Source organism: Clostridium sp. KNHs216, from assembly GCF_006714885.1.
Taxonomy (GTDB): Bacteria; Bacillota; Clostridia; order Oscillospirales; family Acutalibacteraceae; genus Caproiciproducens.
In genome coordinates this window covers 1-56,545 of the sequence record NZ_VFMF01000001.1, presented here as the reverse complement: position 1 = coordinate 56,545, position 56,545 = coordinate 1, and the positions used below count along the sequence as shown (strand labels likewise).

Sequence of the window (56,545 nt, the reverse complement as noted above, 5' to 3'; positions counted from 1 at the left end):
CGCCCAGAAGATCATTGCCGTCGTATACCGCCTTGACCAGGCCCAAGATAATATTGCCGTCGTTCTCGTACGGCTCCGTATACACATATTTCCCTTTGCCCGTAATCGCAGTCGTGTAAAAAAGCCGCTGTGTGGGGTCGTAGTTCGGCACTACTGCCCCGCCCTCCGGGCTCTGCATATATTCCTTGCTTTCCAGCCCGTAATAGACATAGGTGACATAGGGATGCGCCTGGCGGAAGGAGTCGAAGGACTGGAAAATTTCCTGCTCCATCCCGCCCGCTTTGGACGACCGGAGCACCCTGTCGTCGTTTTCCCCTTTGTTCACATAGCTGGTCAGATGCCCCTTCGACGCTTTCATCAGGCTTGCCGGCGCCATATAGTCAAGATTGTACTGGATCTCTGAAAAAAAGGTCTCCATGTTCTTATCGGCCAGCTTCAGCTGCTGGCTGCTGGACTCGACGTACTGCGACTGAATCTGGTTGGGCAGTATAAACAGGGACATCACTGCAAAAGGAACTGCAATCACAATGGCAAAAATGATGCTGAGCTTTTTCTTCAAACTGGATTTTTTAACTGATTTGTGAGATTCTTCCCGAATTGTTGCGGAACGTTTAAAGAAATGAAACATTCTACTTTTCAACCTTTCATCAATATACTTTCCGGAAAAGAGCTTTCAGGAAAAAAATACCAAATCGGGAATGTATAAAAAAAGAGGCGGTTTATCGCCGCCTCAATCATCATTTCCCGTTTTGCATTCCTCAACTGTTGGACAAAGCCTTTATAAATGAAAATTGCCGCGTTCCTGCTGTGTGACTGTCTTCTTCTCCGGATTCTTTTAAACCGCTGTCATATTCCAGGTCATTGGCGTAATGGAAATTGCCTTATCTATGTAAACGGCATAGATATCGCTGTCCGGCTCCAGGGTATCCATATTGACGGACAGCCGGGATTTCAGTTCAAATCTCTTTGAAAAATCCCGCTCCCCCGGCCGTATGAAACAGAAATAGTTCTGATGGCTCTGCCGCGTAATATGATAATGTTCCGCATCCCGCAGCTGGTCGGGAATATTGATATTCAGGACGGTGGCTTTGTTGGGCATGCCGTCTTTCAGCACGGACTGCGCCGCTCTTCCGGTGATTTCCGCCGCAGCGCTCCAGTCCGCCGGACTGTAATCCGTTTTTCTCTGCAGCTGCAGCGGGATTTGCAGGGAGGATGCAATGGCGGGAATTTCATGGGAATTCGCTTCAAACGCGGCGCCCAAGGTTCCGCTGCAGGTAACAATGGTGCCGAGGTTTTCCCCGTAATTGATACCGCTGACGCACAAATCCGGTTTGCGGTTTGCAAGCTCCAGCACGGCATGAGCCACCGCGTAGGCGGGCGACCCGTGCACGGCGTAGGCTTTTGTCCGCACTCCGCGAATCATCAGGGTGGTCGTTTCAATGATCCCCAGGTCTTCCGTGCGGGGAAAAGCGCGGCCCATGCTGGTCTGCTGGCGATGCGGCGCAACAATGAGCAGCTCGCCCAAATCGGCAACCGCTTCCGCCGCCGCGCGCAAACCCGGAGAATATATTCCATCGTCGTTCGTGATCAGAATCAAAGGTTTCATATCGTTCCCCCGCGCTTAGCCGAAAATGGGCAGAAATACTGCAGTCGCTCTGCAGTATTTCTGCAATGTCTGTTAAAATCGGTTAACTGAAAATTTCATAGGAGCGCTTCAGGAGGTCATCCGTACATTTTGTAATGTCGCGATAGACCGCGTTCGCTCTCGTATATTTCTCGGTATTCTGCAGATCGGGCCGGAAGGTGTCGCGCATGCGCACCATATGGGCCACAGCCTCGTCAAAGGTTTTGTAAGCCCCGACTGCAACGGCGGCACAGATTGCCGAGCCGACCGCCGCGGAACCGTTCACCACGTTGCGCGACGCGGGAATCCCGAAAACATCGGAGAAAATCTGCATGAACAGACCGCTGTTGGAACCGCCGCCGGAAATGATGATATTATCCAGCTTAAGGTTAAGCTCCTCGCACATCTCGTCCACACGGCTCTTCATGGTCATGGCAATGCCTTCCAGAATGGAACGGTACATATGCGCGCGGCCGTGGCGCCCGTCAAAACCAATCATGATGCCCTTTTTGAACGGCTGGTCCGCGGGAGCCAGGAAGTCGAGAACGGTCATCAGGCCGTCGCTTCCGACGGGGACCTCTTCCGCTTCCCTGCTCAGCAGCTCTTCCGCGGACATGCCCATGGATTGAGCTTTCTCCGCGTAGCTGTCGCCCAGTACGTTCTTGAACCAGCTGACCGTCCACATGCCGCGGCGGATGCCGTTGCTCTCATACAGGTACTGGTTGGGAACGGAAGCAAAGTTGCTCCAGAAATTCACGGTATTCTTTGGATTGTCGTGGCCCTGAGCCATTGCGGCAATGTAGGTGCCCAGGGAGATCAGCGCCGTCTTTTCGCCGGTGCAGCCCGCGCCCAGCGCCTCAACCGCCTTGTCGTTCGCGGTTGCCACGACCGGAAGCCCTTCCGGAATCCCGGTCGCCTCGGCGGCTTCCTTCGTCACATAGCCAAGGATCGTGCCGGGCATCTGCAGATGAAACAGCATGTCGCGGGTAAGATTGTATTCGGCAATCTTCTGATCGTCCTCATACCACTGCCATGTGTCCGTATCCATCGGCCAGACACCCTGATAGTTGGCGGCCGTATCGTTAAAATTGCCGGTAAAGCGATGAGTGATATAACCGGAGGAAGTGGTGACATAGGCGATTTCATCGCTGACCTGTTCATGTACGCGGGAAACGCGCTGATCCATCCAGCTCATCACCGGAGAATACAGGGAACCGTCCTTTTTCAGGAGGGCCCGGCAGAACCGGATGGTGCAAAGCCCGACCGCCATGATGTCCTTGACGTCGCCGTCAAATTTCGCCAGCGTCTTTTTGCTGGCAACCGCAATGGAATCCCACAGATCGTCGTCGGGATGCTCTACGATCCCCGGCGACGGCAGATTGACCGGCCTGAGGTTTTCTTTCTCTTCGCAGACAATATTCCCTTCCAGATCAAAAATTACGATTTTAGAACTCTGAGAACCGCCGTCGACGGCTAAAATGTATTTTTTACTCATACCAAACCTCTACTGCCTTTCGGATAGTATTGGGGCGGGGAGAAAACCCTCTCCCCACCGCGCTATAAAAACCGGTCAATCAGCGAACCAGGTAGCCGCCGTCGACAACAAGCAGCGTGCCGGTAACATAGTCGGACGCATGGCTGGCGAGGAACACGGCGGTTCCCATCAGATCCTGTCTTTCACCCCAGCGGTTGGCCGGAATATGGTCAAGCACTCTCTGGTTGGTAACAGGGTTGCTGCGGGTTTCCACGGTGATGTTGGTTGCGTAGTAGCCGGGGGCAATACCGGTAACCTGAATATTGTATTTGCCGAGCTCGTCCGCATACGCTTTTGTCAGGCCCGCAATACCGTGCTTCATAGCGGCATAGGCCGGGGAGCCGAGTCCGCCCAGATAGGAGAACAGCGAGCAGATGTTGATGATCTTGCCGCTCTTCTGCGGGACCATGTATTTGGCGGCCTCATGGCTCAGTTCAAAAGCCGCGGTAAGGCCGGTCGCAATCATCGGATCCCAGTCGGCACGGTCGAAGTCCAGAACGTCGTTCAGTTTGCAGATACCGGCACAGTTTACCAGAATATCGATGCTGCCGAACTGGTTGACACAGGCTTCAATGACTTTCGCGGGAACGCCTTTCTCAGTAAGGTCGCACTTCATAAAGCCCATCTTGCTGCCGGCTTCCTCAATCAGCTTCTGCGTGGTTCCGTCGTCCTCCAGAAAGCTGGCGACGAACACATTTGCGCCCGCCTTTGCCAGCGCCAGTGAAAAGCACTGTCCAAGGCCGCTGTTGCCGCCGGTAACGACCGCGTTCTTCCCTTTCAGGCTGAAGAAGTCCAAAGAAAAATCATTGATATCGTAGCTCATAATGTTTACCTCCATTGTTTATGTATTGTGTTTGTGAGACGAAGAGCCGCACCGCCGAGCAATATCTGCACACTATACTGTTCCCGATACTTTTTTCCGTACGCGTGAAATAAAATAAACATTCATGCAACAAAAAAAGCAGCTTCAAGACAGCATAACGCTGTGTTGAAGCTACTTTCTCTTCATCTCTTAGTAACTGTGTTCAGTATAAAGAATATACCTCTGTTTGTCAATGCTATTTTGTGCGAATTTTTTAGCATATTTTTGTACAATTTGCAGAACCGGTCTCTCTAAGAAAGGATGTGTTCAGTCACGCCAGATTTCCTGATTGGTGGTGGATATGGCGATCGCCCCTGCGCTGAGCGCGCCGATCACGTCGTCCTTGTCGAGGATCAGCCCGCCCGCAATCACGGGACGGTCGATCTCAGCACACAGGTACCGGATGACCTTCGACAAACCCGCCGGAAGCAATTCCACCACATTCGGATTGGTGACACGGACATGCTTGACCACATTGGCATAGGTAATAAAATCAATCATAAAAAAACGCTGGATCGTGAACAGGCCCAACTCATTGGCACGCTTGATCAGAAACGGCTTTGTACTGATGATGCCGTCGGCCTCCGTGTATTTCTGGATAAAGTCCACACAGATCTCTTTGCTGGCGAAGCCCGTAATGAGATCAACATGCACAAAAACGATTTTCTCCATTTTCTTCAGTTCTTTGACGATATCGGCAATGGTGCAGATATCCCCGAACAGAACGTTGACCATCTTGCAATCCACGCTTCCGCACTTCTCCACGGCTTCCCATTTGTTGACTGCCGCTATTACCGGACAGATTTCCGTGTTTTCCAAGAACTCTTCCGTTGTTAATTTCATATTGCACCTCTGCTTGTCGATTTGGATTTCCATTCGGCAACTGGTTTTTCAGTTCGGTTTATTATACCACGGCCCCCCTATTTATACAAATTTTTCACAGCAGTCCTTTGCTCTTTAAGAAGTTGAGCGCTACGTCCTCCGGGGACTGGCCTCCCTGATCGACAAGGTAGTTGAGGTCCCGCATGGATTCGTCATCCAGAAGCCCCGTCATCAGGGCAATGACATCCTTGAGCTCCGGATATTCCAGCAGGACCGATTCGTTGATCATCGGGATAGCATAATAGGAAAGAAGGGCGTTTTTGTCGTCCTCAAGGACCTTGAGCTGATAGGTTTTCAGCAGGCCGTCCGTGGCGTAAGCCGTCAGGACGTCGCATTTCTTACTCGCAATGGCCGGGTAGCCCAGCCCGCCCTCCATGGGTGAGGACTCTTTGAATTTCAACTTATCGTAGGCGGCGTATAAGGCGGCAACCCCGTCCTGTCGGTTGTTGAATTCGATGGTAGGCGAAAAAATCAGCTGGCTGCTGGCTTTTTCCAGGTCGGAGATGGTATTCAGACGATATTTGTCGGCCGTCTCCTGACGGACCGCCAGCACGAACGAATTGCTGAATCCGATGGGGTCCAGTACCTCGATGCCCTGCTTGGCCATCAGCTCCTTAACGGTGGTATAAATATGCTGCTTGTCGGTGGACAAGCCCTGTTTGAGCAGGCTGCCGTAAGCGGTGCCTGTGTACTCGATATACATGTCGATATGACGGCTTTTCAGCGCGTTATAGCAGATGTCGGTGCTGCCCAGGTTCAGATCCCGAACAACCTTGATATCCGTTTTGTCCTCGATCAGATCGGCATAGATATTTCCCAGAATCAGCTGTTCGGTGAAGTTCTTGGAACCGATATGGATCACCTTCCCTTCGGCCTTGTTGATGGGAGCAACCGAACCGATAATGATCGCAACCATAACGGCGAGCGCCGCGGTGGAAACGATCCAGCGCTTTCTTTTATGGCGCAGGACTTTTTCCTTATTCATATCGACCGTCGGATGAATCAGGTTGACCGGGGTCACGACCTTTTCAAGGAAACCGACGACGAAGTCGACCACCAGAGCCAGAATGCATGCCGGGATAGCGCCGCTTAGAATCAGATAAGTATTGCTGGTCTGGATACCGGAGTAGACCAGATACCCCAGCCCGCCCGCGCCGATAAAGGCCGCGATGGTCACAAAGCCCACCGCGTTGACCGCGGCGATACGGATACCGGCCATAATCACAGGGAGAGCAAGCGGGAGCTGGACCCTTCCCATGACCTGTCCCTGGGTCATACCGATGCCCTTCGCCGCCTCCAGCGTGTCGGGGTCTATATTGTTCAAACCGATACAGGTGTTTTTCACAATTGGCAGCAGGGAATAAATCACCACGCAGAAAATGGCAGGAGCCGTACCGATGCCGAGATACGGAATCAAAAATCCCAGCATGGCAAGGCTGGGGATCGCCTGCACAATATTCGTCATCCCAAGGACCGGCTTTGCAAGCCTTGGCGAATGACTGATGAGAATTCCGACGGGAATACCGATCAAAACCGCGATTCCCACGGACAGAATCGTTAAGTGGATATGGTCGAGCAGCAGGGACAGGACCTGTTCGCGGATGTTCCAGAAACTCGTAAAAAATTCCGTCATCGTTCACCCTCCGTATCGACAAATTGCTGACTTAAGACAGTCATCAGATTCTTGGATGTAATCAGGCCGATCAAGCGGCTCTCCCCGTCCACAACGGGCACGAAATCCAGCTGGCACTCACGGATATAAGCGAGAATTTCTAGCAGGTTTTTTTCGGGAGCCGTCGTTGGGAATTCCGTTTTCATGATTTTTCCGACCGGCTGCGTACGGTCGGCCTGCTTCTGAATATCGGTCCCGTACGCGATTCCTACCAGACGCTTTTCCGGATCGGTAACCGGCATCGCGTTGATTTCGTTGGCTCCCAAAAGCTCCGCGCATTCCTCCAGAGCGGTATCCGGGGTGCAGCTGACGGGATTCGCCATCATAATATCCCTGACGCGTATCAATTCCGGGGTGTTCCAGATTCTCTTCTTCCCCACAAAGCTGGAAATATAGTCATTTGCCGGATTCTTCAATATATTTTCCGGAGTATCGTATTGAATGATGCGCCCTTCGTCAAGAATGCAGATGCGGTCGGCTATTTTGATCGCTTCGTCCATGTCGTGCGTGACAAAGACAACAGTCTTTTTCAGCCGGGTCTGCAGCCCGACAAGCTCGGACTGGAGCTGCGCCCGGGTAATCGGGTCCAGCGCGGAGAACGGCTCGTCCATCAGAACGATTTTCGGATCGGAGGCAAAGGCTCTGGCAACGCCGATTCTCTGCAGCTGGCCGCCGCTCAGCTGCGAGGGGTAGCGGTACAGATAAGCCTCCGGGTCCATACCCACGATTCTCATCATCTCGGAAGTGACGTGATCTCTTTTCTCCGCATTCATTCCTTCTATCTGCAAAATGATCTCTATGTTATCCTTTACCGTCATATGGGGAAAAAGACCGGTCTTCTGAATGACATAGCCTATCTTCCTGCGCAGTTTCACAGTGTCCAGCTGGGCAATATCCTGATCGTCGATCAGGATCCTCCCGGAAGTGGGGCGTGTCAGTTTATTGATCATTTTCAGCGTTGTGGTTTTCCCGCATCCGCTCGGCCCGACCAGGACGACCATTTCCCCATCCTGAATCTCAAAGTTCAGGCCCTTGATTACTTCCCCCTGTTTAAATGCCTTCGTTACGTTTTCAAATCGGATCATAGGGGCACCTCCTCCACAGATTTTACGATTTGCAAGCGCCAAACGCTTGTCCGCCTTTTCAGTTCCGGCTCAGGCAACGTTCTCTATTCCAGCCGGTCAATCCTCTTGGGAATCATTTCATACAGATCTTCCATCATAAAAATATAAAAACAGCAAATCAGGGAAGGATCAATTCCTATTGTCCCGCCATTTTCATCTCCCTATACTGCGTGTACAAGGTGGTTTTTATCAAAACATATTGCCGGGATTCCAGAAACCCTCCGGATCATACCGTTTTTTCAGTTCGCGCATCCGCAAAAGCGCGGCGTCATCCGCCGGAATCCAATGCCGTTTAACTTTGCCGACACCGTTTTCCCTGACAACACAGCCGCCGAAAGCAGCCGCCTCATGCAGAATCCAGCGCATCCATGCCTCGCACTGCCGCTGTTCCGAGGAATCCTTCGGAAAAAGGTTGCAGTGCACATGATTTTCCCCGATATGGCCAAAAATGCAGTGCGCGGGCCTGAGGTCCTTCAGACAGTCCCCATACCACTCCATCACCCGGGTAAACGGCTTTTCGGGAAAGGAAATATCGGTGGAAAGCTTGGTGATTTCCGGATGGTTCCGGTGGTTTTCCCCCACCACGAGATTGACCGTTTCCGGGATTGCGTGACGAAAGTCCCGCAGAGACTCGATTTCCTTTTCACCGGATACCGCCCATGCGCGGTCCGGGTCGCTTCCGCACTGCATCGCCCGCTCCATCAGGGCTTCCGCCACAGCCTCGATTTCGGATTCCTCCCCCGCAATTTCCAGATAAATCATCGCGTGAAAGGCCGGATCGACGGGTGGAATACTGTCGAGACTGCCCAGCAGTTCTTTTTTCTGCTCTATGAGCCGGAGGGAATCCCCGTCAATATACTCCGCCGCGGTCACCCGCGCTTTTTCCGACCCCACCGGGTCGCTCTGCAGCTCGTCGGCAAAGCGCCACGCGTCGCGCGGGCTTTCAAAAAAGAAGGCGATGCCCCACTGCTCCGCGGGACAGGGCATCAGGCGGAGAGTCAGAGCGGAGAAAATGCCGAGCATCCCCTCGCTGCCGAGAAACGCGTCCAGCTCATCGAGCCGTTCGCCGTTTATTTCCAGAAAATGTTCCCCTCGGCGGATATCCCGCACGGTGCCGTCGGCCAGAATCACGCGCGCCGCTTCAAAGTACTGACTGGCGTCCCCGTAAGCATAAGCGCAGATTCCGGAAGCCGCCATTGCGGCTGCGCCGCCGACCGTCGCGGTGGACTCCGTCGGTTCGGGCGGCCAGAAAAGATGGACGGGTCCGCCCAGCCTTGCAATCGCCTGCTTCAGCTCCGACAGGCGCAGACCGGGCTCCACCGTCAGCAGATATTTTCCGGCCGTTTCGGAATATTCCAGTACCCGGCTGCAGTCGGCCACATTCATCAGATGTCCGCTCAGCGGCACTCCGCTGCCGACAATGCCGGTTTTTCCCCCCTGTACCGTCACCGGAATCCGCTGCTCGCGCAGTTCGCCGAGGATCGCACAGATTTCTTCCTCGCTGCGCGGAAACGAAATACTCTGCGCGCCTCCGGAAAACTGGGACTCATCGCGAATATATTCCGTATACGATTCGTCCATAGGAAAAATTGGACGGCTGTTCATGAAATCATACCCCACTATCAGATTATAATCATTCTTGGTTCTTTCGGGTTGCTTTTAAAGGCTTTTCGGAAATCTCGCTGAGATGTTGTAAGACCCTATGCCAGTCGTCCACGATCGCAACGTTGGATTTTCGGTGAATCGGCGCCCGCGGGTCCGAATTGACAGAAACGATAAACCCGCTTTTTTCAATTCCGGCATAAAAGGCCGGCGCGCCCGAAACACCCGCAGCAATACAGATTTCCGGCTTTGTCATGGCACCCGAAACGCCGATCAGGCTGCTCATGGACGCCCACGCGCTCATGGCGACCGGGCGGCTGACCCCGAATTCAGCCCCTATCTTTTCCGCGGCCTGAGCCATGGCCTCGACGCCCTCCCGGCTTTTTGCCCCCCATCCGGCGGCAAGAATAAACGGCGCGGTTTCCAGATTTTTTTCCTCTTTTCCGGGAATAAAAGCATAGTCCTCGGAGAAGCCGTTTTCCGGGCCTTCCCGGACCGTTCGCTCCTCTACGGCCACAGCGGACCGGCCGGTCTCTTTTGCCGGTTCGGCACTGGACCGGGAAACGGAAAGGCAGTACGGCCCTTTCTTCAGCGCAAATTCCGCCTCCATATGCCCGCCGTAAACGGATTTGGTGACGGTAATCTCCTCCCCGGCGCACTGCACACCGTCGACCGCCGCCATAAACGTGCCCCCGCAGCGCTGCCCCATCCGCACCGCCAGCTCCGACCCAAAGCAGTTCCCGGCAAACAGATAGACTGCTGTTTCCCCGCTGCCTCCCAGCTCGGCAAGCTGATTCAGCATGGTTTCCGTCCGCGCCTGCGGAAGGACGATCAGCACGGCTTTTGGCACCGGGACCGCGCAAATCAGTTCCTCACGATCGGCTTCTTCCCTGTGAAACACAACGGCCGTGTCCGCTTCGATTCCATTTGTGCGCTGCTCTAGGAATCCTGCAAGCAGCCGGCACTGGTCCGGGTAATCGTTCGTGCAGGCGTTCAGCACCAGTATTCCTTTCATAAGCGATTCAGCCTGCCTTTCAGATAGTCTCGGTACAGGATTTCCGCCTTTTCCTCCGGCGTATCCGCCTCGATCAGGACACCTTCCCGCTCCTTCCGGATGGGGACCAGCGAACGCAGCTCCGCGTTGGGGCCGGACAGCAGGGCTTCCGCTCCCGGAAAATCCGACAGCTTCAGCAAGGTAATGGGCTTCTTCCCGTAGGCCATCTTGTCCTTCAGCGTCGGAACACGCAGATAGGTACACGGAGCGTCGCCGATGCTCAGAACGCAGGGCGCGGAAACCGTCTGTACCGACGTTCCCCCGTCAACCGCGCCGGTAACGCGCAGGCGGTGTTCGTCCGCCGGCTCCAGCGCAGTCACCTGTGTTACGCAAGGCCACCCCAGCAGTTCCGCCGTCAGAAGCGGTGTGCAGGCGTTGTCGCCGACCTGTGTCTGCCGGCCCATCAGAATAAAATCAGGATGCGCCTGTGTCTGCGCAAAGTCTGCGATGAGCCGGGCGACCACCTCGGGCCAGAAGCGTAAATCCGCGTTCCCGGGGTCGATCCGGACAAGCTCGTCGAATTTCAGCGCGGCCAGCGTTTTCAAAAACCGGTCATTGGGCATTCCGCCGACGGTCAGCGCACACCGGTAAAAGCAAAAAGAGCCTGCAGCTCCGTTGTCGGATAGCTTCAGGCTCATTTCCAGCGCACTTTCATCAAAGCTATTCCAGTCCAGCGGCGTGAACGACGTATCAACTTTTAAATCGGGCTGGAGGGCCCAATCCTCTTCGGAAAGGGCCTCCAGATCCGGGGTAATGGAAAAAGGAAGTAAGAGTTTCATCATTTTCTGAGTGGAATCAGCGTTCCCATATTCATGATGCCGTTCGGGTCGAACGCCTTCTTGAGGGTATCCAGCATATAGAAGGAAGAACCGTACTCTTCATGAACATAGCGCGCTCTGGCTTTGCCGAGGCCATGGTGGTGAGCGATGGACCCGCCGTACTGAACCACCTGTTCGCAGATGATCCGGTTGATGAGGTTGTGGTATTTGTTGATCTCCTCTTCCGGCGGGCAGTCGACGATATTGTAATAGTAAACGAAGTACATATTGGTGCCGTTGATATAGCTGTGGGAGGAGTGGCCGCCGATCAGCGTGATGTCCGGCACTTCTTCCATAATGCGCCTGCGGGCGGTGTCATAGATTTCATAAATGCAGTCCCAGCAGCCGGAAACCTCTGTGGTGATACCGATGTTCTGTGTCGCCTTGATTTCCTCGCGCTCCTGTGCGATCTGCTCCGGACCCCAGTTCAGGTGGCTGAACCACTTCTCAATATATTTCGGGTCGACCGCTTCGCACTCGTCATAGCGTGCGACGATTTCTTTGATACCGGCTGCCGTGGCCTCGGCGATCGCCGCAGGGCCTTCCGTCGTAAAGATCAGCACGCATTTTCCGGGAGCGGCGAAATGAGAGAAGCTCATGGCGCCGTCGGCGGGGTCGTACAGACGGGCGATGGACGGCTTGTAGCCTTCCACCATCACTTCACGAAGCACTTCAAATCCGGTCTTCATGTTGTCCAGCGTGTAACCCATAAATTGATTGTTTTCCGGACGGTACTTGAATATTTTGACGGTCACTTCCGTAACGTAGCACAGGGCGCCTTCGTTTCCGATGATGATATTTCTGATATCAGGACCAACGGAGCGGCGCGGAACGTTCTTGATGCGGCAGATTTTTCCGTTGGGAAAAACCGCTTCCAGGCCGACGACCATGTCTTCGATGCCGCCGTACAGAGTGGAGAACTGGCCGATGCTGCGAGTTGCTACCAGGCCGCCCATCTGTGCCAGAGGCTTGGACTGCGGGGAATGTCCGGTGGTATAGCCCTGCTCACGGAGCATATCGTCCAGATCCTGTAAGGGGACGCCGCACTGGCAGGTAACCTGCATATTGTATTGATCCACCTTTAGGACCTTGTTCATCTGGGAACCGTCGACAACAACCGAGTTTTCCAAAGCTGTTTCCAGCCCGCCCTCGATTGCGGAATGACCGGTACGCGGCACAATATTAATCTGATATTCATTTGCGAATTTCAGCACATCAGCGACCTCTTCCGTGCTGTGTACATAAACAACTGCCGCGGGGATCGGCTGTGTATATACTTCGCAGACCTGTTCATATTTTCTGTAACGATCAAGGCTGCTTTCTTTCAGAACCTGTTCATCCGTGATTACGTTTTCTTTTCCAAGAATTCGGATCAGGCCTTCCACGATGCTTTGTCTTTCAATTAGTGCCATGCTGTTTACTCCTTTTCTTCATCTCATTTTGACCAATAAAAAAAGAGAAAGCAACTTTCAAATGGGTATACGCCCATTAAAAAGTTACTTTCTCTTACTCTCTTTGGTAACTGACTTCAGTATAACGGCTGGTACTTTATTTGTCAATTGTTTAATTTGACCAGTTCTGCTGAATTTTATTTAGCGTTTTTGTTTAATGACAACTCGCAATATTTGCTGTATACTGTCATCAGTTACTATCAGAGAGATTGAGAGATTGAGTAACTTCAACCGATCCGCCGTCCATGCGGATGGGTTGAAGTTACTCTTTTTTTTCTCTAAAATTATTGTGCACAGATAATTTCAGGGCGTCTCTCGTCATCCTGCAGCTAAACAAAAAAGAGGAGGAAATGTTAAATGAACAAAGCATTTATCAAAAAATACGGCACTCTCCTGCTGCTTGCCGCAGGTGCAGGCATCATTTTCCAGTTACCGTACATCCGTGAAACCTTCTATGTTCAGATTCAAAACGCAATGCAGCTTACCAACGAACAGATGGGGCTTCTGTCGTCCGGTTATGCTTCAATGGCCCTGTTATCCTATTTCGTCGGCGGTATGATCGCCGATAAATTTTCCGCAAGGAAACTGCTGACTTTTTCATTCATCACAACCGGTATTTTGGGACTCTGGTTCTCCATGTTCCCCGGCTACAACGTCTGCCGCATCATCTTTGTTCTGATGGGTATTTCCACCATTATTACATACTGGTCGGCGTGCATCAAAGCGACCCGTATGCTCGGTTCCAGCGAGGAACAGGGCCGCTTGTTCGGCCTTCAGGAAGGCCTTCGCGGCATTATGAACGCTCTGTTGGTATTCGGTATGATGGCGGCCTACAATCATTTTGCAGATAAGGTTCTGGGCGCACAGTGGGCCATCCGTGTCTGCGCGATTGTCGTTATCATTATCGGTGTCCTCAACTGGTTCTTTATCGAAGACACAAAAAGAGAAGAAAACTCTGAAGGCATCCTCGACATTGCAAAAGGCATGCTACACGCCATGAAGCTGCCGCGCGTATGGGTTATCTGCGCGATCGTCTTTACCGCATACAGCATTTATGGGATGCTGGGCTACCTGAACACCTACTGTGTGAAGGTTTACGGCGCTCCGGAATCCGTGGGCACAACGCTCGGCGCCTTCCGCTACGTCATTCAGGCCATTGGCGGCGTCCTCGGCGGATTCCTGGCTGATAAGATCGGCTCCCGTATCAAGGTCATCATCGGTTCTGCCGTACTGTTCATCGCGTCCTTCCTCGGATTCCTGGTCCTGCCGGAATCTGCCGCGGTGCTGAACGTCGTTATTGTCAACTTCATCTTCGGCCTGTTCATCATCTATGTTGTACGTTCCATGTACTTCGCCATCATCGACGACGCACATCTTCCGGTCAATTCCACCGGCCGTGTTTCCGGCTTCGTATCCTTCCTGGGCTATTCCCCCGACATTTTCATGTACACCATGATAGGCAGCTGGATGGACGCGAACCCCGGCAAAGCGGGCTATAACATGATGTTTGTCTATGCCCTGGTAATGGCCGCTCTTTGCTGTGTCTTCGCTTTCGTTCTGTTCCGGATTGTCAAAAAGGACGAAAAGAAAGCGGGCAGCACCGAGACTGCCTGAGCTTGCTAAAAACTCTGTTTAACCCTTGCTCAACAAACGCTCCGAAAAAAGGGGGCCTGCCGCTGTGTTTGGCGGCAGGCCCTCTTTTGCTATTGATGATCCCCATCAACAAACCATTTTTCTCGCTTCTTTTGATTTTACGCCTTGCCATGATTTTACAAATCTGCTATAATAATTTCGTTAAAAATATGTTGTGTGGCCCGGTAGTTAGACAAGACTAACTTGTTTGAAGGCAACATGAAATGAAACAGATAAAGGAGACGAACAAGAATGGCAACAAGAAGAGGCCCCCGTTTCAAGGAATGCAGACATTTGGGGGTAAATATCTGCGGACACCCAAAGGCGATGAAGAGGGCAAACGCACCGGCCTTCAGTAAGAGAAGGAAGGTTTCGGAATACGGCCTGCAGCTGATCGAAAAGCAAAAAGTCAAGGCATACTACGGAATTCTGGAAAAACAGATGATGCGTTATTATTCCGCGGCGGAAAGGGCTCCGGGAAAAACGGGCGACGCCCTGCTGCAAACGCTGGAACGCCGTCTGGACAATATGGTATACCGGATCGGCTTCGCCAATTCCATCCGTTTAGCGCGCCAGCAGGTAACGCACGGCCACATTCTGGTAAACGGCCAAAAAATCACAATTCCATCCTATACGATCCAACCGGGCGACGTGGTTTCCCTTCGCGAGAAATCCAGAAGCAACGAAGCGTTCCGCGCTAATTTTCTGGAGGGAAAGGGATTTGCCGTGCCTTATGTGACACGGGATTTCAACGCTTTCAGCGGCACGCTTCTCCGCCTGCCCCTCCGGGACGAAATCCCCGTGGAAATCGACGATCAGCTGGTCGTCGAGCACTACTCGAGGTAACCGCCATGCCCGGCCCGTCCTGCAAATATCGGCAGCCCGGCTATTGGGAATGGACTTTAGGAAAACAGGACGTGTGGAACGACCTGTTCGTCCCGCCGGAGCAGCTGGAAACTCCCGTTTTTATCAATGCCTGTGCGGTGGACGGACAGCGTCTCCTGCTGGACAGCAACTGGGCTTGCCACCCCGGTATCGAATCGGTGCTGGGTTTTGTGCAGTACGTCTTTCTCCCCACCGTATGTTACTATGTTCTTCATCCCAAAAACGGCCGGCTGATGACCCCGGTCCAGTCCCCCCCGGAGCTTCTGGAAACGATCCGAAGGTCCGACTCTCCGCACCGGCTGGCCATGAGCGGCTTTGTCTATGAACTGAGCGCCGTATGGCGCCGTTCCGCGGAAACGCAGTGGGCTACCCTGGGCCGCTTCTGCGACCGCTTCAACCGCTACTGGGAATGCCAGGACGTCCTGTTCAGCCTGAACGTTTTCCCCAACGTGGAAAAGGTTGTTTTTTATCTGAAGGAGCAGGTCTGGTGTGAAGAACTGTTTCAGGAGGAATTCGGATACACCTATTCCCAATTGGATGAATTATGCCGCCGGTTCGAAACGGAGCCGTTTGCGAAATATCTGTTTCTTAACTGGCTCAATACCAGGGCCGGCTGTCTGGTTTGAAGAAGGCCCGCGGCGGATTCAAAAAGCGAACTGCCAATAGAATGATTCTCAATAAAAGGCTGCCGCCAAACGATAATTATCGTTTGGCGGCAGCCTTTTATAATTAGATTATTCTTTTATAATACACCCATATACGGGTGTAACCCTTCGTCTGCGGATATTTTCGCGATACGCCAAAAGTCGCCGTCTTTGACGACCGTCAGCGCAGCGTTATAGTCCCCGGCGGGACCGCTCGATGTTGCCGTGGAAAAAGAAAGCTGAATCGCATATTGATCGCTTCCCGTCTGCGTTTGGTTGGTGATTTTATAGCTTTCTATCCAGGGACTGGACATTCCCGTTACCCAATTGGGATTGTATTGGCCGAGCTGTTTGACATACTCTTTTTTGAGCTTGGAATCCATTACGGAATATTGCATCGCCCCGCTTCTGCTTTTCAGGCCGTCAGCCCATACCACGGCGGCTGCTTCCGGCGCGCATACCCCTACCCGGTCCATTGCATCCATCAAAAGCCCGGTCCTTACTTCGTATTGATCCACCTCGGCCACCGCTGCCGCAACGCTGATATATTTGCAGTGAAAGAAGTACCCCGCCGTATTAAAAAGCGCCGCAACCAGCAAACAAACGACAACTACAAGCCCAACGAACCTTTTTACCTGCTTTGAGAAAAGCAGTTTCATGCAAACTCCCCCTATCAAGTGTTTCTATAAAATCTATGACGGGTAATGGAGAAATAGGCAAATTCCCGCTGTTGGTCAATGATTAATATTCCGCGTTAGTTCAAATCCGGCGGTCCTGCCGCCTTAATCCTAATTAAAAATCCCTCCCAGCCGCCCAAAAGCAGTTGAGAGGGTGTCCCAAATTGTGAATTGAGCTAATTATTGTATTATAGATTCGTGCACAAACCTATCCCCCATAATTATAAAAGCTCAATTTTAATTGTATTATAGCAGAATGGTTAATGATTTTCAAGAAAAAAACTTACCAATTAATTCGGCGTGGATTTGTCTATGAAGCTGTTAACAGAAGCATCCCGGCTATTCGGGAAGAATATTATTGTACAATCAGGAAAAAGTGAAGTATAATAAAATAAAGCAGGTGATATTATGAAGGGAAAAATGATTCGGAACTTAACGGATTATAACGGAAAACCGGTTTGGGTGGAATTTGAAAACCCGGACGCATGCAGCTGTGCAAACTGCGGAGCTTGCCGGTCAAGCGATGCCGAAGCGCATCTTTACACCAGCGGCGTATATCGTGCCGAGGGTCATTTTCTCGTTTCGCTTACGAACGAAGAACATCGTTTTCATGAGTTTACGCCGCGTATCCTCGCCATTTACGAGTGGCAGGAATAGAGAACGGCTATCGGATACTATCCCACATAAATTTTAACTTCTCAGAAATAATAGTAAAAATAAAATCTGCAGGAGTTAGTTTATGGGGATTGTAAATATGAATAATAAAAATCAAACCTGCATTGACCAATGCAACAAATGCGCACAGGCGTGTTTGGAATGTATGAAAATGTGCCTTGACGAACCCGACGCAGCAAACAGGAAAAAGTGCATTGCCAAGCTTCATGAATGTGCTTGTATCTGTAGGGAAGCATCCTCCTTTATGGCGGTGGATTCCTGTCATGCGATGGAATTATGCAAGCTATGCGCGACGATTTGCAATGAGTGCGCTCAGGAATGCGGAGCATTTAAAGACGACCACTGTGCGAAATGCGCCGCAGAATGTAAAAAATGCGTGCGGGAATGTCAGTCCATGCAGTAATCGACGGCGGGACTTGTATTCAATATTGCTTTTCATATTGACATTTTTCATTGGATTTGCTATTCTAGGAAAAGCTTTATAGGGTTCCGCAGTTAACAGCTGGTCTGCACCGAGATAAAGCGCGCAGGATACTGCGTTCACGGAAGGACAAAAGCCTGGGAGATATTTATATCTTCCATGGCTTTTATTTTTTGTACATTTTTAAAAGGAGTGAAAAACATGCATTGGTTACTGTTGGCAATAGCAGGGATTTTCGAGACATGTTGGGCTGTCAGCCTGAAATATTCACAGGGCTTCACAAAGCCTGTTCCAAGTGTGATAACGGTGGCAGGGATGATCGCAAGCTTTTATTTTTTATCTCTGTCTTTAAAAAATCTGCCCCTCGGAACGGCTTACGCTGTATGGACCGGAATCGGTACGGCGGGAACGCTTATTTTAGGGATCGTTCTCTTCCATGAACAAATCAGCATCCCCCAAATTTTCTGCGTTGCTCTTATCATAGCTGGAATTATCGGCTTAAAATTGCTTTCCCCTCAATAATGCGTCAGCGGCTTGTTTCCGGGACGGAGGATCCGGGCCAAGAATTTTAAAACCGTACTATACTGCATACAGACATAAGGGGACTTGACGGGAAGAGTATAATAATTCCATACAATGAAATATTTGAAAGGATGACCCCTTATGAACGTAATCGCTGTGAATGGAAGTCCGAGAAAGAAGTGGAATACGGCTACCCTGCTGCAAAACGCGCTGGACGGCGCGGAATCGGTCGGGGCACAGACCGAAATGATCCACCTGTACGATCTACAATACAGAGGCTGCATCAGTTGTTTTGCATGTAAAAGAAAAGGCGGGGCACTGGGCCGCTGTGCAATGCGGGACGATCTGACCGACGTACTTGAAAAAATCATCCACTGTGATGTACTCCTGCTTGGTACACCGATCTATTTTGCGAATATAACGGGTGAAATGCTCTCGTTTCTCGAACGTCTGCTGTTCTCTGCCATGACTTACAATACCGGGCATCCCTCCACCTTTCAGGGAAAACTGTCATCAGGCTTTATCTACACAATGAATGTCCCGGAAGACGCTATGGAAAAGCTTGGCTACAACGTACTGTTCGACCGTTATAAAGCTCTGCTGGAACGTTTGGGCGGACCATCTGAATTTATCGCCAGCAATGACACCTATCAGTTTAATGACTATTCCAAATACGAGGCGTCCATGTTCAGCGAGGAACACAAAGCCCGCGTAAAATCGGAGCAGTTTCCAATTGACTGCCGGAAAGCATTTGAAATGGGAGCCCGTCTTGCAGGCAAATAACGTAAGGGAGGCCATCGTCACCGGTAAGATCATCTTTTGAATAATATTTGCGGCTCTCGCTTCACAGTGAGAGCCGTTTTTGATAAAACCCAGGCGATTTGGACAGGCTAATTTCCGAAAGGAGATTGAATTGATGAAAGAAAAATTGCTTGTGCCTGATCCGGACTCGGTTTCTCCCGCACAGATTCCAACCGTTCCGGCTCCGGTACCAATCCTAATGCCGATCCCCAGAGAGGATAAGGAAACTGCGAAACCTGCTCAAAACGGAGGCAGGAAAGACAGCGACCCATCCATGTAATTCTCTTGCCGTCCTCAACGGGCGGCATTTTTGCACCCGGAAAGCCGCTCTCCAGATAAATGGTTTTCCGTGCAGCCGCAATGGTATCGGAACAGGATACATTGGATCGATTCTGTCGGGAAAACAGAGGGCTTTCATGGATCAGCCTGCTGAGGACGCGCCTGACGGCCGCACGGCAGAAATGATAAATTCCTGCGGGCCCATAAATCCGGGGGCAATTTCATATTTGTCGAACACAACGACCACCTTTCCATCCGCGTTAACATAAAACTTCTGGTCCTGACGAATGCCCTGAAACCCATCGGACCCGGTAAAATACATCCAGTCGCTATGCTGTGCGGTGCGTTCCTCCATTTGCTTACGGATACTGTCATCCACCACGGTTTTGTAATCCCTGCCGAGCAGATTTTCGAGTGTCAATGCAGCCCCGGTGTTAGGGTCCAGGTTGTAAAAAACCTGTTCCAGGGAAGATTGTGCTCTATCCCATGTGATGTCCAATACAAAGGAGAGCATTTTGGTATCGCTGCATTTTATAGAATATGTGATGGATGATTTGGCGGGAATGTAATCTTCCGCCTTGCCTCCTGTCTGAAGGAAGGCTTCCCGTTCCTGCTCGCTTCTCTCTTCCAGCATTTTCTGCGCCGTCTCTACCTTCGTCTGAATGAGGAGATTGATTTGATTCTGATTGGCGTTATTTTTCAGTCCGGAAATTTTGGGCTCCCTGACGGTAAGCGTCTGACCTGGATCCTGCTTGAAATCCGCGCGAAACGTAAAGACTTGGGCAATGTCGCCCACCACCGGGATTCCGTGAGTCGAACGGGCAAACACAGGGCTGCTGTTAAGCAAAATAACAAACACTGCGAACATGCTCGCCGCAGACACCGCTATCCACCGCAAAACGCGCATTTCCCCGGCAGTTTCCGGCCGGAACGAGCGGTACGCAGCTGCAATTCTGTCCTGCAGCTCCGCAGGAGTTGGAATTTCACGGTAGTAGACTTTTGATTCTCTGAGATAATCTTCCAGCATCATAAGACACCCTCCTTATAGGTATTTTCTAATCTGGTCCAAGCCACGCCGCAGCCTGGATTTCACCGTATTCAATGGCGTATGCGTAATTTTCGCGATGTCTTCCAACCGCATATCTTCATAATACCGAAGGATTATGACGGCTTTCAGTTCTGGATTCAACGCCTGTACGGCCCTGTAAACATCCAGCGCCTCGGCGACTTCCGCCGTCGTGTCCTGTAATGGTACCTCGTCCTGCTCAGAAAGCGATACCGTACGCCTGTTCTTCCGATACCAGCTGACACTCTCATTTACCAGTATGCGGAAAACCCAGTTCTTCATTTTACAGGGATCCCGTAACGTATGCGCCTTTTCCAAAGCGTGCACCACCGTTTCCTGAATGACGTCCAGCGCCGCTTCCCTGCTCTTCGTATAACTGTACGCCAAGCGATACATGCTTTCTTTGTTCTTTTCGATACATTCCTTTAAATCGTCCGGTATTTGTTTGCGCATCGTTTTTCTCCCGCTTTCCCATCTGTTCGGTCTCGTTAATAAAGACGCACCAGCAGTGCAAAAAGTTCTCGATACCGAAACTTTTTTTACCTCTCCATGCTGCAATAAACGGTCAGAAGGGCCTACCCTGTAAATTTAAAAAAGCCCACCGGTTAGTCCGATGAAGCTTTCTCTTTGTCTGTGAGGCTGGTGGTCCGACCTCTTGGCCATAGCTGCCTGTTTGGTCTTCCGGAAAATCAACATATTAATATAAGGAGTTTCTGAAATGTGGAGTCAAACAAAAAAGAAATTGGAAAATTTCACTTGTGATTCGCTGAAAGATAGAGTAAAGTTTTTCAGTTCGAACTACCGTATGCATGATGGTATCGGCAGAACTTATATTGCCGTTGACGGAGTCGAAGTCTATAATATGTGCACGCTAAAGCGAGACTATTACAGGCACCCGAAGCCGGGATGTTACTCGCAGGTCGAATTTATGGAAGCGGTTGACGTTTACCTAAACGAATCAATAGAGAATCTTTTAAAATCAACAAAGGAGAAAACCGAATCAATATTATTTTCATGGAACGATATTCAAGAAACTAGATCACATGAATCACAATTATATGTATTTGTTAACGACGAAGAGAAAAATATAAAATCAGACATGACAAATGCTTTTATTCAGTACGGTATAAATCCAGTGTTATGGTCAAATCGCGAAAACGTCTTGGAAAAACTGATTGCATAATTTTTTATTCAAATTCTTAGCATAAGTCGGAACGCCTAATTAATGAGCTGATCGATAGAAATATGGAGGATAGCAATGGATAAATTATATGTTATGCTTATGAATAATAAAAGAAAATTGAATTCTGAAATTATCAAGAAGCATGTTGAGCATTTGCAATTAATCGATCAAAGTGGAAACTTATATCTCTGTGGCCCTTTCTCGGATTATTCTGGAGGAATTGAGGTATTAGTTGCAGGCAGTTTCGAGGAGGCGACTCGAATTGCAGAATCTGATCCATTTATTGCTGAGGGATACAAGACGTTTGAACTACGCACTTTAGAAGTTGCGAATAAGGATAATAATTATCTGATTTAAAAGATTCAGCCAGCAGAGATCACAGTGAATAAGGCTTAGGCCCATCGGATTAACCGGTGGGCCTTTCCTCTCTAATTGTTTGCCTAACTAGCAACCGAAACAACACATTGCTTTTGCGGTTGCTGTCCGGGTAAAATGGTATATATCCCGGCAGAGCTTCCTGACTTACCGATTGCTTTGATTTCGAAATAATAATCATTTCCCGTGTGGCTGAACAATTTGGTAAGAAAGACTCCTCCCGTCCCTACTGAAAAAGAAGGAACTGTTTCGTCAGGAGCAGTAATTTTAAAACGGTAAGTGGCTCCGCTCTTTACAGAAAATGGCATTGTGGTGTCACTGATACAAGCCTTTATTGAAGGTGAAGCTTGTACGGTTACAACGCAAACTTTTTGGGAAGGCTGGTTGGAAGCGGCCATATAAAACCCGGCGGACTGGTTAGGCTGACCAATGGCGGTAATTTTGTAAAAGGAGTCGTTTCCTAACTTTTTCACTAATTGGGTTGTAAAAACTCCAGGTGTTCCGGCAACAAAAGTATTTACGTTCGTGAGCCTGAAAGTATAACTTTGACCTTGTTTTAGACAGAAATTATCAGTTGTATCCGATTTCGGAATGACACTGCTGGTTTTAGGCGTACTAATAAAGCCCACATAAACTGGAAAGGTGGAGCGGTCTGAAGAGGTTGGGAAAGTCGCTATGAAGTAACTTCCGCCTTGTGTATTGGGCTTAGCCGATACGGTAACATAATAGTCGTTTCCAATTTGGTTTACTTTTTGTATCGAGAACACTTCAGGAAGATCCGCCATAAATTTGGGCTTTAAAATACCTTTAACGCTTAATTTATAAGTATATGATTTGCCCGGTTCCAATTGAATAATGGAGGGAGTATCGGAAATAATGGAAGGAATTCTGATATCTATAATGAACGAGGCAGTCTCTCCGTTCAGCCGGGCAAAAACGTCGGCGGTTCCGGGATATAAAGCTTTTACGCTGTAAAGATATCCTCCTGGAACAGTGCCTTCCAATTTAGTGGTTGCGTATCGGTCGTCTGTCGAGACTGTTGGTGCGACATCTGATGAAGTGTATGCAATAAAACGATATGTATCGCCTGTATCACAGTTGTGGGTGGTCGTGGTATCAAGTCGTAAGTCTTTGTTTTCTCCGATGGTTACGGTACAAAGTCTTTCATGAAGGTGGATAACCGTGCCTCCTATAGATAACGTAGCGCTTTGGCCGACATCTCCGACAGGTTCAATGCGAAAGAAAAAGTCGTGATCGGCAGTGGGCTCATAATCCATTATGGTGGCTTTGATAATGTTTTCGTTATCCGATACAACACTTGGAGAATTAGCTGTTTGAGTGTCAGCATAAACACAATGCACCTTCAGAATGTAGGCGCTGCCTTTCGCGATTGTAAAATCATCTGTAACATCCGTTGAAATAGTGTATGGCTGTTCACCAAAAACAACGACTTCACTTGTAACGCTATATCCATCTGACGCGGTAACCGTTATGGATGCTACCTCGCGTCCTTTGAACCCTGTTAGGTACATTATGTATCCTTTAGTCTCAGGGTCTTCAACCATCTCTGCCCTAATAACAGAATCGTCGCTTGAGGTCGCCGTGAGGGTAACACCATTTTCAACAGTAAAATAATAGGGAGTTCTTTGCCACATGTTAACTTCTTGGTACTCATTTAAAAATTTAGCGCAATGAAAAGAAATCGATCCTGTTGAAGGAGCAAAGCCCTGCAAGCATAAAAATAATAGAGACATAACTAAAGAGAAGCTGAGAAATTGAAGACCTTTTTTCATTGTAAATCCCCTTATTTAAAAATTCAATATTAATATTGTAGCATAAAATATGCAGGGGATAAATCCAACCTATTTAGTAATTTATTCCAAAACAAAGTGGTGACCCCAATACATCAAAAAGTCTTGATTATAGATAATAAAAAAACTGCACCTAGCAGTTTTATCAATGAAAGTTCTGAGCAGAGTGTTCTTTTCTTCTATGCTGATTTTTGGGTTCCACAGCCATTTAACCGTGTTTTTAAGGCGCATTGGATATATTGCAAATAGGTAGGCCGAAACTGGTAAGGGCTCCAGCCTGATTATAAATACTAAGCCTTCTCAGCTGCTTTATGGCTGCTGAAAGGCTTTTTTATTTCTAATTCTAACAAATGGTTTCTTCGGGACGATAATTATAATGAACAATTGTTACAATGTGACCGGTTACATAATAAAACGAAATGGGAGATTTATTATGAAAAACAGGTTTAAGCTAAAAGGTTGTTTTATTTTTGCGCTCATTTTAACCTTAATCATATCGACAATGCCGGTCTTTGCTTTTGCTGAGACGACGGATCAGTGGGTAACAAAGGCGCCGATGTCTACTTCAAGACAAGATTTCCAAACAGCAGTAATAGACGGGAAAATATATGCGATTGGAGGACAAAACGAGCATGGAACCCTTTCCACAGTAGAAGAATATAATCCTTTAACGGATATTTGGACAGCAAAAGCTTCAATGTCTACATCCAGAACGAGATTTCAAACAATAGTTGTGAATGAAAAAATTTATGCCATTGGAGGAATTGATAGCTTAGGAGCAGTTTCTGCTTTATCCACAGTTGAAGAATATGATCCTGCCACAGACAAATGGACAACTAAAGCCCCGTTATCATTTTCTAGAAGAGATTTTAGAGCGGAACTAATTAATGGAAAAATATATGTTCTTGGAGGTGACGATAATGGAAATTCAAGAACGATAATTGAAGAATATGATGTCGCAACAAATACGTGGAAAAATAAGGCGGCATTATCGAAAAGGAAGTTGTTTGGAACAATAGCCACGGATGGGAAAATATATATCGTCGGCGGATTGGATAGCGATGGAAGATTGCTCAATTCTGTACAGGAATATGATCCGGTTTCTAATGTAGTCAATGAAAAAGAATCGATGATTACCTCCAGACACAGTTTTCAAGCCGAAGCAATTAATGGAGAAATATATGTAGTAGGAGGAAGAGATGCCGGCGCAGATAAAGTTACGGAATTATTTAATCCGATACAAAACAAGTGGACAGAGAAAGCACCTATGATGGGGACTAGGTACAATTTTCAAACAAAGGTTATAAACGGAAATCTGTATGCATTTGGAGGCGATAATCATAATCTTAATCTTGAGGTTTATGATCCAAATCAAGATAAATGGGTTACTAAAGCGCCCATGTTAGGCACGAGATACGATTTTGAATCAGCATTTATTAACGGAAAAATTTATGCTATTGGTGGTTTTGATGGAAATGGTTTTCTATCCTCCGTCGAAGAATACACCCCAGTTTCTTCCCAGCCTGATGCGCCCACAACTTTAACTGCGACGGCCGGCGATAAACAAGTGTCCCTATCCTGGTCTCCCGTCGCTGGAGCTACCGGCTATAATATTTACAGATCAACTACTTCTGGTAGCAACTATACTAAGATTGCATCCGATGTCATTTCGACCACCTATACCGATACGGGATTAACCAACGGGGTTACATATTACTATTACGTGACAGCTATTGACTCATCCGGGGTAGAAAGCCAACCCTCTAATGGAGCCTCGGCTACACCAGCAGCTCCTTCGAGCGGTGGATATAATGCGACACTTAAAATAACAATGGTAACCGGGGAAGTCAAAGAATATAATGTGAATTCAACAGACATTGAGAGTTTTATTACTTGGTTTAATAGTAATGGCTCGGATTCCCCTGTATTCACATTCGAGAAGACATCAGACCTCGGCCCCTATACCAGTCATACAGATTATTTAGCATACGATAAGATATCCAGTTTTATAGTGTTGAAATATTAGCTCCTAAAAACAGCCCTCTCAGTCACCACGACCGAGAGGGCCGTTTATTATGCCGTATAATGCCAAAAGAATTCTCATTCTTTTCAAAATAGTCTTCTTGTAATTTCTGAGCTAATTTGTCAGCGGTATAAACTAGATTTCCAACTTGATACATCGCCTCATCTATATTATCTTTAGTGGATTAGATCGGATAGGCTGTTTGTTGCATGGAACGGAAAGCCCATGAACCCAAACACCCTATACAGTTGGTTTTACCGATTCTGTGAACGTACTGAAATGCGAAAGGTCAACATTCATAGCTTTAGGCACCTTAATCTCTTCTGATAAATGCGGGCGTGGACATTAAGACGGTGTCCGCTTCTTTGGGACACTCACAGACATCAACTACTCTGAATATTTACGCATATAGTTTCGCCCAAGCACAGGCTAAAGCCTCCGAAGCGGTGGCAAATGTACTGAGCATAAAAAATGCATAAAAATAGCGAGTACCGGCTATTAGGTACTCGCATTTTTGCATTAACGGCCAAATAACGGCCAAAATTTTTATGAATAAAAAAAGAAAAACCCGGAATCCGCATCACTGCTTACTTCCGGATTTTATAAGTTGGTGCGCGAGATGGGACTTGAACCCATACGTCATACAACACACGCCCCTCAAACGTGCCTGTCTGCCAGTTCCAGCACTCGCGCGACTCAGCGAGAGTTATTATATCATTCTATTCATCCCATTGTCAACCCCAAATTACGAATTTTTAAAAAGTTTGTCAATTAAACTGCAAAATTCGTCGTAAGTCATAATGCTGTTCAGAACGCCAACCATCGAATTTACCGCCAGATGCTCCGGCAATGCCAGTTCCTTTAGAAATGTCCTTCTTTTCTGCGCGCTGTTTTCCCCTCCGGACAGGCCGGCAAGATAAAGGTCCGTTTTGGCAATCTTCCGTCCCGCGGGAGCTTCGTCCTCGCTGCAGGTGACGCCCGCGCGCCGCAGGGCGTCAACGATTGCCTGCACAGGCACCCCTTCCACCCCGAGCTTTCCTTCCTTGGAGGGTTTATCCTTGCGGCCCTCTTTCCCGAAAATATCGGGAATATAGGCATGCTTAATTTTATCCGGGCTGACCGCGCCGGAAAGGTAGTTCCGGATGAGAAATCCGGCGGAATCGCTGTCCGTCAAAACCAAAATTCCGCGGTTGTCCGCCAGCCGGCGAATCATTTCCATTTGTTCTTTATCGCGGAAAATCCGGAATCCCCGCGTCTCTATAATTAAACCGTCAATGATCGAGGAAAGCTTGATTTTATCGTATTTCCCCTCTACTATGACCGCTTCCTTTATTTTAATCAAGCCGTTTTCTCCCTTTCCGCTATGAGTAAAAGCTGCGCGATCAGCTTTTCCATAATGATGCGCCGGTCGCCGCGCGCGCTTTTCAGCGCGGTATCCGCCCCCAGAAGCGCCTGAAGGCTCTGGCGCAGCATGGGCGTGGTCAGTTTCTTCGCGTCCCGCTCCGCGTTGGCGAGCCTGAATTCCTTGCGGGCATAGTCAAAGTGCTTTGCGGGCTCCGACGCGGTGAATCCGCTCTGAATGGAAGCCCTGACGCGGTACATGTCGATATACGCGGAGGAAAGCACCGCCAGAACGGAAACGGGCTCCTCATTCTGATAAAACAGGAGGTCCAGAATCCCGTAGGCTTTGTCGTACTGGCCCGCAATAACCGCCTTGGACAGATCATATACCCGGGTTTCCAGATTCTTCACCACCAGCGCGTCAATCGTCTGCGCGGTGATCGCGCCTTCCTTTACAAAAGCGCATAGCTTTTCCAGCTCGTTAAACAGCGTCTGCAGGTCGTTTCCGCAGTAACCGACAATACGCCCGGCGTTCTGCCGCGAGAGCTCACAGCCCCGTTTTGCCGCCGCTGCGCACAGGGCTTTTTCAAGGTCCGGCCCGGAGCGTTTTTTCAGGTGAACCGTCACGCCCGCCTGATTGACCGTATCCATCAGCTTTTTCCATTTTTTATCTTTTTTATAATCGATTTCCGCGGACGGCAGATAGAACACCAGCACAGTTGTGTCCGGAACGCTTTTCAGAAGCTCGTCCAGCTTGGCCGCTTCCTGCGCGCGCAGGCCTTCCACATCCAGGTCGGAGACCGCCACGCATTTGCGCTCCGCCATGAAAGGGAGCGCTTCCACCGCCGCCGCGATCTGATCGACCGCAGCGGAATCGTCAAAGCGCTGAAAATTAAAATCTAAAAACGCGGTTCCCGCGGCTTTGGCAATCAGCTTTTTCGCATAGAATCCGACCAGATACTTTTCTTCTCCGTGCAGAAAATAGAGGTTTGCAAAATCCGCTTTTTCAATTTGTTTTTTCAGTTCCGCCTCGGTAATTTCGGGCATGGTTACTCCCTCCTTAATTGTAAAGTCCCGTCGTCCTTTATCTGCAGCACAATATTTCCGGCGCCGCCTGTCACGATCGGGTTCAGCTTTTTCATCTGTGAAACGTCCTGCCTCATCGTTTCCCCATCCGCAGAAAGGATGGTAAACAAGGGATGAAGCAGGTCTGCGTTTTTCGGAATGGAATCCGCCGCCGCAAAATCGGAGGCAAGCCATTCCTCCGGCAGGCCGTCAAGCTTTGCCCCGGCGGGGCAGACCAGAACCGACACGCCGCCGGACGTAATCCTTGCCGCGGCAGCGGTACCGTCAAACCGCACCTGCACCTCCGTATTCTCCCACAATTTCGTGTCGGCGGAAAGATCGTATGGAGCCACGCTGCCCGCTTGCGTAACCGCCTTCCGGATATACGTATCGACCATCCCGTCCTTTGGGATCACAAGCTTGTCCGGCGTAAACGCAGTCATCAGCTCCGCCGCGTTTTTTGCTTCCTCCGCCGTCAGGGTCAGCGGCTGAAGGACATCCAGCTTCGTTACCCCCTGGCTGCGCAGATAACTGCCGACGGTTTCGGAGCGAAAGCCCCCGCAGCCGATCACCGCCGCGCGGCCGTTGCGCGTAAGAACGACGGACCCGGCGCCGTCCAGAACGGCAAGGCGCGTCACGTTGCGCATGGAAAGCTGATAGGAAAAAATACCGGTTAGAAGCAACGTCAGCGAAAGCAGCGCGGTGACCCGGAACAGCTTCCGGCCTTTCATCATCAGGACGGTCGCGGCAATCAAAAGGACCGTACCGGAGAGCCAGACCGTCACAAAGCCGTAAGACGCCGAAACAGAGGCGAACGGAGTTTGCGCGAGCCAGTGCGCGCAGGCAAGCATATATTTCGCCAGCAGCCCCGAAACCAGCGCAAACGGCATGGCAAGGAAGGACTGCGGAGCAATCAGATTGATTACGGCGGCAATAGCCGCAAAATTCATCATCAGCGTAGAAGGGACCAGCTCCAGAAGATTGGCAATCGGCGCGGCAAGCGAAACACTTTGAAAAGAAAGGATGACGATCGGCAGCGTAAAGAGCACCGCCCATACGGTGGTCCCCAGAATTCCGTTGACCCCGCGCACAAGGGGGCCGATCTTCTTTATTTTATCATATTTCCGGTTCAAATAGCCAGCCGTCTGTCCGGAAAATAAAATCAGCCCCAGTGTTGCGGAAAACGAGAGCAGCAAGCCCACATCCGCGGCGGCGTACGGGTTCGACCAGCCGATCAGCAGGACGGAAATGCTCAGGGAATTCAGCGAATCCGGGTGACGGGACAAAAGCATACCCGAAAGGTAGATCAGGCACATCACCCCGCTGCGCGTAACGGATGGGACAAAGCAGGTAACCGCCATAAAGCAGACGACGCCGACACCGGCCAGAGCCGCCGCGGGCTTCTTCGGCACCCTGAAAAACAGGAGCAGCATCAGGATGAGTTCCGCCATCGTCGTCATGTGCAGCCCGGAAACAGATAAAATATGGGAAACGCCGATGGCCCGGAAATCGGCGGTCACCTGCGGGGAAAGGCTGGTCTGATCGCCGAAAAGGACCCCGTTGACCAGCTTGGCCTCGCTGGGAGGCAGCATCGAGCGGATGGATTTCAGCAATGCGGACCGAAGCTTCAGCGCGTAATAGTACGGCGGCTTTCGCGTAGGGGGGCTCACCCGCACGTTTTCATATTCATAAAGGTAGGAAAACAGGGTGATTCCCTTGGAAGCGTAGTAGGAGCGCGAGGAATAGCCCTCTCCGCCCGAAGGCAGGAACAGATGCACCTTCCCTTTCACATGGGAATACGGTTCCACGTTCAGAGCGCCCTGTGACGAAATCCGTATTTTCAGCGGCCTGGGGGCGTCTTTCAGAGAGATGTCATTGACTTCCACAATATAATAAAACCGGTTGTACGCCTGATAAGGAAGCTCACAGACGGTACCGTCAATCACCGCATCCCGACCGGCAAGCAGCTCCGCCGGTTCCACCTGGGACTGATGATACGCGTAAAAACCACCGAATGCCAGCGACACCGTAAGCAAAGCGGCGGGAAACACGCCGACAGCACGCGTTTTCGGCGCCAGCGCAGTAATCAGGAATCCCGCAAGAGCGGCACAGGCAAAAACCAGCGATAGCTCCGGGCCAAAATAAACAGCGGCCGCCAGTGTCAGCAGATAACAAAAACCCACCAGCACAAGCGGCCGCTTCATCATAACTCCCCCGAAATGAAAATGTCCGGATTATTTAAAAAACAACGGCAGAGGCTCCAGATAAATAATATCGTCCCTGTCCTTGGCGTCGCCCTCGGCGAGCACACAGGCGCGGCCGACAATCTTGCCGCCGAACTGCCTGACGAGGTCCTCCATTGCCGCAAGGGATTCTCCCGTGCTGATCACGTCGTCCACAATCAGGACGCGCTTGCCGTTCAGTCCCTTATAATCGTCTTCCGCAAGATAAAGCTTCTGCACATGATCCGTGGTGATTGATTTCACCTCTACGTGAATGGGGTTGCGCATATACGCTTTTACGCTTTTACGCGCGACAATGTAACGGCGGCAGCCCTGACGGGCCATTTCGTAGCAGAGCGGGATTCCCTTTGTCTCCGCCGTGACGACGACATCATGCTCCGGGCATTTTTCGAGAAGCGCGGCCGCCGTTTTCTCAGTGATCTCCACGTCGCCGAGCATGACAAAGCCCGCGATGTCAAGCGTGTCGCTGATCGGACAAATCGGCAATTCGCGCTCGCAGCCCGCGATTGTCATCTTGTAATATTCACCCATTATTATTCGACCTTTCCGATTGAAATAAAACGCTGTTTATCAGCCCGGAGGCCACTTCATGGAACGGCCCCCAAGCAGGTGGAAATGCAGGTGCGGCACACTCTGGCCGCCGTCCTTTCCCACATTGCTGACAACACGAAACCCTTTTTCCAGATTGTTTTCCTTTGCGAGCTTCGCGGCCACTTCAAAAATATGGGCGACGATCGCGCTGTTTTTCTCCGTGATATCTTCCACAGACTGAATATGTTCTTTTGGAATAATCAGAATGTGCACGGGCGCCTGGGGATCCAGATCGTAAAACGCCAGCACACGGTCATCCTCATACGCCTTTTTACTGGGAATTTCGCCGTTCGCTATTTTGCAAAACACGCAGTCCACGCTGAGACCTCCTTTGTTCTAACAATGCAACGCTATTATTATAGTATCATTTGAGCATATTGGCAACAATTTTCTCAACTTCCGCCAGAGCGCCGTCCAGCTTTGACAAATCCTTTGCACCGGCCATGGCGCTGTCCGCCCTGCCGCCGCCGTTGCCGCCCGCAAGCTGTGCGACCGCGCGCACAATCTGACCGGCGTTGACGCCCTTCGCCAGTGCTTCCTTAGCGACACACGCGGCGATGTTGGCCTTTCCGTCCCGGGTTCCGGCAAACACGGCAACCATGTTCGGGGCATGGTCGCGCGCTTTGTCACAGAGGGCGCGCAGCGCGTCCGGCTCCGTTCCGGGGAACACGGCGGTGATGACCTGGACGCCGCCCACCTGCTTCGCGCCGGCAATCAGGCTGTCGATCTGAATTCCCGCCAGCTTGGAGTTGAGCGCCTCTATGGTCCTGTCCTTTTCCTTCAGCTCCGCGGAAAGCTGAGCCGCTTTCTGCACCAGCTCGGAAGAATTGTTCAGCTTCAATGCGGCGGCCGCCTCGTCGATCTCGCCGATGGTACGGTTCATCAGGTCGAGCACGCCCGTGCCGGTAACGCCCTCGATTCGGCGCACGCCGGCGGCGACGGAGCTTTCCGACAGGATTTTAAACAGGCCGATTTTCGCGGTGTTGTCCATATGGGTACCGCCGCAGAATTCACGGCTGAAACCGCCGACGGTGACAACGCGGACGATATCGCCGTATTTTTCACCGAACAGGGCCATCGCGCCCAGCTTCTTTGCCTCTTCGATCGGCATTTCACGGCACTCCACGTCTGTTCCGCTCAAAATCACCTGATTGACAAGCTGTTCGACCTTTTCCAGTTCTTCCTTCGTCAGAGCGGAAAAATGCGTAAAGTCAAAGCGGACATGCTTTTCATTGACAAGCTGTCCGGCCTGCTCCACATGATCGCCCAGCACTCTGCGCAGCGCGGCCTGAAGCAGATGCGCGGCCGTGTGGTTGCGCATAACGGCGAGGCGTTTTTCCCGGTCTACGGAAGCTTTGACTTCTTCATCGACGCTGATCTGCCCGGCCGTCACAACGGCGTGATGCAGATAATTTTTCGCATGGTTCTTGGTGGTATTTCTGACCTCCAGCATCGCGTCGGCGGACTCGATAGAGCCGGTATCGCCGACCTGCCCTCCGCTTTCCGCGTAGAAAGCGGTCCTGTCGAGCACCAGGGCAATCTCGTCGCCCGCGGTTGCGGATTGTACGCGTTCGCCGCCGCGGATAATCGCAAGGACCTTCGCCGCGGTCTCCATCTGCCCATAGCCGAGGAACTCGGTTTCCGGAACACTTTCCAGCAGATCGCTTTCGCCTTCCCAGGCGTCCGCTCCGGCGTTCTTTCTCGCGGCCCGCGCGCGTTCGCGCTGCTCCCGCATCAGGCGCTGGAATTCTTCTTCGTCAACGGTCATGCCGCGCTCCGCCAGAATTTCCTTGGTCAGGTCGATCGGGAAGCCGTAGGTATCGTTCAGGCGGAACGCGTCCGCGCCGGAAAACACCTTGTTACCGCTGTTGTCAATGTAGCCGCTCAGAAGCTGAAGCCCCTGATCGATCGTTTTTGCAAAGCTTTCTTCCTCCACGCCGATGAGCTTTGTGATCATGGCGCGTTTTTCATCCAGTTCGGGATATGCGTTTTTATTCTCATCGATGACCGTCTGCGCGACCTCCGCAAGGAACGTGCGGCTGATTCCGAGCAGGCGCCCGTGGCGCGCGGCACGGCGGAGCAAGCGGCGCAGGACGTAGCCGCGGCCTTCGTTGGACGGCATGACGCCGTCGCCGATCATAAAGGTGGTGCTGCGGATATGGTCGGTGATGACCCGCAGGGAAATGTCCTTTTTCGGATCGTCGCCGTATTTGACGCCGGAAATGCGGCAGATATGCTTCATGATATTTTGGACGGTATCGACAAGGAACAGGTTGTCCACACCCTGCATGATGCAGGCAAGGCGCTCCAGCCCCATGCCGGTGTCGATATTCGGATGCTCCATCGGCGGGTAGTTGCCCTTGCCGTCGCTGTTGAACTGGGAGAACACCACGTTCCAGAATTCGACGTAGCGGTCGCAGTCACAGCCTACGCCGCAGGTCGGCGAGCCGCAGCCGTACTGTTCGCCGCGGTCAAAATAGATTTCGGAGCAGGGGCCGCAGGGGCCGGAGCCGTGCTCCCAGAAATTGTCCTCTTTTCCCAGGCGGACAATGTGCGACGGGTCGACGCCGACTTCCTTCGTCCAGATTTCAAACGCTTCGTCGTCATCGGTATAAATGGTGACCCAAAGCTTATCCACCGGCATTTGCAGCACTTTGGTACAGAATTCCCACGCCCATGCGGTAGCCTCGTGCTTAAAATAATCGCCGAAGGAAAAATTGCCCAGCATCTCAAAATAGGTGCCGTGACGGGCGGTGATGCCGACACGCTCAATGTCCGGCGTACGGATGCATTTCTGGCAGGTCGTCACTCTTTTGCGCGGGGGAGTCACCTCTCCGGTAAAATATTTTTTCATCGGCGCCATGCCGGAATTAATCAGCAAAAGGCTGTTGTCGTCCTTGGGAATCAGCGAAAAGCTCTGCAGGCGCAGATGCCCTTTCGATTCAAAAAACGACAAATATTTTTCACGCAGTTCATTTAACCCTGTCCATTCCATTGCAATAACTCCATTCCGCCTGTCAGGCAAAAATAATTGACTTTGAAATTGCGGCGCGCCGCAAAAAAATAGACTTCACCGTCCACAATGGGACGGAGAAATCCGTGGTACCACCCAAATTGCGCCTGAGCGCCGCTTGAACCCCCTTAACGCGGGGAAAACGCCGCGGTTCTTCACCACGGGGCTGCGGGTTGGCTTCGGTGACGGCAGCCGCGGAAATCTTTCAGCCGTGAATTCCCTCTCTTTTGCAGTGCCCGGCACCTTCGTACCCTTCATCGCCTTTATTACTGTGCCGGGTTCCCGGCACGATTCACTTTATTTCATCCTGATTATAAACTGAATCCCGCGGCTTGTCAATCTAATTGTCGGTTATTGACCGATTTTATCGGCCAGCGCGTCGGCAATCTGCTTAAAGACCGGACCGCAGGTCGCGCCGCCGCCGGTGCCGTCCTCCGCAAACACCGTGATCACGTACTTCGGGTTTTCATACGGATAGAACCCGGAAAACCAGGATTCGACCGCCTCCACCCCGTTCACATACCGTCCCGTCTGCGCGGTCGCGGTTTTCGCGCCCGCCCCGCCCTTGGCCGGTTTGCCCTTTTTGCTGGTTCCCGTCTCAATGGATTCCTTCATAAAATCCCGGAGCAGGTCCACCGTGTTCTGTGAAATCACCTGAGTGCTTTCCTGCGCGGGCGCTTTCGCCGTGTATTTCAGATTTTCATCCACAAGGCCCTCGTACAGGTAGGGCTGGGTATACTCCCCTCCGCTTGCGATCGCGTTCACCATTGCCGCAATCTGCAGAGGCGTGGCGGTCAGATCCCCCTGCCCGAACGAAAAGTTCGCCAGAGCCCTCGGGATATTGAGGCTTTTTAAGGTGGGAAGATTGCCCGAAGCCGACGAGACGCCCGGCGCGATCTCAAAGGAGCGGCCAAAGCCCATGCTCTGTGCCATCAGCAAAAACTGGGCCTGGGGCACCTGCTTCATGAGGTTGATAAAATAGGTGTTACAGGACTGCGCGATCGCTGATTTCATATTTTCAGCGCCATGGCTCTCCCCGTTAAAGCAATGGAAAATGCCGCCGTCCACGTCGATCGAGCCGGTACAGGTGTACTGGGTGTCCGGCGAAACGCCGTATTCCAGAGCGGCGGAAGCGGAAACGAGCTTGAATACGGAACCCACGTTATACGCGGAAAGGCAGCGGTTGACGAGCGGAGAGCCCTCCGCTTTCAGCGCCGCCGCGATGTTGTTCGGGGAAAAGTCGGGCAGGCTGACCATTGCGCGGATTTTGCACGACGGCACCTCCGTAACGATCACCGCGCCCTTGGTCAGATATTTCCCGGCGGCTTCTTCGGCGATCTCCTGAATATTTTTATCGATTGTCAGCACCACCCCGCTGTTGTGCAGATACGAGGAATCGCTGATCTTTTTGTCCTCTCCCGCCAGCACGCGGTTGACGGCATCCACCTTGTAGGTGACGGAAATCTGTCCCTGATTCTGCGTCAACTGCTTGTTGAACGCCTTTTCTATCCCGGCGGCGCCCGCGCCGGAGCCGTCCAGATAGCCTATGGTGTGAACGGCGGTCTGTTTGTCGGCATACCTCTTATCAATGGGGAATACGTCGATCCCGTTTGCGGTAATGCTTTTCGGCAGCTTCAGGGCAAACGGCTTGCCCGCGGTCAGGGACGGATAAACACTCTCCAGTTCCTTTTCCGTCAGCACCTTGCTGAGTGCCGCCGCACCCTCCACACTCGGCGCAATGGCGGCGGCGTACTCCGTATCCGCGCCGGTCAAAGAGACTTTATTGCAGTCGTAAATGGTCCCTCTTGTTTTTGCCACCACCAGCTTGTAGCTGCTCTGGTTGTCGGCGGTCGCGGCAAGCTGAGCGCCGTCCGACACCGTGTACAGGCTTAAAACGCAGAGAAACAGACAAAGCATAAAAACACCGAAAAAAGCGGCTGTTCTTTTTTCCATAAAAACACTCCCCCATACTGGTTAGGATTACCAATATGGAGGAGCTTTAATCATGATTTTCCCTGTCAATGCATGGAATCTGCACGATATTGGGTCAGATTCTTGCCTTGCGAAGAATCGCGCCCTTTTGAATGGGCCGGTCGGTTTTGAGAAATACGGTCATCGTGGCGTGAGGCGCCGAATCGATCGGGTTCCAGTCCTTATCATATAATTCGTTCAGCGGAAGAAGGAACGGACGGTTTCCCGCCTCCAGCACGTCGGCGGTATCACCTTTGAAAAAGCGGTTGCGCTGGGAAAGCGCCGCCACGCCGTTTTCATAGCTTTCGCAGACGGCAATCACATCGTATTCCCGCACATAGCCGCCGTTTCCGTACACCTGCCCCGGTTCGGTCCCGAAGTAAAAGCCGGTGCTGTACTCGCGGTGGCTGATCTTGTTCAGCTCCTCCACGATCCACGGGGAGACCTTTTTTTCCGGGTCCACGCAGTATTCGTCAATGGCGTTCCGGTAGGCGTTGGTCGTCACCGAAACATAGTACGCGGACTTTGCCCTGCCCTCTATTTTCAAGCTTGTCACGCCGGTTTTCAGAATTTCCGGAATATGTTCGATCATGCACATATCTTTAGAATTCAGAATGTAGGTGCCGTGTCCGTCCTCGGAAACCGGCATATACTGGCCCGGACGCTTGGCTTCCATCAGCGCGTATTCCCAGCGGCACGGCTGCGCGCAGTCGCCGCGGTTCGCGTCGCGCCCCGTCAGATAGCTGGAAAGCAGGCAGCGGCCGGAAAACGAAACGCACATGGCGCCGTGCACAAAAACCTCCAGTTCAAGCTCCCGGGGCGTTTTGGCGCGGATTTCCGCAATCTCCCCAAGGCTCAGCTCGCGCGCCAGCACAACGCGGGAAGCGCCCAGATCGTACAGCTCACGGGCACTGACGTAGTTCGCGACGCCGGCCTGTGTGGACATGTGAATATCCACCTTCGGCGCGTATTTCTTCGCCATCGCCATGACTCCGAAATCCGCGATAATCAGCGCGTCCACCCCGGCTTCCTGCGCAAACCGCAGAAATTCCGGAAGACGCGAAAGCTCGTCGTTGTGCGGTACGGTGTTGCAGGTCAGATAGACCCTGACGTTTTTGCCGTGCGCATATTGCACCGCCTGAACCAGTTCTTCGTTTGTAAAATTGGACGGCGCCGTGCGCATGCCGAATTCCTGTCCGGCCAGATAAACCGCGTCGGCGCCAAAGCTGATTGCCGCGCCGAGCCGTTCCCTGTCACCCACGGGGGAAAGCAGCTCAGCGCGTTGATTCGTATCCGTCAATTTTTGTCCTCCAAAGCCTTCTATTTCAGTCCCGCCTTTTTCAGATTCGCTTCATGCTGCGCATTGGTCGCGGCATAATACGCTTTTCCGTTCTTATCATGGCAGAAGTAATAATATTTGGTGCTTGCGGGATTTAAGGCCGCGTCGATCGCATCCGCGCCCGGATTGCAGATCGGCCCCGCGGGCAGGCCCTTGATGGTATAAGTATCGTATTTGCTCTTATAGGTTTCGCGTATATCGGACGGTACGGCCGCCTTGGTACGGTACGGATAATAGGTGGTCGGGTCGGAACGCAGGCGAAGCAGGTCGCCTTCTCCGCCGCTGTTCAGGCGGTTGTGGAAAACGGAGGAAATTTTGTACATATCGTCTTTGTCCGCCGCTTCCGCCTGGATCATGGAAGCCAGCGTCATCATCTGGTCAATCGTCATATTCTCTGCCGCCGCCTTATTGCGGATCTGCTTGGTCAGCTTCTTACTGCAGTTGCTGATCAGCTTTTCGACCGCCTGCTCGGGGTCCTCGTCCTTATAAAATTCATAGGTGTCCGGGAAAAGATAGCCCTCAAGCTTGTAGTAGCGGTCCGGCTCGTTTGTGATTGCCTGAAGCATTTCATAGCTTTTATCAAAGGTGTCCGAATTCACAACGGAAAGCACATCCTTGGAGGAGCAGACCCCGTTTTTCTCCATCAGGTCTGCAATTTCAAGGATGTTGGCGCCCTCTTTGAAGGTGATTTTCACGGTATCCACGCGGTTCATATTGGACTGAAGATTATTGATAATGGCCTCATAGTCCATATTGGTATCAATTTTATAGCTGCCGTTGCTGTAATGGCCGTCCGCCTTCGTCAGCTTGGAATAAACCTGAAAGAAACTCGCGTCGCGGATGATACCGGCGCTGTTCAGGACTTCCGCAACCTGTCCGCCGGAGGCGTTCTTCGGTATTTCGACCGTCACGCTCACCTTTTCCTTGCCGATCGCAAGCATGTCGTTGATTCCCGTAATCAGGAACTGTGAAAAAAGAATGGAAGCAAACAGAACCATAATGATCCAGATGAACCGGAAAAAGCCCTTGTTTTTTCTGCCCTTTTCCTTATTACGGAGCTGGTGTGCCTTTTCTGCTTTGATTTCCGCTTCATCCTGCATGGACTTTGCCTTCTGCGCCTCGCGCGGGTCGCTGTAGCTGCTGATGACGCTGTTGGACGCACCGTCGTCCGTACCGCGCAGATCGGAAGAAAGGTCCGTACCCGGCGTATCGCCCAAATCCTCATCGGGAATATTCAGCTTAAAGCTTTCCACCTTTTTCTGGTGGTACTCGTTAAGGTCCCTGTCGTCGTTCATGGATACGTCCTCCTGTTTTAAACATCAGGATGGCTATTTCAGTTTTTCTGATTGGCCATTCTCCTGATGTATTTCTCTGTAATCAGAATGTCGACCGGCTTGTCGTAGTAGCCGTGGGGCAGATTCCACTGGACACAGCCGGAATAACAGATTCCGACGGTGGTCCCGCCGAACTCCGCCAGAAAGCGGTCGTAATACCCCTTGCCGTAGCCGAGACGGTACCCCTGCGCGTCAAAGCTGAGTCCCGGCACAATGCAGAAACCCCGGGAAAAATCGGTCACCCTGCGGCACTTCGATACGATCGGTTCCAGCACGCCGAAGCTGCCTTTTTCCAGATCGTCAAGCGAGGTGATATAAAAGAATTCCATATCGTAGGTGTCCGGAACGCAGCGCGGCGCGGCGACCAGCTTGTGGTTGGCCAGCGCGGCCTTGATCAGGGCAATCGTGTCCACCTCGATCGGCTTGCTGACATACGTAAAGACCGTGTCCGCCGCCGCGTATTCCCGCAGCGCGAGCATCCTGCTCTGGATTGTGGAATCCAGGCTGATTTTCCGGTCCTCACCCAGCTTTTCGCGGAACTGGCGATAGCGCGCGCGCAGATTCATTTTGATTTCCCGGATATTTCTTACATACATTGCATCGACTTCCTAAGCATCTTTGATTTTTCAGCGCCAAAAAGCACTTCCACAATTTGAAGTGCAAATTCGACGGCGACGCCGGCGCCCCTCGCCGTGATGATCTTTCCGCTGACGCAGACCGGTCCGTCGGACACGGTTTTTGCGTGCAGCTCCTGCTCATAGCCAGGGAAGCAGGTCGCCGTATGTTCTTTCAGCAGGTTCATATGGCCTAAGATGGAGGGGGCCGCGCAGATCGCGCAGATATATCGGCCGTTTTCCGCGCAGTAACGGATGACGGCTTTCACAATCGGGGATTTTTCCAGATTGAGCGTACCCGGCATTCCGCCCGGCAGCACCACCATATCCAGCCCGTCCGTCACCGCTTCCTTTTCCTCTATGTCGGCGGTCACTTCAATCTGATGCGCCCCGGTGATTTTTTTGCCGCCGACGCCGACCGTAACCAGCTCGCAGCCGGCACGCCTTAAAACATCGACGGTCGCCAGCGCCTCAATTTCCTCAAATCCATCTGCCAGAAAAAGATAAATCATTTTAACACCTCCAAAATTAATCCAGCGGCAATCCGAGATACGGCGTGGCCGAAGCCTGACGCACCGAATCCAAAGCAGCTCCTCCGAGGGGCTTCAGCATCCCGAAATCGGATATTTTCCCCTGCTTTCCCAAGAGGGTCTCCCAGACGGGCAGGCGGAACGTATACCGTTCAGCCGGCAGCCCGCTGATGATGTTCGCCGCAAGATCGCGAATGGTATCGCCGTCCGCCATCAGTTCCAGAACCGCGCAGGCGTCGGAGTCCGTCCGGCGGCACAGGGCGTACGCGAATTTTTCACCGGTACGGGAGCAGATCATTCTGTCTCCGTAGATTTTGCCCATTCCGGCGGCGAAGGCAAACGCTTCGTCGCTCCAAAGCACGGAACCGGTTTTCCCCGCCAGCTTTTCCCGGCGGAGTCCGTTCATCTGGCCATACGTCAGAAGGGTTCTGGCGGAAACTCCCGAATCGGCCAGCGAACACATTTCCTCCAATGACAGAGAAACGGTGCCGACCTGAAAAAATTTCGTATAGTCGGACTTTTCATAAATGCCGTACAAGCCCGGTTCGGCGGGAAGCACCGCGGAATACTGATCCCCCCGGTTGGCCCCCACCAGCGCGGCCGCGGCCAGAAGCGCCGCCATACAGCCGTGCCCTCGGTACTGCGGCAAGGTAGCCGCCGCATAAATATAGTGCGCCTGCACGGCCGCCGGGCCGGCAAGAATCCGGGCGGGCAGCAGATAAACGACGGACGCGGTTTTCTCCCCCATTTTATAAACCAGACAGTTCTCGGGCTTATAATAATTATTCAGAAAATATTTTGCCGGACGCACCGGCTCGTGAAAGCAGCTTGCCCAGATTTCTGCAAGCTCGCCGCGCATTTCCCAGTCAGCAAAACAAATCATACCAAACCGCCCCTCTCTGTCGTAAGGAAGCCGCGGACTTACAGCACGCCCGCCGCAATCTCCATGACTTCACCGTGAATCTGTTCAACCGTTTTCAGGCCCCTGCTGCTGTCCGCGCACTCAACCGTTTTCCAGTTCAGCCTCTGCACCGCGTATTCCGCGCTGATCCGGCATGCGCGCAGATACTCCGCGTTGCTTTCGTGGATATCCTTCTTTTCCTCGTTTCCATGGTACCTGCCGCTCAAAAGCTTCTGGGAAACCTCCAGCGGCATATTGAGGTAAATAGTCAGGTCGGGACGGGGCAGTCCCAGCTTGTCGTATTCATAGTCCTGCACCCACTCCACAAAACCGGGCCACTGCTCCCGCGGCAGCTTGGAAAGCTGAAACACAATATTGGAAGTTGAATACCGGTCGGCAATAATCAGGGAGCCGTTACGGTAATCCTGCCGCCAGTGTTTTTGATAGCTTGCATAACGGTCGACCGCATAAAACGAGGAAGCGGCGTACGCGTTCACATCGTCGGGATCGGAGCCGAATTCCCCGTTCAGGTACATCTTGGCCAGAACGGAGGACGGCTCGTTATAGTCCGGAAAGGAAACGCGGCGCAGCTTCACGCCCCGTCCGGCCAGCGCCTTGCAGAGCAGTTCGGTCTGCGTTGCCTTTCCGCTGCCGTCCAGGCCCTCCATGGTAATTAATTTTCCGCTCATCAGTTTTCCCCTATTCCATTAAAAAACTCGCGCACCTCGTTGATTTTGCCGCAGGACATTTTACCCTCCGGGCATGCACCGCGCAGGCAGGGCGGCCCGCAGTGCTTGAAAAGGTGCGGCGCCACGCCGCGGACAAGCCGCAGCATCTCCACCGCGACGGCGCGGATTTCCCACTGGGCGCGGTTGCAGCAGCGGTGGGAAAAGAAATTATACAGCGAGCGGGCGTTCATCGTGCACACCATCTTGGTGTCGCAGGCATTGGGCAGGACAAACCGCGCGTCCTCAATCGCCTGCTTCTGCGCGGCACGCTCGGCGGACTTTTCATCCTTTCCGGCGTCCATCAGCGCTTTTTTATGCTTCTCCTTTAAAAGAGACGTCAGCTTTTCATAGTGTTTTTGGTCTTCCTCCATGGCCAGAAGGAACTCCGCCTTCGCTTCGGGAATCGCCTCAATCTCCGGCGGAATTACGTATTCAAAACAGGCTTCCGTCACGTAGCGTTGGCTCTGCACGCTGTAGGAGGCGATGCGGTGGCGGGTCATCTGCGCCAGAAAGGAACGGGAAACCCCTTCGATCCCAAAGGTGAAGGACGCGTGCTCAATCGGGCTTTCATGCCCGATTTCGGCCAGCATGTCCACAAAGGACGCAACCTTTTCGTCGGTGAGTCCTTCCGATATATCTTCTATGGAAGCAGGCGAATAACAGAGCTTTGCCGCCTGCGCAACTGTTTTTTCCGGTTCGGGAGTATAAGCAATCAAAGTAACCTTTGCCATGAAAAATCCCCTTTTACACAATGATGTCATTATTAAGAGTATTATAGCAAACTATTGGGCGAGGTTCAATATGCAACTTTCCCGCCCTTTTTGCAGCAAAAATAAAAAGCCCACCCGTCAGAAAGGTGAGCTTCAAAAAGGCAATGAACTTAGGTATTGGAAATAATAATCTGTTCTACAATGTCGGCGACGTCTTCACAGTAATCCAGTGAATTCTCCATGGTATTGTAAAGATTCTGGAGCCGGATCACATCGATCATTTCCATTTTGTTTTCCGGGTCGAACAGTTCTCTCATTGCTTCGCTGAAAATAGCGTCTCCCTCTTCTTCCAGATGGTTAACATAAACAGACATTTGCTTAATACTCTTCAGATTTTTCTTAAACTGCTTAAAGTCGGCCATTAAAGTACACAGGCCCTCGCAGCTTTTGACGATCAGATCCACCAGCTTGACGGTCGTTTCATTCGCCTCGGAAATATGCATCATATAAATCTGATTCCCGATATCGTCGATGCTGTCCGTAATAGACTCGATCGCGCGGACCATATCCATCATATCCGAACGGTCGATCGGTGTGATAAAAGCGTCCGCAATGAGGTTGGAGCAGTAATGAACGTGCTTGTCCCCGTCATGTTCAAGTTCTTTCAGCAGGGTGATTTCTTTTTTGTCGATCACCCCATCCGTAAACGAAGTTTGAAGCACTTTTGCAGCGTGACAGGAAATACCGATTCCCTTTTCAAACAATGAGAAGTAGTCCGGCCCTTTAGCAAAAAAATTACTCATATAGTTCCCTTACCCTTCAAATACACAGATTCATTCCTATAAACATATTCTATACCGTCTATACCATTCTAAAAGATCAGTATAAACAGTTTGGTCATCGCATAACCAAGAATCAGGCAGGCAGGGAAGGTCAGTACCCACGCCATTACCATTTCTTTGGCAATTCCCCAGTTTACGTCGGAAAAACGCCTGGCCGCGCCCGCACCCATCATAGCGGTGCCCTTCGTGTTGGTGGTGGAAAGAGGAATTCCGGAGCACACGGTCGTAATCAGCATACAGAGAGACGCCACGATTTCAGCGGAAAATCCCTGATACTTTTCCAGTTTGACCATATCGATCCCCATGGTCTTAATGATGCGGTACCCGCCGATCGAGGTGCCGATTGCCATGACCAGCGAGCAAAGCAGCATAATCCAGATATCAATATGTACCGTTGCCGGAATAGGCTGATTGTTTGCAAGAAGAATTACAAGCACAAAAACGCCCATAAATTTCTGACCGTCCTGTGCGCCGTGACTCGTAGCCATTAAAGCGGCGGAAGCGATTTGCCCCAGGGAAAAGAAGCGGTTCGCTTTGGAACGCTTGACCCGGCGGAATAAAAAGCCGATCGCCTTGGTGACAACATAGGCCGCAAAAAAACCGACGACTGTTGAGATGACAATTCCCCACAGCACCTTCTGAAACTCGGCCAGCTTAAAGGCGGAAAAGCCGTTATACGCGATTCCGGAACCCATCAGCCCGGCAATCAGCGCGTGGCTTTCACTCGTGGGGATTCCGAATTTCCAGGCCGACACCGACCATATTACTATGGAAAGCTGAGCCGCACAAATGGCAATCAAAGGGTTGGAGCCGGTCCCGACATTGACGAGATTGGCAATGGTGCTGGCAACAGCCGTGCCGAAGCACATGATGCCCACCAGATTAAAAGCCGTAGCCATTAAAACGGCTGCCCGCGGGGAAAGCACTCGGGTCGAAACAACAGTAGCGATTGCATTCGGCGCGTCCGTCCAGCCATTGACAAAGATGGAAGCGCACACAAGGAGAAGTGCGATCATGAGCGCAAGTGACATGAAATTAACCTCATTTCGTCCTGTCGAGGGATGAATTCTTAGCTTTGATTAACATCTTACATTCATTTAACACAATTATAACAGAATATTAATAAAATATAAATAGAAAAGATTTTATAAAAGGACGAATTAATCAGGACGAAATAAGCTAATTTTGTATTTATTGCTTATTTTTTGCAGATTTTTACTCTATTTTAATGATTAATATTACTATGTATTTATTATTTTATATTATTTGTTTAGTTTTTCGAGATTTTGAAAAATCTGACTTATAATAGGAAAATATTTCTGTAACACAATGAAACAGCCGCCATAAAATGGTATTGAGAAACAAAGGTTTCACTAAATGTGTTAGGAGGATTATTTTATGGATGGAAATAGCACGGAAACATCTGCGAATGTGCAAAACACAGGAAATTTTAACGAAGCTGTATGCATAGACGGACTGCGCGTATATGATTCATGCAGTGAAGAACAGTAAACACGTTTGATACATACGGACCCGAACGCCCGGCCCTTCTTTCATCGCCCTCCGGAATAAAAAAGGAAAATTCTGCATGTTTCGGAAAAATAGTCATACACTATTCCAGAGGTGATTGGCTTGGACTATACAGGATATTACGAATTCCCGTTTCCGTCGAATCTGCCTGAGCAGGACAGAAAGGTAAAGGATTTCTTTTTCTCCCTGTCGGATGATCTGCAGCTGAAGCTGCTGAACGGAAGCACTTCCTACGAGCATTTTCACGACCGCGTTGCAAAGTATATGGGAAAACAATAGAAAACGCTGCCGCCCCGTGTGGGGCGGTTCTGTTTTTCTTCCCGCTTTATTTGGAAATCCTGGCGAGCCGGCGGAACAGCGTTTCATCCAGCTGCCGCTCCACGTTCCGTTCAAAAGCACGTTTATAGGCGGAACAGAAACGGCGGCAGATCCTGTTGTCGGCCCTTCTCTTACATTTTGCACATGGCGCGCAGATCATTTTTTGCTTTCCCCCTTTTTCAGACTCTTTTCACGCTCTCCCCGGTTAAACGCTTTCAGTCCGGCCCACGTCGGTTTCCATCCGTAATAACGGCACAGGGCCATATATCCCTGAAGGACTTCGTATTTCATGGGTACTTCCCCTTTCCTTTTATAGGGCTTTTCTCTGCCGGCACGTCCCAGTCAATGGTCACTTTCACGGCAGACCCGTTTTTTTCACTGCAGATCTGCTCCGTTACATACCGCAGATTTTCCCTGTTGCGTGCGATCTCTCCGGCCGTTCCCGATAAAATATGCACGGTGACAGCCGGTTTTCCTGTGTCGCGCATATGCATCACCTCAGTAAAAAATATGAATTCCGGTGTTTGTCCTATTCCCTCCGAAGCGATTTCGGAACGGTAATTCCAAAATTATTCAGAAACGGAAAAGGCCTCCGAATCCCAAAGGATTCGGAGGCCGGAATATTCATGGAACTCTTCCATAAATATAGGAAGAGAAAGCGGGTGATAAAATGAATACAGCCGTCTATCTGCGGAAAAGCCGTGCGGAAGAGCTGAGCGACACGGTTGACGAAACATTAAAACGGCACAGAGAGACCCTGCTGGAATTCGCCTCAAACAGCAATCTGACTGTGGTAAAAATATATGAGGAAGTGGTCTCCGGAGAATCGCTGTACGCCCGTCCCCAGATGCTGCAGCTGCTGGCCGACGTGGAGCACGGTCAATTCGACGCCGTACTCTGCATGGATATCGACCGTCTGGGGCGCGGCGCCATGAGCGACCAGGGGGTCATTCTGGAGACGCTGAAAAACGCGGACACAAAGATCATTACGCCGCGAAAGGTTTACGACCTGAACAATGAGATGGATGAGACCTATTCGGAATTTGAAACCTTTATGGCCCGGCAGGAGCTGAAAGCAATCAAGCGCCGGATGCAGAGGGGAATCCAGAAAACCATTGCGGAAGGGGGATACATCGCCAACGCCCCTTACGGATACGTGAAAACGACGGTCGGCAAGAGGCCGACGCTTGCGGTTCTGGAAGAAGAGGCCCGGTTTGTGCGGATGATGTTCGACCTGTACGTCGACAAGGGGATGGGCTGCCAGCAGATCGCCGACACAATAAACGCCATGGGCGCAAAACCGCACCGTTCCGAAAAGTTCGGCAGGTCTTCCGTCATGAAAATCCTGCACAACCCGACTTACACAGGCAAAATTGTCTGGAACCAGAAAACGCAGTTCCGGAAAGGCGCGAAAGGCGGCAGCAAACAGATCACCGTAAAAAATCCCCGAGATCAATGGACCGTCGTACAGGGAATCCATCCGTCAATCATTGACGGGGAGATCTTTGAACAGGCGCAGAAAACGGCGGCGTACCGCTCCCATCCTCCGGCAAATACGGGCAATGTGGAAAATCCGCTCGCCGGTCTTGTCTACTGCGCTCACTGCGGCTCTTTGATGCAGCGGCAGGTAACCCGCCGCGGCGGAACCTATCTGCTCTGCCAGAAGCCCGGCTGCATGGTATCCTCCTCCCTTCCCCTGGTGGAAAACGCGGTGCTGGACACGCTGAAGCACAGGATGAACCGTTTCACAATCACACAGGAGGATTCTGCGATGCGGCAGCCCGGCAGCAGAGAAATGCTCAGTGCCCTCGAATCGGAAATCAAAACCACCGACGGCCAGATAGAAAAACTGCACGATTTTCTGGAACAGGGAATTTACGACCCGGATACGTTTCTGACACGTCAGGCCTATTTAAAAGCAAAAAGAAGCAAGCTGGAGGAAATCAGAGACAAGGCCATGACCCGGCATCCCGGCAGCTGCGATATCGCCGGCAACCGAATCGGTACCGTGCTGGAAGCTTACGCTTCGGCCTCTCTGCAAAAAAGAAATCTTCTCTTAAAAGCGATGGTGGACAGAATTGTCTATTGCAAGGAAAGGGGTGCCAGGCCCGCGCAGTTCACACTGGAGGTGTATCTGAAACCATTTTATCCGTAGCCCAACCCTTTTTCCGGGCATTTGACGCATCCGGACGCGGCTTTTCCGAAATGGGAAAGAGACTTCAGAAAATAAGGCCCGCACATTGACAAAGTGCCTTTGGAAATGGCATACTACAAGAAAAAGGAGGGCTTATATTGGAATTGAAACAGGAACGAAACCGAATTTTTGCCGAAAACGAATCCGGCAGTATTGTTGCAGAGGTCATCTTCCCTGACATTGACGAACAAACGGTCAATATCGACCATACCTTCGTGGATGATTCCCTTCGGGGCCAGGGAATTGCCGGCAAACTGATGGAAGCGACTGCTGCTTTGCTGAGGCAGCAAAACCGGAAAGCGCGTCTTACCTGCTCCTACGCTGTGAAATGGTTTGATAATCATCCTGAGTATTACGATATTCGCATAAACAAACTATAAATCTAACTACTTCGACAGGAAGCATTCAAATATTATTTTTCTCCCAAGTCAAAATGGTCTTATTTCTACAAAATAGCATCAAAAAATTCATAAAAAATCCATCATATCACGCTACATTTTGTTTATTTATCCTATTTTTTTTCATTCCTTAAAATTTCTAAAATTGCGACTTTTTTCGCTATTGCAATTTTGAAACATTTCCTCTAAAATTACAACATGTTGCGCAACGAATAAAAATAAAGGATGTTTTTGAAATGCAAAGAATTAGCGTAAATCTCAAGCTTTTGAAAGAAAAAATTATGGAAATCGAAAAAGACGGAATGGGCTTAATTGAACTGCATATTGTTGCAAGCCAGATCGACGACAAATTGATTCACCCCACCTTCCTTCATCTGGAAGGCATTTCCGATACCGGCGAATACAAAGACTATGAAAGTATTGACGAATGCCCGGCTAAACAGTACCTATTGAAAAACATGCCTGCATAAGCGCATTTCTTCATGTAACGATACATAGCACCTGCCGGGTATCCTGGAATTGATGATATCATTATGAATATAGCAATAAATAGAATAATAAATACCAAACCTGCTTTCGCACTCGAACCTGACCTCCAGAGTGTACTTATAGCCCGTATACTCTTCTGATAAAGATTGCCTTGAAGATTTAAGGGTTTATTTCCCACCGGATAAGCACGACCTGATTGAGCATGCGACAAACGTCAGGCTCAGAAGCGCTGATGTCATTACCGTGTTCCTTGATCTGGAGCCGGTACCATTTAACAGGGGCTTTTATTCGGTAGATATGACCTTTTTCTTCGATGTATGCGTAGACGTATTCTGTCCGTTGGCCACAAACCCCTGCATTGTAAATGGTGTATCCATATTCAATAAGAGGGTAATTTTGTACGGCAGCGAGGGCAACGTAAAAATGTTCAGTTCCGATTGCACGCAGGACGACATCGACAGCCCATCTTCTATGTGCGGCAACGTGCTCCCTAAAGCAACCTGTCAGATTGCGGAGCCGATCTGCCTGTCCGCCAGGATCTGCGACTGCCAGTCGCATTGCAAGGAAAGCTGCTGCCGGATTCCCGACTCTATCTGCAGACATTTCGGGGGGCAGCTCGACTTTGCTTCCGATCGTACTGTTTATGTTACACTCGGCATTTTTACAATCGTCCAAATCGTCAGGAATGTACAAATGCTGATTCCTGCGTATGACTTCTGCATCCCGGAAAAAGAATGTGTCACTACATCAGACAATCCATGCGATATGTTCCGCCGCATTGAGTTTCCGACCGACGAGTTTTTCCCGCCCAAAGTTACTGAATGCAGCTGCAACGACCGTTCCCGCAAAGCATAAAGTCAGACAGCAGTCTGCCGAGTACAGATAAAGCCCGCCTGTTTTTTCAGGCGGGCTTTGGATTTATATCGCTTTGATCAGGCTTTTTGCAGGCGGGCAAAATTCGCCATCAGCTTTTTTGTTCCGGCTTGTTCAAAAGCAATCTCCAGCAGGGTATCGTTGCCCATAGGAGAAACGGAAAGGATCATCCCCGTCCCAAACGTTTTGTGAACCACGCTGTCCCCCACTTTGAACCCAACCTTCGGCGGCTCGCTGTGGATCAGGTTCGACGGGCCGAAGCTGCGCGCCGATTCGGTCGTAACCACCCGTGCCTCAAAAGCAGAAGTGGGAAGGGACATGCCCGGGGCCGGCTTTTTCCATTCTCTGGTGCGGCTGCGGACAACCAGTTCCTCGGGAATTTCCTCAACAAAGCGGGAGGGCTTGTTGCGGGAGGTGCTGCCGAAGATCATGCGGCTCTCCGCGTTGACAACATACAGCTCCTCTTTCGCCCTTGTGATGGCGACATAAGCTAGACGGCGCTCCTCCTCAATTTCCAGAGGATTGTAGATCGCCTGCATTCCCGGAAAAATCCCTTCTTCAAATCCGGGCAGGAACACGACCGGAAATTCCAGGCCCTTTGCCGAGTGGATGGTCATCATGACCACGCTGTCGAAATTTCCGTCAAAGTTATCGATATCGGTCAGCAGGGAGACTTCCTCGAGGAAGCCGGAAAGAGTCGCCTCTTCGCCGTTATCTTCCTCGTACTTGATCAGGTTGGACGCAAGTTCGTTGATATTGTCGATCCTGTCCTGCACGTCGTCGTTTTCGGACGCCTTCAGGCTGCCGATATAATCCGTTTTGTCAAGAATCAAATGGTAGAGCTCATTCAGGCTCGTATGTTCATCGTTTGCGGCGTCAATCAGCTGCTGCATGGTCGCGGCAAACTGCAAAAGCTTGGGCGCGGTCCGTTTCAGGGGCTCGTACTGATCAGCGGTTTTAATCACGTCGAACACGCTTTCCCCCAGTGTGGCAGCGATTTCCGTAGCCTGTGCAATCGTCTTGTCCCCAATGGAGCGCTTCGGCTGGTTGATGATCCTGCGAAGCCGGATTTCGTCGTAAGGGTTGTTGATGACGCTCAAATACGCAATCATGTCCCTGATTTCCTTGCGCTCATAGAAGCGCAGACCGCCGATAATGCGGTAAGGGATACCGGATTTTACAAAGATTTTTTCAAGGATATTCGACTGGGAATTCATGCGGTACAAAATCGCATGGTCGGAAAATTTCCGGCCGGCCGCAACGCCTTCCAATATCTTCTTTGCGATAAAATCCGCTTCGTCCTGTTCGCTGAAAGCGGTATGTACGCCGAGCTTCTCCCCTGCGGGGTTGTCCGTCCAGAGCGTTTTTCCTTTACGCTCCCTGTTATTTTCAATGACCGCGTTGGCCGCATTCAGAATATTTTTGGTAGAACGGTAATTCTGCTCCAAGCGGATCACCTTCGCATTTGGAAAGTTCTTTTCAAAGCTCAGGATGTTCTCGATGGTTGCGCCGCGGAATTTGTAGATGCTTTGGTCGTCGTCGCCCACAACGCAGAGGTTTGCGCTCTTCTGGGCAAGCAGCTTGACCAGCAGGTACTGCGCGTGGTTGGTGTCCTGGTACTCGTCCACCATAACGTATCTGAATTTGTTCTGATAGTACTCCAGTACGTCCGGGTTCTGCTGAAGCAGGTACACCGCGTTGCAGATCAAGTCGTCGAAATCCATGGCGTCCGCTTCCTTCAGCTTTGCCTGATAAAGCTTGTACGCCTGCCCGATCATCCCCAGCCTGCTGTCATTGCCGGCCTGCTGCACGTATTCCCCGGGCAGGATCATGCTGTCCTTCGCGTGGGAAATCGCCGAAAGAATGGATTTATAAGAGAGGATTTTATCGTCGATGTTAAGGGTCTTCTGACATTCCTTCATCATCCGGCGGGAATCGTCCGTGTCGTAAATCGTGAAATGATTGGAATAGCCGAGCTTCTCCCCGTCATGTCTCAGCATGCGCGCACAGGTGGAATGGAATGTGGAAGCCCAGATATCGTTTCCTTCTTCCCCGAGCATGGCAATCAGCCTGTTTTTCAGCTCTCCGGCCGCCTTATTGGTGAAGGTAATGGCAAGGATCTGCCACGGGCGGCAGGGCTCCACGGCGAAATGGCCTTTCACCTGCGGCGTTAACGGCTCGTCCGCGCTCAGATACCGCCTGGCCGCTTTCAGGTCTTCCTCCGTCAGATAACTGGAAATGGTTTTGCTTATGTAGGCGTTTCCGTAACGGATGATATTGGCGATACGGTTCACCAGCACGGTGGTTTTACCGCTTCCGGCGCCGGCAAGGATCAGCAGGGGGCCGTTTACACAGAAAACCGCTTCCCTCTGCCTGTCATTCATTCTGAAAAATTCCTTATCCAGAACATTTTTCCTGATCTCCATCATTTGATCCGTTGTAATATTGTTCATGAATTCACCGCCAGAACTTGATAATTTGGGCGGAAACCGCCCATAGGTTTCTTATTGCATAAGTTTAATTATACAATATTTTGAATACAATAGCAAACAGGAATTGGGAACATACAAATACCCGCACTAAACCGAGTGCGGGTATTTCATCAATATTGAGACGCCGGGCGTCAGTCATTCAAGGAAAATCCCCGTGCCCGGAAAACCCCGGACGGCTCACTAAAAAGGGCGGGTACTCTCCAGTAACCCTGCCATTCCCCATGCGGAGCGGCTGGGCTGCGAAGAGCGGCGGATACCGGTCACCCTCCCGGCGGAGGCGCCGTATAAAGCGTAAACAGCGGCGGAAATGACCGCTACCGTTTCTTCGGAGATTCCGGCCTGAACAGCGGGAACGACCGCCGAACCAGCGGATAAGGCGGCTGCCGGGGCAGCTTTTGTCCGTGCCGCCGGATTGGACTGCAGCGCTTTGAGTTCCGCGCCATAGCTTTTAATCAAACGGGTCAGGGACAGGAGAACAATGAAAACAATGACAAGACCGGCCAGCAGAACGATCATGGAAACCTGAATTTTTTGATCAGGGCTCATAATTTTAATCCCTCGTTTCTGAAAATATAATGATATAAAAAATACAATGATTCCATCTGCAGCATTTCCAGTTGATTGTGCAACAAGGTTGTGTTTCTCCCCCGCCTTCGGCGGGGGAGAAACGTGTTTTATCTCGCAAACCGAAATGCAATTGCTATAATTATAAACGAAGAAGGTATTTATTTCAATTATATTTTACTACTTTTTGATTTTTATTGCATAAATGTGACGTGCGAATTATAATAAATTCATGAAGAAATATTGGAAGGGAGGTTGGATTTCCTGATGACGAATGACGAATTCAGGCGTTCTTTCCGGGTGCCTTTTCACAACAGCCTGGGGCTGGCCGTCTACAGCTGCGGAGTCCAGCGCTGCGGCGCGTGCCATTCCTGGGGACCCGCCGTACGCGACCATTACCTGATTCACTATATTTTGTCGGGGCACGGCGCTTTTACCAGCGGCGGACAGGAATACCATCTCTCGACGGGGGACGGCTTCCTGGTGGAACCCTCGCATGTCGTTCATTATGTTGCGGACCGGGAAGACCCGTGGGAATACTGCTGGGTCGGTTTCAACGGCAGCGACGCAAAAAGGCTGATGGGCCAGACAGGCCTTCTGGACCGCAGCCCTGTTTTTCACTACGAGGAGGACCGGCTTTTTGAGGAGCTTCTGCTGAAAATCTGCAATGCCTCCGGTTCCAGCCCCAGCGACGAGGCGAGAATGGAGTCCGGCCTCCTGCTGTTTCTGGCCGCGCTGATGGACAAATTCGGGGTTCCGTCCACACAGCAGGCAAACGGGTACGAGTATGTGCAGAAAGCAATCAAGTTTATCGAATACAACTATTCCAGCGATATCGGCATCACCGATATCGCTTCCAGCGTGGGAATCAGCCGCAGCCACCTGTACCGGCTGTTTATGCAGCATATTTCCCTGTCGCCGAACGAGTATCTGATGCGCTACCGCATCAGCAAGGCTTCCGAGCTTCTGGAGTCACGGAATCTTTCCGTCGGCGAGGTCGCATATTCGGCGGGTTTTTCCGATCAGCTGTATTTTTCCCGCGTATTCAAAAAATGTATGGGCACGCCGCCAAGCCGTTTTACCTGCTATGAGCGTGCGGCAAAAACGAAGGAGGACTCAAAATGAGCGAAGCAGCCGAACAAATCTCGAAATGGGCGGAGGAAATTGAAGAATACAGCTCGGTGGACTGGGAAAGGCTGCCGGAAATTTATTTATATATGGACCAGGTGCTGACCTATATGAACAAACAGCTCAGCCTTTTTGAACGCAATGAAAGCACCGGCCTACTGACGTCGAGCATGATCAACAACTATGTAAAGGACGGGGTTCTTCCCCGGCCCGAGCAAAAAAAATATTCTCGCGAACATCTGGCGATGCTGATGGTCATCTGTATGCTCAAGCAGGTTTTATCCATTCAGGATATCTCTTCCCTGCTCAAAACCCTTTTGGAGGACGCTTCCAAAGACGAGATGTACAGGCGTTTCTGCGAAGCGCACTCCGTCGCGCTGAAGGAGGTCGGCGACCGCGTCCGTTCCACTGCGGGAGAAGGCGACGCCGAACTGACCAGGCTGGCAATCGAGCTGTCCATCGAGGCCGCCGCGCGCCGCACGGCGGCGGAAAGAATTCTGAGCGAGCTGGCTGCTGAACAGGAAAAGGCAGCGAAAGCGGAAAAAGGCAAGGCGAAAAAAAAGAAAAATAAATCAAATCACACAAATCGAAAATCCAACCGTCCCGCCGTCATACGGGGCGGTTTTTTTCATTCCCATTCCACATAAAAGATGCGGATCTGTTAACCATAATGACGGATGAGCATAATATAAAAAAGACAAAGAAAGCGAGGGATTACTATGTGTGGAATTGCGGGGTTCTGTGATTATCATGACGATTTGAGCGAGGAAGCGCTGTTCTGGCGCGCACTGGCAAAAAGAATGGGAGCGAAACTCAATCACCGCGGCCCGGACGACAGCGGCGTTCATGTTTCGGCCCACGCGGCGCTGGCCCACACAAGGCTTGCGGTTGTGGATATTGAGGGCGGCAAACAGCCGATGACCGCTGTTGCGGACGGGTTCCGCTACACTATCGTGTATAATGGGGAGCTGTATAATACCGAGGAGCTGCGGTCGGAGCTGAAAGCGCTCGGCCATACGTTTGAAACCAAAAGCGATACCGAAGTCCTTCTGAAATGCTACATCGAATTCGGATTTACCTGTGCGGAAAAACTGAACGGCATCTTCGCCTTTGCGGTAGACGACGAAAGGCGCGGCTGCTGCTATTTATGCGCGACCGTTTCGGCGTAAAGCCGCTGTTTTATTCCATAGAAAACGGGCGGCTTGTGTTTGCCTCGGAAATCAAAGCGCTGTTTGAATATCCGGGAATCAACCCTGTGATTGACCGGCAGGGGCTGTGCGAGATATTCGGAATCGGACCGGCCAGAACCGCCGGAGTCGGCGTATTCAAAAACATACTGGAAATCAAGCCCGGCTGCATCGCCGTGTTTGACAGGCAGGGTTTTGAAACATATCCCTATTTCAAACTGAAAAGCTACGAGCATCCCGACAGCTACGAGGACAGCGTAAAGCGGTGCGGTACCTTGTGGAGGACGCCGTTACCAGACAGCTTGTTTCCGATGTGCCGCTTTGCACCTTTCTTTCCGGCGGCCTCGATTCCAGCATCATCACCGCGCTGGCGGCAAGGAATTACCAGGCGGCGGCAAAACTCTTTCCACCTATTCCTTCGATTTTACCGGAACGACAAGTACTTTAAGCCAACGGCCTTTCAGCCCGGCGCCGACAAGCCATGGGTCGCCAAAATGGCGGAGTTGTTTCAGACCGACCACCACTATCTGGAATGCGACAACGTAACGCTGGCCGACAAGCTTTATGACGCCGTTGAGGCCAAGGATTTGCCGGGCATGGCGGACGTTGACTCTTCCCTGCTGTATTTCTGCAGCCTGATCAAGAAAAATCATGTGGTGGGCATCAGCGGAGAATGCGCGGATGAAATCTTCGGCGGTTACCCGTGGTTCCACAAGAAAGAGGCCTTTGAAGGTCACTGCTTCCCATGGTCGCCCGACCTGTCCATCCGGACCGGACTGCTGATTCCCGAAATCGCCGACGCACTGCACATTGCGGAGTATGTAAATATGCGGTATGAAGAATCCATTGCCGCCGTCCCCGTTCTGGAGGGTGAAAGCGCACAGGAAAAGCGGCGCAGGGAAATTTCGTTCCTGAACATTAACTGGTTTATGTCCACCCTGCTTGACCGCAAGGACCGGTCGAGCATGGCAAGCGGGCTTGAGGTGCTCCCGTACGCAGACCATCGGATCGTGCAGTATGTGTTCAACACTCCCTGGGAATACAAATGTCACGACGGCGTGGTGAAAGGCCTGCTGCGCGACGCGGCGCGGGAATGGCTGCCCGAAGATATCCTGATGCGCAAAAAGAGCCCCTATCCCAAAACGCATAATCCGGCCTACGAGATGCTTGTGAAGCAAAGGCTGACGGAAGTCCTGTCAAACGGGGAAGAACCGCTCCACAAGCTCATCAGCCAAACCGCCGCCGCGGAACTGCTCAGTGAAAAATCGGATTACGGCAAGCCGTGGTTCGGCCAGCTGATGGCGGGTCCCCAAATGATGGCCTATCTCAGATCAACTACTGGCTGAAAAAATACGATATCGCAATTGAACTGTAATTTCCTGTCCCAATGAAAGGATCTCCCGGTTGCAATTTGAAAGCTCCTGTTATACAATAAAACAAATTTCAGATCAGAAAAATAAATCCTATCAAATTGCAAGGGAGTATCCATCATGACTTTTTCCAAGCGCATCCTTGTTTTTCTTCCCGTCGAAGCACAGCATCAATCGCTGCTCGAACAGTCCGCTCCGGACTGCCGGTTTACGTACAGCTCTTACAGAGGCGTTACCAAAGAACAGGTGCAGGACGCCCAGATCATCATCGGCAATCGCCGGCGGAGTACCTGAAGGATTCCCCGAATCTGGAGTGGCTGCACTGCAGCAGCGCCGGAGTGGACGCCTACCTGAAGGAAGGCGTCCTTCCCAAAGGCACGACGCTGACGAATTCGACGGAGCATACGGCCTTGCGGTTTCCGAACACATGCTTGCCATGCTTCTGGAAATCATCAAACGCCTTCATACTTACCGCGACGCGCAGAAGCTGCATGTCTGGAAGGGTCAGGGCAAGGTGAAATCCATTCATGGTTCCACCGTTCTGGTACTCGGCATGGGAGATATCGGCGGTGAATTTGCCCAAAAGGTAAAAGCGCTGGGCGCGTACGTCATCGGGCTGCGCCGCACCGTCGCAGAGAAGCCGGAGTACGCCGACGAAATGCATTTGACCGCGGAGCTGGACAGTCTTTTGCCCCGCGCGGACATTGTCGCCCTCTGTCTGCCCGCCACAAAGGAAACCGATCACCTGTTTTCGCGCGAACGTCTCGCCCTGCTCAAAGAAGGCGCAATCCTCCTGAATGTCGGACGCGGCACGCTCATCGATACGGAAGCGCTCTGTGACACACTGGAAAGCGGGCGTCTCTTCGGAGCCGGCCTTGATGTGACGGACCCGGAGCCTTTGCCGGAAGGCCACCGGCTCTGGGATATTCCCAACGCCGTGTTACTCCCCATATATCGGGATTTTACCATTTGCAGGAAACCCTTGAGCGCGTGGTGCGTATTGCCGCGGAAAACCTGCAGCATTACGCAAACGGCGAACCGCTCAACAACGCCGTCGATTTTGCCGCCGGCTATCGGGTGAAAAAGGATAAAGAGATTTCAAAAATTCTCTCAAAGATAAAAACGCTGCAGCTCCGCAAAAATGTGGAACTGCAGCGTTTTTA

At 51.2% G+C, this 56,545-nt stretch carries 59 protein-coding genes, 1 tRNA gene and 1 riboswitch (1 of these 61 cut by a window edge); of the genes, 23 read left to right on the top strand and 37 right to left on the bottom strand.

The features are described 5' to 3' along the window. The 11 genes from LY85_RS00270 to LY85_RS00220 form a co-directional block, all read right to left on the bottom strand. Positions 1-559: the 5' end (the start) of a methyl-accepting chemotaxis protein gene (locus LY85_RS00270; RefSeq protein WP_185741052.1), read on the bottom strand. The gene continues 1,451 nt to the left of window position 1, outside the view; only the first 559 of its 2,010 coding nucleotides appear in the window; the start codon lies at positions 557-559; its stop codon lies off the left edge, out of view. Positions 560-835: 276 nt separating this feature from the next. Continuing rightward, positions 836-1,606, bottom strand: coding sequence for a 5'/3'-nucleotidase SurE (surE, locus tag LY85_RS00265; protein ID WP_141825028.1), 771 nt, complete (start codon positions 1,604-1,606; stop codon positions 836-838). 82 nt (positions 1,607-1,688) lie between these two features. After that, the gene (locus LY85_RS00260; RefSeq protein ID WP_141825027.1) at positions 1,689-3,119 is read right to left on the bottom strand and encodes an FGGY-family carbohydrate kinase; all 1,431 of its coding nucleotides are present in this window, start codon (positions 3,117-3,119) and stop codon (positions 1,689-1,691) included. A gap of 79 nt (positions 3,120-3,198) precedes the next feature. Further along, positions 3,199-3,981, bottom strand: coding sequence for an SDR family oxidoreductase (locus LY85_RS00255; protein WP_038323707.1), 783 nt, complete (start codon positions 3,979-3,981; stop codon positions 3,199-3,201). Positions 3,982-4,287: 306 nt separating this feature from the next. Further along, the gene (locus tag LY85_RS00250) at positions 4,288-4,863 is read right to left on the bottom strand and encodes a glycerol-3-phosphate responsive antiterminator (RefSeq protein ID WP_038323706.1); all 576 of its coding nucleotides are present in this window, start codon (positions 4,861-4,863) and stop codon (positions 4,288-4,290) included. 94 nt (positions 4,864-4,957) lie between these two features. Beyond that, complete coding sequence (locus tag LY85_RS00245) at positions 4,958-6,535, bottom strand: ABC transporter permease/substrate-binding protein (RefSeq protein WP_141825026.1); 1,578 nt, start codon at positions 6,533-6,535, stop codon at positions 4,958-4,960. Beyond that, entirely contained in the window at positions 6,532-7,659 is a 1,128-nt protein-coding gene (locus LY85_RS00240; protein WP_141825025.1) for a betaine/proline/choline family ABC transporter ATP-binding protein, read from the bottom strand. The genes LY85_RS00245 and LY85_RS00240 overlap by 4 nt, the downstream gene beginning before the upstream one ends. A gap of 228 nt (positions 7,660-7,887) precedes the next feature. Further along, entirely contained in the window at positions 7,888-9,303 is a 1,416-nt protein-coding gene (locus LY85_RS00235; RefSeq protein ID WP_141825024.1) for an FAD-binding oxidoreductase, read from the bottom strand. A 28-nt stretch (positions 9,304-9,331) separates the two neighbouring features. Beyond that, positions 9,332-10,315, bottom strand: a complete 984-nt coding sequence (locus LY85_RS00230) for an FAD-binding protein (RefSeq protein WP_141825023.1) — start codon at positions 10,313-10,315, stop codon at positions 9,332-9,334. Further along, positions 10,312-11,136, bottom strand: a complete 825-nt coding sequence (locus LY85_RS00225; protein WP_243122433.1) for an electron transfer flavoprotein subunit beta/FixA family protein — start codon at positions 11,134-11,136, stop codon at positions 10,312-10,314. The genes LY85_RS00230 and LY85_RS00225 overlap by 4 nt, the downstream gene beginning before the upstream one ends. Then, positions 11,133-12,584, bottom strand: a complete 1,452-nt coding sequence (locus LY85_RS00220; RefSeq protein ID WP_141825022.1) for an FAD-binding oxidoreductase — start codon at positions 12,582-12,584, stop codon at positions 11,133-11,135. Before LY85_RS00220 ends, LY85_RS00225 begins: the two co-directional genes overlap by 4 nt. A gap of 396 nt (positions 12,585-12,980) precedes the next feature. On the opposite strand from LY85_RS00220, the gene LY85_RS00215 reads away from it, so the two are divergent. The 3 genes from LY85_RS00215 to LY85_RS00205 all read left to right on the top strand — a co-directional run bounded on the left by LY85_RS00215 (position 12,981) and on the right by LY85_RS00205 (position 15,766). Continuing rightward, positions 12,981-14,237, top strand: a complete 1,257-nt coding sequence (locus tag LY85_RS00215) for an MFS transporter (RefSeq protein ID WP_141825021.1) — start codon at positions 12,981-12,983, stop codon at positions 14,235-14,237. A gap of 270 nt (positions 14,238-14,507) precedes the next feature. Then, positions 14,508-15,101 (top strand): 30S ribosomal protein S4, encoded by a 594-nt coding sequence (gene rpsD, locus LY85_RS00210; RefSeq protein ID WP_141825020.1) that lies wholly within the window; start codon positions 14,508-14,510, stop codon positions 15,099-15,101. 5 nt (positions 15,102-15,106) lie between these two features. Further along, positions 15,107-15,766 carry a hypothetical protein gene (locus LY85_RS00205; RefSeq protein WP_141825019.1) on the top strand — a complete coding sequence of 220 codons (660 nt, stop codon included), beginning with the start codon at positions 15,107-15,109 and terminating at the stop codon, positions 15,764-15,766. A 116-nt stretch (positions 15,767-15,882) separates the two neighbouring features. Here the strand turns inward: LY85_RS00205 and LY85_RS00200 are convergent, their stop codons facing one another. Further along, positions 15,883-16,443 (bottom strand): hypothetical protein, encoded by a 561-nt coding sequence (locus LY85_RS00200; protein WP_141825018.1) that lies wholly within the window; start codon positions 16,441-16,443, stop codon positions 15,883-15,885. Positions 16,444-16,869: 426 nt separating this feature from the next. Between LY85_RS00200 and LY85_RS00195 the strand changes: the two genes are divergently transcribed. The 5 genes from LY85_RS00195 to LY85_RS19115 all read left to right on the top strand — a co-directional run bounded on the left by LY85_RS00195 (position 16,870) and on the right by LY85_RS19115 (position 19,160). After that, complete coding sequence (locus tag LY85_RS00195) at positions 16,870-17,118, top strand: hypothetical protein (RefSeq protein WP_141825017.1); 249 nt, start codon at positions 16,870-16,872, stop codon at positions 17,116-17,118. Positions 17,119-17,200: 82 nt separating this feature from the next. Beyond that, positions 17,201-17,539, top strand: coding sequence for a four-helix bundle copper-binding protein (locus LY85_RS00190; protein WP_141825016.1), 339 nt, complete (start codon positions 17,201-17,203; stop codon positions 17,537-17,539). 67 nt (positions 17,540-17,606) lie between these two features. After that, a riboswitch (guanidine-I (ykkC/yxkD leader) is annotated at positions 17,607-17,703 on the top strand. 55 nt (positions 17,704-17,758) lie between these two features. Further along, on the top strand, positions 17,759-18,079 hold the full coding sequence (locus LY85_RS00185) for a multidrug efflux SMR transporter (RefSeq protein ID WP_141825015.1): 321 nt from the start codon (positions 17,759-17,761) through the stop codon (positions 18,077-18,079). A gap of 141 nt (positions 18,080-18,220) precedes the next feature. Continuing rightward, a complete protein-coding gene (locus LY85_RS00180; protein WP_141825014.1) occupies positions 18,221-18,862 on the top strand; it encodes a flavodoxin family protein in 642 nt (213 codons plus the stop codon). Positions 18,863-18,995: 133 nt separating this feature from the next. Further along, positions 18,996-19,160 (top strand): hypothetical protein, encoded by a 165-nt coding sequence (locus LY85_RS19115; protein ID WP_185741050.1) that lies wholly within the window; start codon positions 18,996-18,998, stop codon positions 19,158-19,160. Positions 19,161-19,301: 141 nt separating this feature from the next. On the opposite strand, the gene LY85_RS00175 is transcribed toward LY85_RS19115, so the two are convergent. Together LY85_RS00175 and LY85_RS00170 are read right to left on the bottom strand one after the other, a co-directional pair. Beyond that, positions 19,302-20,189: a DUF3298 and DUF4163 domain-containing protein gene (locus LY85_RS00175; protein WP_141825013.1), complete on the bottom strand. Its 888-nt coding sequence runs from the start codon at positions 20,187-20,189 to the stop codon at positions 19,302-19,304. Between the two features lie 12 nt (positions 20,190-20,201). Beyond that, positions 20,202-20,678 (bottom strand): sigma-70 family RNA polymerase sigma factor, encoded by a 477-nt coding sequence (locus LY85_RS00170; protein ID WP_141825012.1) that lies wholly within the window; start codon positions 20,676-20,678, stop codon positions 20,202-20,204. Positions 20,679-20,943: 265 nt separating this feature from the next. On the opposite strand from LY85_RS00170, the gene LY85_RS00165 reads away from it, so the two are divergent. Together LY85_RS00165 and LY85_RS00160 are read left to right on the top strand one after the other, a co-directional pair. Beyond that, positions 20,944-21,408 carry a DUF1829 domain-containing protein gene (locus LY85_RS00165; RefSeq protein ID WP_141825011.1) on the top strand — a complete coding sequence of 155 codons (465 nt, stop codon included), beginning with the start codon at positions 20,944-20,946 and terminating at the stop codon, positions 21,406-21,408. Positions 21,409-21,483: 75 nt separating this feature from the next. After that, positions 21,484-21,765 (top strand): YciI family protein, encoded by a 282-nt coding sequence (locus tag LY85_RS00160; RefSeq protein ID WP_207705540.1) that lies wholly within the window; start codon positions 21,484-21,486, stop codon positions 21,763-21,765. Positions 21,766-21,848: 83 nt separating this feature from the next. On the opposite strand, the gene LY85_RS00155 is transcribed toward LY85_RS00160, so the two are convergent. Then, positions 21,849-23,576, bottom strand: coding sequence for a hypothetical protein (locus LY85_RS00155; protein ID WP_141825010.1), 1,728 nt, complete (start codon positions 23,574-23,576; stop codon positions 21,849-21,851). A 451-nt stretch (positions 23,577-24,027) separates the two neighbouring features. Here LY85_RS00155 and LY85_RS00150 point away from each other — a divergent pair, with 451 nt between their 5' ends. After that, positions 24,028-25,620, top strand: coding sequence for a hypothetical protein (locus LY85_RS00150; protein ID WP_185741049.1), 1,593 nt, complete (start codon positions 24,028-24,030; stop codon positions 25,618-25,620). A gap of 605 nt (positions 25,621-26,225) precedes the next feature. Here LY85_RS00150 and LY85_RS00140 read toward each other — a convergent pair. The 17 genes from LY85_RS00140 to LY85_RS00060 form a co-directional block, all read right to left on the bottom strand. Beyond that, positions 26,226-26,310, bottom strand: a tRNA-Leu gene (locus LY85_RS00140). Positions 26,311-26,362: 52 nt separating this feature from the next. Then, positions 26,363-26,959, bottom strand: a complete 597-nt coding sequence (locus LY85_RS00135) for a DUF4093 domain-containing protein (protein WP_141825008.1) — start codon at positions 26,957-26,959, stop codon at positions 26,363-26,365. Next, positions 26,956-28,005, bottom strand: coding sequence for a DNA polymerase III subunit delta (gene holA / locus LY85_RS00130; protein ID WP_141825007.1), 1,050 nt, complete (start codon positions 28,003-28,005; stop codon positions 26,956-26,958). The genes LY85_RS00135 and holA overlap by 4 nt, the downstream gene beginning before the upstream one ends. A gap of 2 nt (positions 28,006-28,007) precedes the next feature. After that, positions 28,008-30,230 carry a ComEC/Rec2 family competence protein gene (locus tag LY85_RS00125; RefSeq protein WP_141825006.1) on the bottom strand — a complete coding sequence of 741 codons (2,223 nt, stop codon included), beginning with the start codon at positions 30,228-30,230 and terminating at the stop codon, positions 28,008-28,010. A 27-nt stretch (positions 30,231-30,257) separates the two neighbouring features. Continuing rightward, complete coding sequence (locus LY85_RS00120) at positions 30,258-30,797, bottom strand: phosphoribosyltransferase family protein (protein ID WP_038323689.1); 540 nt, start codon at positions 30,795-30,797, stop codon at positions 30,258-30,260. Between the two features lie 39 nt (positions 30,798-30,836). Beyond that, complete coding sequence (locus LY85_RS00115; protein ID WP_141825005.1) at positions 30,837-31,175, bottom strand: histidine triad nucleotide-binding protein; 339 nt, start codon at positions 31,173-31,175, stop codon at positions 30,837-30,839. A gap of 46 nt (positions 31,176-31,221) precedes the next feature. Beyond that, positions 31,222-33,852 (bottom strand): alanine--tRNA ligase, encoded by a 2,631-nt coding sequence (gene alaS / locus LY85_RS00110; protein WP_141825004.1) that lies wholly within the window; start codon positions 33,850-33,852, stop codon positions 31,222-31,224. 369 nt (positions 33,853-34,221) lie between these two features. Continuing rightward, positions 34,222-35,823: a penicillin-binding protein 2 gene (locus tag LY85_RS00105; protein ID WP_038323686.1), complete on the bottom strand. Its 1,602-nt coding sequence runs from the start codon at positions 35,821-35,823 to the stop codon at positions 34,222-34,224. 94 nt (positions 35,824-35,917) lie between these two features. Beyond that, a complete protein-coding gene (locus tag LY85_RS00100) occupies positions 35,918-37,141 on the bottom strand; it encodes a U32 family peptidase (protein ID WP_141825003.1) in 1,224 nt (407 codons plus the stop codon). A 20-nt stretch (positions 37,142-37,161) separates the two neighbouring features. Further along, positions 37,162-38,475, bottom strand: coding sequence for an endolytic transglycosylase MltG (gene mltG, locus LY85_RS00095; RefSeq protein WP_141825002.1), 1,314 nt, complete (start codon positions 38,473-38,475; stop codon positions 37,162-37,164). Positions 38,476-38,513: 38 nt separating this feature from the next. Next, positions 38,514-39,110, bottom strand: a complete 597-nt coding sequence (locus tag LY85_RS00090) for a 5-formyltetrahydrofolate cyclo-ligase (RefSeq protein WP_038323684.1) — start codon at positions 39,108-39,110, stop codon at positions 38,514-38,516. After that, positions 39,101-39,640 carry a DJ-1 family glyoxalase III gene (locus tag LY85_RS00085; RefSeq protein ID WP_141825001.1) on the bottom strand — a complete coding sequence of 180 codons (540 nt, stop codon included), beginning with the start codon at positions 39,638-39,640 and terminating at the stop codon, positions 39,101-39,103. The genes LY85_RS00090 and LY85_RS00085 overlap by 10 nt, the downstream gene beginning before the upstream one ends. Before the next feature lie 16 nt (positions 39,641-39,656). Then, on the bottom strand, positions 39,657-40,541 hold the full coding sequence (locus LY85_RS00080) for a GNAT family N-acetyltransferase (protein ID WP_141825000.1): 885 nt from the start codon (positions 40,539-40,541) through the stop codon (positions 39,657-39,659). A gap of 38 nt (positions 40,542-40,579) precedes the next feature. Continuing rightward, the gene (locus LY85_RS00075) at positions 40,580-41,248 is read right to left on the bottom strand and encodes a deoxynucleoside kinase (RefSeq protein WP_141824999.1); all 669 of its coding nucleotides are present in this window, start codon (positions 41,246-41,248) and stop codon (positions 40,580-40,582) included. Further along, entirely contained in the window at positions 41,248-42,018 is a 771-nt protein-coding gene (gene thyX / locus LY85_RS00070; protein WP_038323681.1) for an FAD-dependent thymidylate synthase, read from the bottom strand. The genes LY85_RS00075 and thyX overlap by 1 nt, the downstream gene beginning before the upstream one ends. A 149-nt stretch (positions 42,019-42,167) precedes the next feature. Further along, positions 42,168-42,800, bottom strand: coding sequence for a DUF47 family protein (locus LY85_RS00065; protein ID WP_141824998.1), 633 nt, complete (start codon positions 42,798-42,800; stop codon positions 42,168-42,170). A 68-nt stretch (positions 42,801-42,868) separates the two neighbouring features. After that, entirely contained in the window at positions 42,869-43,870 is a 1,002-nt protein-coding gene (locus LY85_RS00060; RefSeq protein ID WP_141824997.1) for an inorganic phosphate transporter, read from the bottom strand. Between the two features lie 601 nt (positions 43,871-44,471). On the opposite strand from LY85_RS00060, the gene LY85_RS19110 reads away from it, so the two are divergent. Continuing rightward, positions 44,472-44,648, top strand: coding sequence for a hypothetical protein (locus LY85_RS19110; RefSeq protein ID WP_185741048.1), 177 nt, complete (start codon positions 44,472-44,474; stop codon positions 44,646-44,648). 46 nt (positions 44,649-44,694) lie between these two features. Here LY85_RS19110 and LY85_RS19105 read toward each other — a convergent pair whose 3' ends face one another. Genes LY85_RS19105 through LY85_RS00055 form a run of 3 tightly spaced genes read right to left on the bottom strand, consistent with a single transcriptional unit; the run spans position 44,695 to position 45,175 of the window. Then, positions 44,695-44,847, bottom strand: coding sequence for a hypothetical protein (locus tag LY85_RS19105; RefSeq protein ID WP_185741047.1), 153 nt, complete (start codon positions 44,845-44,847; stop codon positions 44,695-44,697). Then, a complete protein-coding gene (locus tag LY85_RS19640) occupies positions 44,844-44,978 on the bottom strand; it encodes a hypothetical protein (protein ID WP_279230980.1) in 135 nt (44 codons plus the stop codon). Before LY85_RS19640 ends, LY85_RS19105 begins: the two co-directional genes overlap by 4 nt. Beyond that, positions 44,975-45,175: a hypothetical protein gene (locus tag LY85_RS00055; RefSeq protein ID WP_038323678.1), complete on the bottom strand. Its 201-nt coding sequence runs from the start codon at positions 45,173-45,175 to the stop codon at positions 44,975-44,977. Before LY85_RS00055 ends, LY85_RS19640 begins: the two co-directional genes overlap by 4 nt. A gap of 182 nt (positions 45,176-45,357) precedes the next feature. Between LY85_RS00055 and LY85_RS00050 the strand changes: the two genes are divergently transcribed. From LY85_RS00050 to LY85_RS00035, 4 genes are all read left to right on the top strand, one after another. After that, positions 45,358-46,842, top strand: coding sequence for a recombinase family protein (locus LY85_RS00050; RefSeq protein ID WP_141824996.1), 1,485 nt, complete (start codon positions 45,358-45,360; stop codon positions 46,840-46,842). A 137-nt stretch (positions 46,843-46,979) separates the two neighbouring features. Further along, positions 46,980-47,261: a GNAT family N-acetyltransferase gene (locus LY85_RS00045; protein ID WP_141824995.1), complete on the top strand. Its 282-nt coding sequence runs from the start codon at positions 46,980-46,982 to the stop codon at positions 47,259-47,261. 254 nt (positions 47,262-47,515) lie between these two features. After that, on the top strand, positions 47,516-47,749 hold the full coding sequence (locus tag LY85_RS00040; RefSeq protein WP_038323675.1) for a hypothetical protein: 234 nt from the start codon (positions 47,516-47,518) through the stop codon (positions 47,747-47,749). Positions 47,750-48,164: 415 nt separating this feature from the next. Beyond that, positions 48,165-48,623 (top strand): hypothetical protein, encoded by a 459-nt coding sequence (locus tag LY85_RS00035; RefSeq protein ID WP_243122432.1) that lies wholly within the window; start codon positions 48,165-48,167, stop codon positions 48,621-48,623. Between the two features lie 77 nt (positions 48,624-48,700). Here the strand turns inward: LY85_RS00035 and LY85_RS00030 are convergent, their stop codons facing one another. Continuing rightward, entirely contained in the window at positions 48,701-51,094 is a 2,394-nt protein-coding gene (locus LY85_RS00030; protein ID WP_141824994.1) for a UvrD-helicase domain-containing protein, read from the bottom strand. Between the two features lie 219 nt (positions 51,095-51,313). Continuing rightward, the gene (locus LY85_RS00025) at positions 51,314-51,679 is read right to left on the bottom strand and encodes an OadG family transporter subunit (RefSeq protein ID WP_141824993.1); all 366 of its coding nucleotides are present in this window, start codon (positions 51,677-51,679) and stop codon (positions 51,314-51,316) included. A 285-nt stretch (positions 51,680-51,964) separates the two neighbouring features. Here LY85_RS00025 and LY85_RS00020 point away from each other — a divergent pair, with 285 nt between their 5' ends. The 7 genes from LY85_RS00020 to LY85_RS00005 all read left to right on the top strand — a co-directional run bounded on the left by LY85_RS00020 (position 51,965) and on the right by LY85_RS00005 (position 56,463). Then, positions 51,965-52,822: an AraC family transcriptional regulator gene (locus LY85_RS00020; protein WP_141824992.1), complete on the top strand. Its 858-nt coding sequence runs from the start codon at positions 51,965-51,967 to the stop codon at positions 52,820-52,822. Continuing rightward, positions 52,819-53,472, top strand: coding sequence for a DUF1836 domain-containing protein (locus LY85_RS00015; RefSeq protein ID WP_141824991.1), 654 nt, complete (start codon positions 52,819-52,821; stop codon positions 53,470-53,472). Before LY85_RS00020 ends, LY85_RS00015 begins: the two co-directional genes overlap by 4 nt. Positions 53,473-53,544: 72 nt before the next feature. Next, entirely contained in the window at positions 53,545-53,994 is a 450-nt protein-coding gene (locus LY85_RS19755; RefSeq protein ID WP_207705539.1) for a hypothetical protein, read from the top strand. Positions 53,995-54,277: 283 nt separating this feature from the next. After that, positions 54,278-54,460, top strand: coding sequence for an asparagine synthase-related protein (locus LY85_RS19750; protein ID WP_347562452.1), 183 nt, complete (start codon positions 54,278-54,280; stop codon positions 54,458-54,460). Between the two features lie 46 nt (positions 54,461-54,506). Then, complete coding sequence (locus tag LY85_RS19745) at positions 54,507-55,358, top strand: asparagine synthase C-terminal domain-containing protein (protein WP_347562451.1); 852 nt, start codon at positions 54,507-54,509, stop codon at positions 55,356-55,358. Between the two features lie 144 nt (positions 55,359-55,502). Continuing rightward, positions 55,503-55,676, top strand: a complete 174-nt coding sequence (locus LY85_RS19445; protein ID WP_243122431.1) for a hypothetical protein — start codon at positions 55,503-55,505, stop codon at positions 55,674-55,676. A gap of 19 nt (positions 55,677-55,695) precedes the next feature. Next, a complete protein-coding gene (locus tag LY85_RS00005; RefSeq protein WP_243122430.1) occupies positions 55,696-56,463 on the top strand; it encodes a D-2-hydroxyacid dehydrogenase in 768 nt (255 codons plus the stop codon). Positions 56,464-56,545: the final 82 nt, after the last annotated feature.

What these genes read in the sequence shown, in the direction of transcription:
- surE (WP_141825028.1), bottom strand. Translation starts at nt 1,606, where the DNA reads ATGAAACCTTTGATTCTGATCACGAACGACGATGGAATATATTCTCCG.
- LY85_RS00260 (WP_141825027.1), bottom strand. Translation starts at nt 3,119, where the DNA reads ATGAGTAAAAAATACATTTTAGCCGTCGACGGCGGTTCTCAGAGTTCT.
- LY85_RS00255 (WP_038323707.1), bottom strand. Translation starts at nt 3,981, where the DNA reads ATGAGCTACGATATCAATGATTTTTCTTTGGACTTCTTCAGCCTGAAA.
- LY85_RS00250 (WP_038323706.1), bottom strand. Translation starts at nt 4,863, where the DNA reads ATGAAATTAACAACGGAAGAGTTCTTGGAAAACACGGAAATCTGTCCG.
- LY85_RS00245 (WP_141825026.1), bottom strand. Translation starts at nt 6,535, where the DNA reads ATGACGGAATTTTTTACGAGTTTCTGGAACATCCGCGAACAGGTCCTG.
- LY85_RS00240 (WP_141825025.1), bottom strand. Translation starts at nt 7,659, where the DNA reads ATGATCCGATTTGAAAACGTAACGAAGGCATTTAAACAGGGGGAAGTA.
- LY85_RS00235 (WP_141825024.1), bottom strand. Translation starts at nt 9,303, where the DNA reads ATGAACAGCCGTCCAATTTTTCCTATGGACGAATCGTATACGGAATAT.
- LY85_RS00230 (WP_141825023.1), bottom strand. Translation starts at nt 10,315, where the DNA reads ATGAAAGGAATACTGGTGCTGAACGCCTGCACGAACGATTACCCGGAC.
- LY85_RS00225 (WP_243122433.1), bottom strand. Translation starts at nt 11,136, where the DNA reads ATGATGAAACTCTTACTTCCTTTTTCCATTACCCCGGATCTGGAGGCC.
- LY85_RS00220 (WP_141825022.1), bottom strand. Translation starts at nt 12,584, where the DNA reads ATGGCACTAATTGAAAGACAAAGCATCGTGGAAGGCCTGATCCGAATT.
- LY85_RS00215 (WP_141825021.1), top strand. Translation starts at nt 12,981, where the DNA reads ATGAACAAAGCATTTATCAAAAAATACGGCACTCTCCTGCTGCTTGCC.
- rpsD (WP_141825020.1), top strand. Translation starts at nt 14,508, where the DNA reads ATGGCAACAAGAAGAGGCCCCCGTTTCAAGGAATGCAGACATTTGGGG.
- LY85_RS00205 (WP_141825019.1), top strand. Translation starts at nt 15,107, where the DNA reads ATGCCCGGCCCGTCCTGCAAATATCGGCAGCCCGGCTATTGGGAATGG.
- LY85_RS00200 (WP_141825018.1), bottom strand. Translation starts at nt 16,443, where the DNA reads ATGAAACTGCTTTTCTCAAAGCAGGTAAAAAGGTTCGTTGGGCTTGTA.
- LY85_RS00195 (WP_141825017.1), top strand. Translation starts at nt 16,870, where the DNA reads ATGAAGGGAAAAATGATTCGGAACTTAACGGATTATAACGGAAAACCG.
- LY85_RS00190 (WP_141825016.1), top strand. Translation starts at nt 17,201, where the DNA reads ATGGGGATTGTAAATATGAATAATAAAAATCAAACCTGCATTGACCAA.
- LY85_RS00185 (WP_141825015.1), top strand. Translation starts at nt 17,759, where the DNA reads ATGCATTGGTTACTGTTGGCAATAGCAGGGATTTTCGAGACATGTTGG.
- LY85_RS00180 (WP_141825014.1), top strand. Translation starts at nt 18,221, where the DNA reads ATGAACGTAATCGCTGTGAATGGAAGTCCGAGAAAGAAGTGGAATACG.
- LY85_RS19115 (WP_185741050.1), top strand. Translation starts at nt 18,996, where the DNA reads ATGAAAGAAAAATTGCTTGTGCCTGATCCGGACTCGGTTTCTCCCGCA.
- LY85_RS00175 (WP_141825013.1), bottom strand. Translation starts at nt 20,189, where the DNA reads ATGATGCTGGAAGATTATCTCAGAGAATCAAAAGTCTACTACCGTGAA.
- LY85_RS00170 (WP_141825012.1), bottom strand. Translation starts at nt 20,678, where the DNA reads ATGCGCAAACAAATACCGGACGATTTAAAGGAATGTATCGAAAAGAAC.
- LY85_RS00165 (WP_141825011.1), top strand. Translation starts at nt 20,944, where the DNA reads ATGTGGAGTCAAACAAAAAAGAAATTGGAAAATTTCACTTGTGATTCG.
- LY85_RS00160 (WP_207705540.1), top strand. Translation starts at nt 21,484, where the DNA reads ATGGATAAATTATATGTTATGCTTATGAATAATAAAAGAAAATTGAAT.
- LY85_RS00155 (WP_141825010.1), bottom strand. Translation starts at nt 23,576, where the DNA reads ATGAAAAAAGGTCTTCAATTTCTCAGCTTCTCTTTAGTTATGTCTCTA.
- LY85_RS00150 (WP_185741049.1), top strand. Translation starts at nt 24,028, where the DNA reads ATGAAAAACAGGTTTAAGCTAAAAGGTTGTTTTATTTTTGCGCTCATT.
- holA (WP_141825007.1), bottom strand. Translation starts at nt 28,005, where the DNA reads ATGCCCGAAATTACCGAGGCGGAACTGAAAAAACAAATTGAAAAAGCG.
- LY85_RS00125 (WP_141825006.1), bottom strand. Translation starts at nt 30,230, where the DNA reads ATGATGAAGCGGCCGCTTGTGCTGGTGGGTTTTTGTTATCTGCTGACA.
- LY85_RS00120 (WP_038323689.1), bottom strand. Translation starts at nt 30,797, where the DNA reads ATGGGTGAATATTACAAGATGACAATCGCGGGCTGCGAGCGCGAATTG.
- alaS (WP_141825004.1), bottom strand. Translation starts at nt 33,852, where the DNA reads ATGGAATGGACAGGGTTAAATGAACTGCGTGAAAAATATTTGTCGTTT.
- LY85_RS00105 (WP_038323686.1), bottom strand. Translation starts at nt 35,823, where the DNA reads ATGGAAAAAAGAACAGCCGCTTTTTTCGGTGTTTTTATGCTTTGTCTG.
- mltG (WP_141825002.1), bottom strand. Translation starts at nt 38,475, where the DNA reads ATGAACGACGACAGGGACCTTAACGAGTACCACCAGAAAAAGGTGGAA.
- LY85_RS00090 (WP_038323684.1), bottom strand. Translation starts at nt 39,110, where the DNA reads ATGTATGTAAGAAATATCCGGGAAATCAAAATGAATCTGCGCGCGCGC.
- LY85_RS00085 (WP_141825001.1), bottom strand. Translation starts at nt 39,640, where the DNA reads ATGATTTATCTTTTTCTGGCAGATGGATTTGAGGAAATTGAGGCGCTG.
- LY85_RS00080 (WP_141825000.1), bottom strand. Translation starts at nt 40,541, where the DNA reads ATGATTTGTTTTGCTGACTGGGAAATGCGCGGCGAGCTTGCAGAAATC.
- LY85_RS00075 (WP_141824999.1), bottom strand. Translation starts at nt 41,248, where the DNA reads ATGAGCGGAAAATTAATTACCATGGAGGGCCTGGACGGCAGCGGAAAG.
- thyX (WP_038323681.1), bottom strand. Translation starts at nt 42,018, where the DNA reads ATGGCAAAGGTTACTTTGATTGCTTATACTCCCGAACCGGAAAAAACA.
- LY85_RS00065 (WP_141824998.1), bottom strand. Translation starts at nt 42,800, where the DNA reads ATGAGTAATTTTTTTGCTAAAGGGCCGGACTACTTCTCATTGTTTGAA.
- LY85_RS00060 (WP_141824997.1), bottom strand. Translation starts at nt 43,870, where the DNA reads ATGTCACTTGCGCTCATGATCGCACTTCTCCTTGTGTGCGCTTCCATC.
- LY85_RS19105 (WP_185741047.1), bottom strand. Translation starts at nt 44,847, where the DNA reads ATGATCTGCGCGCCATGTGCAAAATGTAAGAGAAGGGCCGACAACAGG.
- LY85_RS19640 (WP_279230980.1), bottom strand. Translation starts at nt 44,978, where the DNA reads ATGAAATACGAAGTCCTTCAGGGATATATGGCCCTGTGCCGTTATTAC.
- LY85_RS00055 (WP_038323678.1), bottom strand. Translation starts at nt 45,175, where the DNA reads ATGCGCGACACAGGAAAACCGGCTGTCACCGTGCATATTTTATCGGGA.
- LY85_RS00050 (WP_141824996.1), top strand. Translation starts at nt 45,358, where the DNA reads ATGAATACAGCCGTCTATCTGCGGAAAAGCCGTGCGGAAGAGCTGAGC.
- LY85_RS00040 (WP_038323675.1), top strand. Translation starts at nt 47,516, where the DNA reads ATGCAAAGAATTAGCGTAAATCTCAAGCTTTTGAAAGAAAAAATTATG.
- LY85_RS00030 (WP_141824994.1), bottom strand. Translation starts at nt 51,094, where the DNA reads ATGAACAATATTACAACGGATCAAATGATGGAGATCAGGAAAAATGTT.
- LY85_RS00025 (WP_141824993.1), bottom strand. Translation starts at nt 51,679, where the DNA reads ATGAGCCCTGATCAAAAAATTCAGGTTTCCATGATCGTTCTGCTGGCC.
- LY85_RS00020 (WP_141824992.1), top strand. Translation starts at nt 51,965, where the DNA reads ATGACGAATGACGAATTCAGGCGTTCTTTCCGGGTGCCTTTTCACAAC.
- LY85_RS00015 (WP_141824991.1), top strand. Translation starts at nt 52,819, where the DNA reads ATGAGCGAAGCAGCCGAACAAATCTCGAAATGGGCGGAGGAAATTGAA.
- LY85_RS19755 (WP_207705539.1), top strand. Translation starts at nt 53,545, where the DNA reads ATGTGTGGAATTGCGGGGTTCTGTGATTATCATGACGATTTGAGCGAG.
- LY85_RS19745 (WP_347562451.1), top strand. Translation starts at nt 54,507, where the DNA reads ATGGCGGAGTTGTTTCAGACCGACCACCACTATCTGGAATGCGACAAC.
- LY85_RS19445 (WP_243122431.1), top strand. Translation starts at nt 55,503, where the DNA reads ATGACTTTTTCCAAGCGCATCCTTGTTTTTCTTCCCGTCGAAGCACAG.